57 protein-coding genes, 1 tRNA gene and 1 pseudogene (2 of these 59 only partly in view) are annotated in these 55,024 nt (G+C 61.9%); 27 read left to right on the top strand and 32 right to left on the bottom strand.

The genetic code is table 11. The annotated features are described in order from the left end of the window. Positions 1–1,225, bottom strand: the 5' portion of a protein-coding gene (gene cysS / locus NKJ40_RS18115) for a cysteine--tRNA ligase (protein ID WP_352467194.1). 257 nt of this gene lie to the left of the window's left edge; the window shows 1,225 of its 1,482 coding nt (coding positions 1–1,225); it begins with the start codon at positions 1,223–1,225; the stop codon falls past the left edge of the window. A 419-nt stretch (positions 1,226–1,644) separates the two neighbouring features. Between cysS and NKJ40_RS18120 the strand changes: the two genes are divergently transcribed. Next, the gene (locus NKJ40_RS18120) at positions 1,645–1,794 is read left to right on the top strand and encodes a hypothetical protein (protein ID WP_023677745.1); all 150 of its coding nucleotides are present in this window, start codon (positions 1,645–1,647) and stop codon (positions 1,792–1,794) included. Positions 1,795–1,851: 57 nt separating this feature from the next. On the opposite strand, the gene NKJ40_RS18125 is transcribed toward NKJ40_RS18120, so the two are convergent. Further along, entirely contained in the window at positions 1,852–2,613 is a 762-nt protein-coding gene (locus NKJ40_RS18125) for an SOS response-associated peptidase (protein ID WP_352467195.1), read from the bottom strand. Positions 2,614–2,736: 123 nt separating this feature from the next. On the opposite strand from NKJ40_RS18125, the gene NKJ40_RS18130 reads away from it, so the two are divergent. The 4 genes from NKJ40_RS18130 to NKJ40_RS18145 all read left to right on the top strand — a co-directional run bounded on the left by NKJ40_RS18130 (position 2,737) and on the right by NKJ40_RS18145 (position 5,107). After that, positions 2,737–3,165, top strand: coding sequence for an NUDIX hydrolase (locus NKJ40_RS18130; protein WP_352467196.1), 429 nt, complete (start codon positions 2,737–2,739; stop codon positions 3,163–3,165). A 48-nt stretch (positions 3,166–3,213) separates the two neighbouring features. Continuing rightward, positions 3,214–3,591: a TIGR02301 family protein gene (locus tag NKJ40_RS18135; RefSeq protein WP_352467197.1), complete on the top strand. Its 378-nt coding sequence runs from the start codon at positions 3,214–3,216 to the stop codon at positions 3,589–3,591. Positions 3,592–3,965: 374 nt separating this feature from the next. Continuing rightward, positions 3,966–4,223, top strand: a complete 258-nt coding sequence (locus NKJ40_RS18140) for a hypothetical protein (RefSeq protein ID WP_023677749.1) — start codon at positions 3,966–3,968, stop codon at positions 4,221–4,223. Between the two features lie 80 nt (positions 4,224–4,303). After that, positions 4,304–5,107 carry a hypothetical protein gene (locus NKJ40_RS18145; RefSeq protein WP_352467198.1) on the top strand — a complete coding sequence of 268 codons (804 nt, stop codon included), beginning with the start codon at positions 4,304–4,306 and terminating at the stop codon, positions 5,105–5,107. Positions 5,108–5,141: 34 nt separating this feature from the next. Here NKJ40_RS18145 and NKJ40_RS18150 read toward each other — a convergent pair whose 3' ends face one another. Beyond that, positions 5,142–6,473, bottom strand: a complete 1,332-nt coding sequence (locus NKJ40_RS18150; RefSeq protein WP_352467199.1) for a dihydroorotase — start codon at positions 6,471–6,473, stop codon at positions 5,142–5,144. Between the two features lie 82 nt (positions 6,474–6,555). Here NKJ40_RS18150 and ygfZ point away from each other — a divergent pair, with 82 nt between their 5' ends. The 3 genes from ygfZ (at position 6,556) to NKJ40_RS18165 (ending at position 10,251) form a co-directional block, all read left to right on the top strand. Continuing rightward, positions 6,556–7,416 carry a CAF17-like 4Fe-4S cluster assembly/insertion protein YgfZ gene (ygfZ, locus tag NKJ40_RS18155; protein WP_352467243.1) on the top strand — a complete coding sequence of 287 codons (861 nt, stop codon included), beginning with the start codon at positions 6,556–6,558 and terminating at the stop codon, positions 7,414–7,416. Further along, the gene (locus NKJ40_RS18160; RefSeq protein ID WP_352467200.1) at positions 7,416–8,048 is read left to right on the top strand and encodes a YfbR-like 5'-deoxynucleotidase; all 633 of its coding nucleotides are present in this window, start codon (positions 7,416–7,418) and stop codon (positions 8,046–8,048) included. The genes ygfZ and NKJ40_RS18160 overlap by 1 nt, the downstream gene beginning before the upstream one ends. 64 nt (positions 8,049–8,112) lie before the next feature. Further along, on the top strand, positions 8,113–10,251 hold the full coding sequence (locus NKJ40_RS18165) for a putative bifunctional diguanylate cyclase/phosphodiesterase (RefSeq protein ID WP_352467201.1): 2,139 nt from the start codon (positions 8,113–8,115) through the stop codon (positions 10,249–10,251). A 91-nt stretch (positions 10,252–10,342) separates the two neighbouring features. Here NKJ40_RS18165 and NKJ40_RS18170 read toward each other — a convergent pair whose 3' ends face one another. The 12 genes and pseudogenes from NKJ40_RS18170 to NKJ40_RS18225 form a co-directional block, all read right to left on the bottom strand. Next, positions 10,343–10,615: a DUF3303 domain-containing protein gene (locus NKJ40_RS18170; protein ID WP_023719871.1), complete on the bottom strand. Its 273-nt coding sequence runs from the start codon at positions 10,613–10,615 to the stop codon at positions 10,343–10,345. Between the two features lie 21 nt (positions 10,616–10,636). Next, complete coding sequence (locus tag NKJ40_RS18175; protein WP_352467202.1) at positions 10,637–12,100, bottom strand: RimK family ATP-grasp domain-containing protein; 1,464 nt, start codon at positions 12,098–12,100, stop codon at positions 10,637–10,639. Next, positions 12,097–13,203, bottom strand: a complete 1,107-nt coding sequence (locus NKJ40_RS18180; protein WP_352467203.1) for a peptidase C39 family protein — start codon at positions 13,201–13,203, stop codon at positions 12,097–12,099. The genes NKJ40_RS18175 and NKJ40_RS18180 overlap by 4 nt, the downstream gene beginning before the upstream one ends. 208 nt (positions 13,204–13,411) lie before the next feature. Then, positions 13,412–14,206: an anti-sigma factor family protein gene (locus tag NKJ40_RS18185; protein ID WP_352467204.1), complete on the bottom strand. Its 795-nt coding sequence runs from the start codon at positions 14,204–14,206 to the stop codon at positions 13,412–13,414. Positions 14,207–14,208: 2 nt separating this feature from the next. After that, complete coding sequence (locus tag NKJ40_RS18190; protein WP_292657948.1) at positions 14,209–14,721, bottom strand: sigma-70 family RNA polymerase sigma factor; 513 nt, start codon at positions 14,719–14,721, stop codon at positions 14,209–14,211. Positions 14,722–14,886: 165 nt separating this feature from the next. Further along, positions 14,887–15,306 carry a type II toxin-antitoxin system VapC family toxin gene (locus tag NKJ40_RS18195; RefSeq protein WP_352467244.1) on the bottom strand — a complete coding sequence of 140 codons (420 nt, stop codon included), beginning with the start codon at positions 15,304–15,306 and terminating at the stop codon, positions 14,887–14,889. Beyond that, positions 15,303–15,545, bottom strand: coding sequence for a type II toxin-antitoxin system VapB family antitoxin (locus NKJ40_RS18200; RefSeq protein ID WP_352467245.1), 243 nt, complete (start codon positions 15,543–15,545; stop codon positions 15,303–15,305). Before NKJ40_RS18200 ends, NKJ40_RS18195 begins: the two co-directional genes overlap by 4 nt. Before the next feature lie 60 nt (positions 15,546–15,605). Further along, positions 15,606–18,305 (bottom strand): DUF2339 domain-containing protein, encoded by a 2,700-nt coding sequence (locus NKJ40_RS18205; RefSeq protein WP_352467205.1) that lies wholly within the window; start codon positions 18,303–18,305, stop codon positions 15,606–15,608. Between the two features lie 84 nt (positions 18,306–18,389). Continuing rightward, positions 18,390–18,530, bottom strand: a complete 141-nt coding sequence (locus tag NKJ40_RS18210) for a PaaI family thioesterase (RefSeq protein WP_352467206.1) — start codon at positions 18,528–18,530, stop codon at positions 18,390–18,392. Between the two features lie 114 nt (positions 18,531–18,644). After that, positions 18,645–19,418, bottom strand: coding sequence for a DNA repair protein RecO (recO, locus tag NKJ40_RS18215; protein WP_352467207.1), 774 nt, complete (start codon positions 19,416–19,418; stop codon positions 18,645–18,647). 116 nt (positions 19,419–19,534) lie between these two features. Beyond that, positions 19,535–20,622: pseudogene (locus tag NKJ40_RS18220) on the bottom strand (porin). Between the two features lie 361 nt (positions 20,623–20,983). Next, positions 20,984–21,688 carry an antitoxin Xre/MbcA/ParS-like domain-containing protein gene (locus tag NKJ40_RS18225; RefSeq protein WP_352467208.1) on the bottom strand — a complete coding sequence of 235 codons (705 nt, stop codon included), beginning with the start codon at positions 21,686–21,688 and terminating at the stop codon, positions 20,984–20,986. A gap of 348 nt (positions 21,689–22,036) precedes the next feature. Here NKJ40_RS18225 and NKJ40_RS18230 point away from each other — a divergent pair, with 348 nt between their 5' ends. Together NKJ40_RS18230 and NKJ40_RS18235 are read left to right on the top strand one after the other, a co-directional pair. Beyond that, the gene (locus NKJ40_RS18230) at positions 22,037–22,840 is read left to right on the top strand and encodes a CPBP family intramembrane glutamic endopeptidase (protein ID WP_352467209.1); all 804 of its coding nucleotides are present in this window, start codon (positions 22,037–22,039) and stop codon (positions 22,838–22,840) included. Positions 22,841–22,948: 108 nt separating this feature from the next. Then, positions 22,949–24,445 carry a winged helix-turn-helix domain-containing tetratricopeptide repeat protein gene (locus NKJ40_RS18235; protein ID WP_352467210.1) on the top strand — a complete coding sequence of 499 codons (1,497 nt, stop codon included), beginning with the start codon at positions 22,949–22,951 and terminating at the stop codon, positions 24,443–24,445. A 47-nt stretch (positions 24,446–24,492) separates the two neighbouring features. Here the strand turns inward: NKJ40_RS18235 and era are convergent, their stop codons facing one another. From era to rpoZ, 9 genes are all read right to left on the bottom strand, one after another. After that, positions 24,493–25,419: a GTPase Era gene (era, locus tag NKJ40_RS18240; RefSeq protein ID WP_352467211.1), complete on the bottom strand. Its 927-nt coding sequence runs from the start codon at positions 25,417–25,419 to the stop codon at positions 24,493–24,495. After that, entirely contained in the window at positions 25,416–26,141 is a 726-nt protein-coding gene (gene rnc / locus NKJ40_RS18245) for a ribonuclease III (protein ID WP_352467212.1), read from the bottom strand. Before rnc ends, era begins: the two co-directional genes overlap by 4 nt. Before the next feature lie 4 nt (positions 26,142–26,145). Next, positions 26,146–26,895 carry a signal peptidase I gene (gene lepB / locus NKJ40_RS18250; RefSeq protein ID WP_352467213.1) on the bottom strand — a complete coding sequence of 250 codons (750 nt, stop codon included), beginning with the start codon at positions 26,893–26,895 and terminating at the stop codon, positions 26,146–26,148. 77 nt (positions 26,896–26,972) lie between these two features. Then, positions 26,973–27,386, bottom strand: coding sequence for a holo-ACP synthase (gene acpS / locus NKJ40_RS18255; RefSeq protein ID WP_352467214.1), 414 nt, complete (start codon positions 27,384–27,386; stop codon positions 26,973–26,975). Next, positions 27,383–27,964 (bottom strand): DUF2062 domain-containing protein, encoded by a 582-nt coding sequence (locus tag NKJ40_RS18260; RefSeq protein ID WP_023677769.1) that lies wholly within the window; start codon positions 27,962–27,964, stop codon positions 27,383–27,385. Before NKJ40_RS18260 ends, acpS begins: the two co-directional genes overlap by 4 nt. Before the next feature lie 233 nt (positions 27,965–28,197). Beyond that, positions 28,198–28,608, bottom strand: coding sequence for a VOC family protein (locus NKJ40_RS18265; RefSeq protein ID WP_352467215.1), 411 nt, complete (start codon positions 28,606–28,608; stop codon positions 28,198–28,200). A gap of 42 nt (positions 28,609–28,650) precedes the next feature. Next, complete coding sequence (gene pyrE, locus NKJ40_RS18270; RefSeq protein ID WP_352467216.1) at positions 28,651–29,229, bottom strand: orotate phosphoribosyltransferase; 579 nt, start codon at positions 29,227–29,229, stop codon at positions 28,651–28,653. Between the two features lie 151 nt (positions 29,230–29,380). Next, positions 29,381–31,609, bottom strand: a complete 2,229-nt coding sequence (locus NKJ40_RS18275) for a RelA/SpoT family protein (protein ID WP_352467217.1) — start codon at positions 31,607–31,609, stop codon at positions 29,381–29,383. Between the two features lie 110 nt (positions 31,610–31,719). Next, positions 31,720–32,121, bottom strand: coding sequence for a DNA-directed RNA polymerase subunit omega (rpoZ, locus tag NKJ40_RS18280; RefSeq protein WP_023719890.1), 402 nt, complete (start codon positions 32,119–32,121; stop codon positions 31,720–31,722). Between the two features lie 279 nt (positions 32,122–32,400). On the opposite strand from rpoZ, the gene NKJ40_RS18285 reads away from it, so the two are divergent. Together NKJ40_RS18285 and NKJ40_RS18290 are read left to right on the top strand one after the other, a co-directional pair. Continuing rightward, complete coding sequence (locus NKJ40_RS18285; RefSeq protein WP_292657898.1) at positions 32,401–32,982, top strand: LabA-like NYN domain-containing protein; 582 nt, start codon at positions 32,401–32,403, stop codon at positions 32,980–32,982. Beyond that, positions 32,979–33,656, top strand: coding sequence for a uracil-DNA glycosylase (locus NKJ40_RS18290; protein ID WP_352467218.1), 678 nt, complete (start codon positions 32,979–32,981; stop codon positions 33,654–33,656). Before NKJ40_RS18285 ends, NKJ40_RS18290 begins: the two co-directional genes overlap by 4 nt. 26 nt (positions 33,657–33,682) lie before the next feature. Here the strand turns inward: NKJ40_RS18290 and NKJ40_RS18295 are convergent, their stop codons facing one another. The 4 genes from NKJ40_RS18295 to dapA form a co-directional block, all read right to left on the bottom strand. Next, the gene (locus NKJ40_RS18295; protein WP_352467219.1) at positions 33,683–34,204 is read right to left on the bottom strand and encodes a hypothetical protein; all 522 of its coding nucleotides are present in this window, start codon (positions 34,202–34,204) and stop codon (positions 33,683–33,685) included. A gap of 109 nt (positions 34,205–34,313) precedes the next feature. Continuing rightward, a complete protein-coding gene (locus NKJ40_RS18300) occupies positions 34,314–35,042 on the bottom strand; it encodes a GH25 family lysozyme (protein ID WP_352467220.1) in 729 nt (242 codons plus the stop codon). A gap of 106 nt (positions 35,043–35,148) precedes the next feature. Next, positions 35,149–35,628 (bottom strand): SsrA-binding protein SmpB, encoded by a 480-nt coding sequence (gene smpB / locus NKJ40_RS18305; protein WP_023768487.1) that lies wholly within the window; start codon positions 35,626–35,628, stop codon positions 35,149–35,151. A gap of 25 nt (positions 35,629–35,653) precedes the next feature. Further along, positions 35,654–36,535: a 4-hydroxy-tetrahydrodipicolinate synthase gene (dapA, locus tag NKJ40_RS18310; RefSeq protein ID WP_352467221.1), complete on the bottom strand. Its 882-nt coding sequence runs from the start codon at positions 36,533–36,535 to the stop codon at positions 35,654–35,656. Positions 36,536–36,862: 327 nt separating this feature from the next. Between dapA and NKJ40_RS18315 the strand changes: the two genes are divergently transcribed. Both NKJ40_RS18315 and NKJ40_RS18320 read left to right on the top strand, forming a co-directional pair. Beyond that, the gene (locus NKJ40_RS18315) at positions 36,863–38,896 is read left to right on the top strand and encodes a lytic transglycosylase domain-containing protein (RefSeq protein WP_352467246.1); all 2,034 of its coding nucleotides are present in this window, start codon (positions 36,863–36,865) and stop codon (positions 38,894–38,896) included. Positions 38,897–39,132: 236 nt separating this feature from the next. Further along, positions 39,133–40,026, top strand: coding sequence for an alpha/beta fold hydrolase (locus tag NKJ40_RS18320; RefSeq protein WP_352467222.1), 894 nt, complete (start codon positions 39,133–39,135; stop codon positions 40,024–40,026). 317 nt (positions 40,027–40,343) lie between these two features. On the opposite strand, the gene NKJ40_RS18325 is transcribed toward NKJ40_RS18320, so the two are convergent. Continuing rightward, a complete protein-coding gene (locus NKJ40_RS18325; RefSeq protein WP_502903729.1) occupies positions 40,344–41,402 on the bottom strand; it encodes a tyrosine-type recombinase/integrase in 1,059 nt (352 codons plus the stop codon). 236 nt (positions 41,403–41,638) lie between these two features. Continuing rightward, the gene (locus NKJ40_RS18330; protein WP_352467223.1) at positions 41,639–42,820 is read right to left on the bottom strand and encodes a porin; all 1,182 of its coding nucleotides are present in this window, start codon (positions 42,818–42,820) and stop codon (positions 41,639–41,641) included. 448 nt (positions 42,821–43,268) lie between these two features. Between NKJ40_RS18330 and NKJ40_RS18335 the strand changes: the two genes are divergently transcribed. The 3 genes from NKJ40_RS18335 to NKJ40_RS18345 all read left to right on the top strand — a co-directional run bounded on the left by NKJ40_RS18335 (position 43,269) and on the right by NKJ40_RS18345 (position 44,955). Next, a tRNA-Ser gene (locus NKJ40_RS18335) sits at positions 43,269–43,359 on the top strand. Positions 43,360–43,453: 94 nt separating this feature from the next. Next, positions 43,454–43,705: a GIY-YIG nuclease family protein gene (locus NKJ40_RS18340; RefSeq protein WP_023721031.1), complete on the top strand. Its 252-nt coding sequence runs from the start codon at positions 43,454–43,456 to the stop codon at positions 43,703–43,705. Between the two features lie 98 nt (positions 43,706–43,803). After that, positions 43,804–44,955 (top strand): porin, encoded by a 1,152-nt coding sequence (locus NKJ40_RS18345; protein WP_352467224.1) that lies wholly within the window; start codon positions 43,804–43,806, stop codon positions 44,953–44,955. Between the two features lie 257 nt (positions 44,956–45,212). On the opposite strand, the gene NKJ40_RS18350 is transcribed toward NKJ40_RS18345, so the two are convergent. Then, positions 45,213–46,865 carry a tetratricopeptide repeat-containing sulfotransferase family protein gene (locus NKJ40_RS18350; RefSeq protein WP_352467225.1) on the bottom strand — a complete coding sequence of 551 codons (1,653 nt, stop codon included), beginning with the start codon at positions 46,863–46,865 and terminating at the stop codon, positions 45,213–45,215. 119 nt (positions 46,866–46,984) lie between these two features. Here NKJ40_RS18350 and NKJ40_RS18355 point away from each other — a divergent pair, with 119 nt between their 5' ends. Next, complete coding sequence (locus NKJ40_RS18355; protein WP_352467226.1) at positions 46,985–48,097, top strand: pyridoxal phosphate-dependent aminotransferase; 1,113 nt, start codon at positions 46,985–46,987, stop codon at positions 48,095–48,097. A 32-nt stretch (positions 48,098–48,129) separates the two neighbouring features. Here NKJ40_RS18355 and NKJ40_RS18360 read toward each other — a convergent pair whose 3' ends face one another. Continuing rightward, a complete protein-coding gene (locus NKJ40_RS18360; protein WP_352467227.1) occupies positions 48,130–48,630 on the bottom strand; it encodes a MarR family winged helix-turn-helix transcriptional regulator in 501 nt (166 codons plus the stop codon). Positions 48,631–48,829: 199 nt separating this feature from the next. Between NKJ40_RS18360 and NKJ40_RS18365 the strand changes: the two genes are divergently transcribed. From NKJ40_RS18365 to NKJ40_RS18405, 9 genes are all read left to right on the top strand, one after another. Beyond that, the gene (locus NKJ40_RS18365) at positions 48,830–49,108 is read left to right on the top strand and encodes an acylphosphatase (protein WP_352467228.1); all 279 of its coding nucleotides are present in this window, start codon (positions 48,830–48,832) and stop codon (positions 49,106–49,108) included. 149 nt (positions 49,109–49,257) lie between these two features. Continuing rightward, complete coding sequence (locus NKJ40_RS18370; RefSeq protein WP_352467229.1) at positions 49,258–49,920, top strand: TetR/AcrR family transcriptional regulator; 663 nt, start codon at positions 49,258–49,260, stop codon at positions 49,918–49,920. A gap of 48 nt (positions 49,921–49,968) precedes the next feature. Continuing rightward, on the top strand, positions 49,969–51,132 hold the full coding sequence (locus NKJ40_RS18375; RefSeq protein ID WP_352467230.1) for an isovaleryl-CoA dehydrogenase: 1,164 nt from the start codon (positions 49,969–49,971) through the stop codon (positions 51,130–51,132). A gap of 82 nt (positions 51,133–51,214) precedes the next feature. Further along, positions 51,215–51,607 carry an AbrB/MazE/SpoVT family DNA-binding domain-containing protein gene (locus NKJ40_RS18380; protein WP_352467231.1) on the top strand — a complete coding sequence of 131 codons (393 nt, stop codon included), beginning with the start codon at positions 51,215–51,217 and terminating at the stop codon, positions 51,605–51,607. Further along, positions 51,604–51,987 carry a type II toxin-antitoxin system VapC family toxin gene (locus tag NKJ40_RS18385; protein WP_023677795.1) on the top strand — a complete coding sequence of 128 codons (384 nt, stop codon included), beginning with the start codon at positions 51,604–51,606 and terminating at the stop codon, positions 51,985–51,987. The genes NKJ40_RS18380 and NKJ40_RS18385 overlap by 4 nt, the downstream gene beginning before the upstream one ends. A gap of 4 nt (positions 51,988–51,991) precedes the next feature. Next, positions 51,992–53,599 (top strand): carboxyl transferase domain-containing protein, encoded by a 1,608-nt coding sequence (locus NKJ40_RS18390; RefSeq protein WP_352467232.1) that lies wholly within the window; start codon positions 51,992–51,994, stop codon positions 53,597–53,599. A 1-nt stretch (position 53,600) separates the two neighbouring features. After that, positions 53,601–54,131, top strand: coding sequence for an O-acetyl-ADP-ribose deacetylase (locus NKJ40_RS18395; RefSeq protein ID WP_352467233.1), 531 nt, complete (start codon positions 53,601–53,603; stop codon positions 54,129–54,131). A gap of 115 nt (positions 54,132–54,246) precedes the next feature. Beyond that, positions 54,247–54,621, top strand: a complete 375-nt coding sequence (locus tag NKJ40_RS18400) for a hypothetical protein (protein ID WP_352467248.1) — start codon at positions 54,247–54,249, stop codon at positions 54,619–54,621. Positions 54,622–54,652: 31 nt separating this feature from the next. Continuing rightward, a protein-coding gene (locus tag NKJ40_RS18405) for a hypothetical protein (protein WP_352467234.1) crosses the window boundary here: on the top strand, positions 54,653–55,024 show its 5' portion. 9 nt of this gene lie beyond the right edge of the window; the window shows 372 of its 381 coding nt (coding positions 1–372); it begins with the start codon at positions 54,653–54,655; its stop codon lies off the right edge, out of view.

Raw genomic sequence — 55,024 nt, forward strand, 5'->3', positions numbered from 1 at the left:
GGCAGAACCGTAGCCTTGATCCAAAGGCGCCTTCAACGTCGTGGACAATTTTGTTCCGTAACGTTTGGACATATTTGATTGCCTCGGTCGTATTTAAGTCGTCGCCCAAAACCCGTAAAAACTCTGTATCTCGAACGCCGTTAGGATATTGGGAACCGAGCGTTATGAGATCGTTTGCGATCTTCAGAGCCTCTTCCAGCTTGCGCACGGAAAAGTCGATCGGCTCGCGATAGTGCGTCATCAGCATCGCCAGCCTGAGCACCTCGCCCGGCCATTTGCGGCCGCCAAAGGTCTCCGTCTCCAGCAATTCGGTGATCGAATAGAAATTGCCCAGGCTCTTGGACATCTTCTGGCCCTCGACCTGCAGGAAGCCGTTGTGCATCCACACCTTGGCCATCGTTTCGGTGCCGTGGGCGCAACGCGACTGCGCGATCTCGTTCTCGTGGTGCGGAAAGATCAGGTCGAGACCACCGCCATGGATGTCGAACACCTCGCCGAGATAGGCGGCCGACATCGCCGAGCACTCGATGTGCCAGCCCGGCCGACCCCTGCCCCACGGGCTGTCCCAGCCCGGTTCCTCGGGCGAAGACAATTTCCACAGCACGAAATCCTGCGGGTTCTTCTTGTGCGCGTCGACGGCGACGCGGGCGCCGGCCTGCTGCTCGTCGAGATTGCGCTTCGACAACTGCCCATAATCCGGCATGGAAGCGGTGTCGAACAGGACTTCTCCAGCCGCGACATAGGCATGGCCGCGTTCGATCAAGCGTTGAATCAAGAAGATCATGTCGACCTTGCCGTCGGGCCTGGGCTCGACGAACTCGGTGGCGCGCGGCTCGACCGTCGGCTCCAGGCAACCGAGCGCCGCCACGTCCTTGTGGAACTGGTCGGCGGTCTTTTCGGTGACCCGCCTGATCGCTTCGTTCAGCGACAACTTGCCAGAGGCAATCTCGCCGCCGAAATCACGCAGTGCGCGGGCGTTGATCTTGTCGTCGACGTCCGTGATGTTGCGGACGTAAGTGACGTGCGCTTGCCCGTAGAGATGGCGCAGCAAACGGAACAGCACGTCGAAGACGATCACCGGCCGCGCATTGCCGATATGGGCGAAGTCGTAGACCGTCGGGCCGCAGACGTACATGCGCACGTTGCGCGGATCGATCGGGAAGAAATCCTCCTTGCTCCGCGTTAGCGTGTTGTAGAGGCGCAGGCTCTTCGATGCGTCAGACATACGTGCGTTTCCGGTGCGTTACTTTGTTTGAGCATGATCTTTTGGGATCCTGCTCTGGATGGAGTCGGTTACGCCGAGGCGCAAATCGGGCTCCAGCCTGCTGGCCGGGGCGTTTGTCCAATCTGGGAGGAGATGAGGCGAAAACGTCCAGGACCAGCGCGAGGCTAGCCGATAATGCAAATGCCACAAATGGCGAAAGACGTTCTCATGGCCGGCTTTATCGCCTTGCCCAGTGTTGCCGTCAAGTCGCTACCTTCGCCAAAAATATCGTTGGCTCACAGGAATTGAGCCATTGAAACATTTTATTAAACAGGTCGGCACTGTCATGAAACATTCGCCGGCTAGATCAGCAAGCGTCACGATTTGGTCGGATTCGGCCAGCAAACGCAGACACGAAGACGTTACCAGGGAAGAGAACAATGCCTAAGCAAGAATCCAATCGCGCCAAGCAACCGGCGCTCGCCAGCCACTACCGGGCGATCGGCCCGGCAGCAATCGTCGCAGCTCTTCTGCACACCGCGAAGAAGAAGAAGCCGGCGCAGAAGATCGTTTCGCCGCGCGCTGCCTGAGAGTGCCGTCGGGAAAAGATTGAGGCGCTCACGGCGAACCAGTAATAGTAGCTTTTGCTAAAATAAATTCATCTGACTGACGTTCGCGCTGGACTTCTGGCGCTTGACCTTCTCGGGCTCAGGCTTGACGACGCCCTTCTCCTGAATCTCCGGCCCGGTATTGGCGACGTTGTTGACGAGGTCGGAAACCGGGATCGCTTCGAAGAAATCGGGCTGGGCGGGTCTCAGCAGGTCGGCCACATCGCGCGGCTCGAGCGTGCGGCAATCCAGCCAGCGCGCGAAATCCTCGGGATGGATCACCACCGGCATGCGGTCGTGGATATGGGCAGTATCGGCATTGGCATGGGCGGTCAGAATGGCGCCGGTGTCGATTTCCGAGCCGCCCGGCTCGGCATAGGTCTCAATCAGCCCGGCGAAGGCGACAAGCCGGCCATGCCTTGGCCGCACCCAATAGGGCTGCCCTCTTCTGCCACCGGTTTGGTGCCATTCGTAGAATCCCGAAGCCGGTACCAGGGCGCGGCGATGGCGCATGGCAGCGCGAAACGACGCCTTTTCCGAAGCCCCCTCGGAACGCGCGTTGAACAGCAGCGGGAAGTTGCGCGTATCCTTGACCCAGGCCGGGATCAGGCCCCAGCGCACCAGAATCGAGCGGCGGTCGGGCAGGTTCGAGCCCGGCGCCTGCGTCAATCCGGCGAGCGCCATCAGCATCGGCTGCGTCGGCGCGATGTTGTAGCGGGACGGAAACTCCTCAACTTCCGCCAGGCCGAGAAAGGCGGCGGTCTGGTCCGCAGTGGCTGTCAAAGCAAAGCGTCCGCACATGAATTCAGCTTTCGAATTAGTGGCATATGAAAGTGGCCATGGAACCCGCCTTTCGCAACCGCTAAAGCTGTTTGCCGACGGCCGGTCCACAACGGGCTGTGCCAATCGAGCGATCCGGAGCCCATGGAAGCACGCAAGATCATTCCGGCAGTCTCGGTCTGCGTCGTGCGCGAGAACACGGTGCTGCTGGTCAAGCGGGCGGCCAGGCCGCCCTCGCAAGGCCTCTATGCCTTTCCCGGCGGCAAGGTCGAAGCCGGCGAGACGCTGGCACAGGCAGCACGGCGCGAATTGCTGGAAGAGACCGGATTGCAGGCGCGCAGCTACCGGCCGCTGCGGGAAATCCACATCGACGGCAGCGGCGACGGGCATCCGGTCGACTACTGGCTGACGGTGTTTGGGGCCAACTATGCCGGCGGCGAGGCGGTTGCCAGCGACGACGCCGAAACCGCGGCTTTCTATACGCTGGCCGAAATGACGGCGATGCCGCTCGCCGATGCAGTGTTTGAAATTGCCGACGATCTACTCGGCCCCAACAAGGACGGCGAGACCTGAGCCAGAGAATCGCCTTGCAGGCGACAAATTGTTTCAGCACAAAGCCTCATGAGCCGCACGTCCTCGTTTCTCGCCGCCTGCCTCGCCGTCAGTGTGAGTTTCGGCGTGCGTCCGGCAATCGCCGCCGAAGCGCCATTCGAGCCTGGGCTGATGCGGCTGGCGGAAGTGCTCGGTTCTCTGCATTTCCTGCGTAATCTGTGTGGCGAGAAAGGCGACCGGTGGCGAGCCGAGATGGAAAAACTGATCGCATCGGAAAATCCGAACCCGGAGCGGCGCGCCCGCTTCATCGCCAGCTTCAACCGCGGCTACCGGTCCTTCGGCGGCACTTATACCCAATGCACCGCCTCGGCGACGGAAGCCATCAGCCGCTACATGAAGGAAGGCGAGACACTGTCTCGCGACATAGCCTCTCGCTACGGAAACTGACGGCGGCTGCTGCCGTTCCGGCAAACCGGCATCAAGCGCCGGCGCTGTGGGCGGCGGACGCGTTCGACACTTCTCCGCTTGCCTCGAGTGAGGCCTTGGTGCAAACCTGATGTTGCACTTTTGCAACTATGTTAACGAAACGTTAGCGCGCGAATGTGAAATTAACTCAAACTGAAGGTTTCCGTCCCCTTGGCCGGCCTAATCGGCTAAGTTTGAAATGGATCGGACGCAGGTTTGCTGGACGCGACGGAATTTGTAGAAAACGACCAAAAAAATGTCGCATTTACAAATACTTACTGCGCCTGCGTGTAAAAGGGACAACTCAAGCTTGATCCCTATCCAACGGATCACCGCTTGAAAGGGTGGACATCGCAATGGAACATGGCGTCAACGACATCGACGCGCTGGTCAGGGAAGAAAAGCGCCTGACCGCCGTGGAAAGCCACAGCGAAGCCTGGGCAGAGGGATTGTCGGCCGGGATCGAGCCGGAAATCATCGCCGAGGCAGCCCTCGAAACGGCATTCGGCGAAATGCTGCGCACCAATGGCGAGACCTCGGCGCTTGCCCTGCTCGATCGCATGCGTGAAAAGGTGATTGCCGGGGCCTTCGAGCCCGAAAGGCTGCGGCACTGACCCCGGTTCTTTGACGACGGCGCGCCGCCGGACATCGTGTCCGGGCACATGGATGGGCTGGAACCAGGGAGTAGCAGGCGGTGAATTTTTCGATATCAGGCAAGCCGCGCGGCCTGGTCCTCAGCATTTGGCTTACTGCTTCCTGCGCCACGATTCCCCTTGCACTGTTTCTTGCGAGCAGTCCCGCTCACGCCCTCAGCGAGATCAAGCGCGAAGACCTGCCTTCGCCGGTCACACCGCCGCCCGACGGCGACATGTCGCCGCCTGGAAGTACCGTGCCGATGCCCGGCCCGCTCGGCACGACACCACCTGCAGCCAGCCAGCCGACTCCGTCCGACGAGCCAGAGCAAACCGAACCGAAAGGGCCAGCAGACGATGGCGGGATGGCCAATCCGCATGTCGATCCGGACGCGCCTGTGCCCGAAGTCGTCTACGACCTTGCCAAGTTGCCGGAACCGGTCAGGCGCATGCACGATCTGATCGTCGAGGCCTGCAAGAGCGGCGACATCGAAAGACTGCGGCCGCTGATCGGTGCGGGCGACATGATGACCCAATTGTCGCTAGGCGACATGGAGGGCGACCCGATCGCCTTCCTGAAAGGGCTTTCGGGCGACACGGAAGGCCAGGAAATCCTCGCCATCCTGGAAGAGGTGCTCAATGCCGGCTATGTCCACGTCGATGCAGGCACTCCGCAGGATCTCTACGTCTGGCCGTATTTTTTCGCCCTGCCGCTGGACAAGCTCGACGCCAGGCAGCGGGTCGAGTTGTTCAAGATCGTCACCGCAAGCGACTATGACAACATGAAGCAGTTCGGTGCCTACATCTTCTACCGAGTCGGCATCACGCCGACCGGGCAATGGACGTTCTTCGTCGCCGGGGATTGAGTGGTCTAGCCTGGCCCTTATCGAGGCAGGGAGCCTAGCGCGCCAGCGCCTCGGAAAACTCCACCGCCCTACCCTGGCCCGGCGCGACGATCTCGCCTTCCCACATCACGCGCCGGCCGCGAACGATGGTGCCGACCGGCCAGCCGGTCACCTGCCCGCCGTCATAAGGCGTCCAGCCGGCCTTGGAGCCTTGCTGGGCGTTGGCGATGGTCTCGCGGCGCTTCAGATCGACGATGGTCAGATCGGCGTCGTAGCCGGCGGCAATACGGCCTTTCCTGGCGATGCCGAAAATACGCTGCGGGCCGTGGCTGGTCAGGTCGACAAAGCGCTGCAACGTCAGCCGGCCGGCGTTGACATGGTCCAACATGATCGGCACCAAAGTCTGCACCCCGGTCATGCCGGACGGCGACGCCGGATAAGGCTTTGCCTTCTCGGCCAGCGTGTGCGGCGCATGGTCGGAGCCGAGCACATCAATGATGCCTTGCGAAACACCGTGCCAGACCCCGTCGCGATGGCGCGTGGCGCGCACCGGCGGGTTCATCTGGATCAACGTACCGAGCTGCGCATAATCATCGGCGCTCAGCGTCAAATGATGCGGCGTCGCCTCGCAGGTCGCGACATCCTTGTGCTGTTCGAGAAAGCCTATCTCCTCGGCGGTCGAGATGTGCAGCACATGGATCCGGGCGCGGACCTGGCGCGCGATTCGCACAAGGCGCTCCGTGCAGCGCAACGCAGCGATCTCGTCGCGCCACACCGGATGTGAAGACGGATCGCCCGCGATGCGCTCGCCAAGCCGCTCGCGCAGCCGGAACTCGTCCTCGGAGTGAAAAGCGGCGCGGCGGCGTGTGTTCCTCAGGATCGAGGCAACGCCTTCGTCATCCTCGACCAGCAGGTCGCCGGTGGACGAGCCCATGAACACTTTTATGCCGGCCGCACCCGGCAGCCGCTCAAGATCGCCGGCGTCTTTCGAATTGTCGCGGGTGCCGCCGACCCAGAAGGCAAAGTCGCAATGCATGCGGCCGGTGGCACGCCGCACCTTGTCGGCTAGGGTTGCCTCGCTGGTGGTCAGCGGATTGGTGTTCGGCATCTCGAAGACGGCGGTGACGCCGCCGAGCACCGCTGCCCGCGAGCCCGTCTCCAGATCTTCCTTGTGCTCCAGGCCCGGCTCGCGGAAATGCACCTGGCTGTCGACGACGCCCGGCAGGATGTGCAGACCGCGGCAGTCGATCGTCTCGCCCGCAGATGCCTGGCGGAGGTCGCCGATGGCAGCGATGCGCCCACCATTGATACCGACGTCGCGAAAACCCTCGCCGTCGTGATTGACCACGGTGCCGCCTGTCAGGATGAGATCGTAGATGGGGGCCATACGGATCCGGTCTCTTGCGAGGGAAGTGCCAGCGGCTTACGTAATGGCCGACAGTTTTGCAAGATCAGGCTCGTTTCCCACCATGCCCTTTGCCTCGCTCAGAGATCGCGCACTCGTTTCCGTGTCCGGGCCGGATGCCGAGCACTTTTTGCAGAACATCCTGACCACCGACCTCGACGCGCTCGGCAGCAGCGAAGCAAAGCCCGGCGCGCTGCTGACGCCGCAAGGCAAGATCCTTTTTGACTTCCTGATCTCGCGCGCCGGCGAAAATGCTTTCCGGCTCGAATGCCGTGCTGAGACCGCCGATGACTTCATGCGCCGGCTGACGCTCTACAAGTTGCGCGCCAAAGTCCAAATTGCCAAGCTGGATCAGCCGGTTGTGACCGTCCTATGGGAAAGCGATTCAACCGCCTCGCAATTTGAATCAGCACCGTTTGCCGATGCGCGGTTCGTCGATGCTATCGTCAAGCGCTTCTATGATGGCACCGCAGAAGGAGGCGACCTTGCCGCATGGCAAGCCTTTCGCATCGCCCATGGCATTGCCGAAAGCGGCGAGGACTACCAGCTCGGCGATGCGTTTCCGCATGACGTGCTGCTCGACGAGATCGGCGGCGTCGGCTTCAAGAAGGGCTGCTATGTCGGCCAGGAGGTCGTCTCGCGTATGCAGCATCGCGGCACTGCCAGGCGCCGGGTGTTGATCGTCTCGGCTGAACGCTCCCTGCCCGCCTCGGGCGCAGAGTTGACGGTGGAGGGGCGACCGGTCGGCACGCTTGGCTCGACCGCCGGCACGACAGGCCTTGCCATTACCCGCATCGACCGGGTCAAGGCAGCGCTCGACGCCGGCCTGCCGATACTGGCTGATGACGTCGCCGTGTCGCTCGCCATCCCATCCTGGGCGAAATTCAGCTTTCCGCAGGAAGCCGTCGGCGCGGAGGACGCCTGATGGCGGCCGATCGCGCCGGGGCGCCGCCGCGCGCCTGGCAGCGCATGCTGTCCGGGCGACGGCTCGATCTGCTCGACCCCTCGCCGCTCGACATCGAGATCTCAGATATCGCGCACGGCCTTGCCCGCGTCGCGCGGTGGAACGGCCAGACCAGAGGCGAGCACGCCTTTTCGGTCGCCCAGCATTCGCTGCTGGTCGAAACGCTTGTCGGCGAGCTGATGCGTGATGCCGACGCCGATGCGCGATTGGCGGCGCTGCTGCACGACGCGCCGGAATATGTCATCGGTGACATGATCTCCCCGTTCAAATCCGTTATGGGCGGCAGCTACAGGGATTGCGAGATCAGGCTGCAGCGCGCCATCCATCTGCGCTTTTCACTGCCGGCGGAACTCGACGCGGGACTGCGCAAGGAGATCAAGCGAGCGGATCAGATCGCCGCTTATTTCGAAGCAACGCTGCTTGCGGGGTTTTCGACGGCAGAGGCGACCGAGTTCTTCGGCAGGCCGCGCGGTTTCAACGCCGAGCGCTTCGATGTCACGCCGCGCTCGGTGACATGGGCGCAGAATGCCTTTCTCAAGCGCTTTGCGGCGATCGAAAAGTCGCGACGCCAGACTGCCGTTCCAGCCGGCTGAAAACGGTAAATTAACCGGCAGGGACAACAGTGCCGTGGTTAACCATGGTCCATAGGCTTGCCTCATGCCCGTTGCCGGTATCAAGGCTGGTTCGTCCGTCCGCCGACGGAGGGCCAAAGGCGTTGGTCAGCCGCAACCTATTGAAGACGAGCTGCGCGAACAGAACGAGCGTTTTTCGGCAGCGGTCGAGAACATGTCGCATGGTCTGTGCATGTTCGATGCTGATGAACGGATGATCATTTGCAACAGAAACTACGTCAACATCTTTCGCCTCGACGCCGAAGTGGTGCGGCCCGGCATCCGGTTTTTCGACATCCTCCAGCACAGCGTGGATATCGGCATCGCCTCGCAAAGCGCTGAGCAACTCTATGCCATCCGCAAGCCCTATATCGACCAGGCAAAACCTTCCACCTATGAGGAAACGCTTGCAGACGGGCGCATCGTCAACATTTCGCACCGGCCGCTGGCGTCAGGTGGTTGGGTATCGATCTACGAGGACATCACCGAGCAACGGCGCGCCGAGCAGGAGTTGAAGGAGCAGCACCGCCGTTTCGACGCGGCACTTGCCAACATGTCGCAAGGCCTTTTGATGTACGATGCGGACGGCAAGCTGATCGTGCGCAACGAACGTTTCCTGGAACTTTATCATGTCAGGCCGGCCGACTTCCCACTTGGCATGAGTCACCATGATGCGTTCAAGCGGCTGCTGGAACTGGGTATTTATACAAAGCTCGACCCCGACAGCGAAATCTCGCAAATCGAAGCCTGCCTGCGGGCGGGGAAAACACACGTAACGCATCGCCATCTCGCTGACGGCAGAACGCTGCTGGTTGCGCGCCGGCCGATGAGCGGCGGCGGCTGGGTCGCGACGTTCGACGATGTCACCGAGCGCAGGCGCGTGGAAGAGCGCATGACCCATCTTGCGCACCACGACACACTGACCAACCTGCCCAATCGCTCGATGCTTCGCGAACGGCTGGACCAAGCCCTCAGCGAGACGACAGACGGATCGCTGGCGATATTCTCGCTCGACCTCGATCACTTCAAGGCAGTCAATGATAGTTGGGGGCACCCCGCTGGCGACTGGCTGCTGAAATGCGTGGCCGAACGGCTGCAACGGTGCCTGCGCAATGAAACGGACGTTGTCTCCCGCTTCGGCGGCGACGAATTCGTCATCATCCAGTTCAATCTCAAAAGCCCGGCCGATGCGGAAAAGCTGGCCAAACGTATCATCGAGATCATCGGAAAGCCGTTTCGCGACAAGAGACACGACATGCGCGTCGGCATCAGTGTCGGCATCGCGCTGTTTCCGAGTGACGGCAAGGACGCCGACACGTTGCTGAAAAACGCCGATATGGCGCTCTATCGGGCAAAGAGCGAAGGGCGCAACCTCTACCGCTTCTTCGAACCAGCCATGGACGCGATGGTGCGGGCACGCCGGGCGCTCGAAATCGATCTCAGGGCAGCGCTGTCGCGCCGCGAATTCGAGCTGGATTTCCAGCCGATCATGAACATCGCCTCCGGCGAGATCGTCGGTGCCGAAGCCTTGATGCGCTGGCGTTCGCCGGTGCGCGGCCTGGTGCGGCCGGACGACTTCATTCCGGCCGCCGAGGAGACCGGGCTGATCGTGCCGCTTGGAGAATGGGCGCTGCGAAAAGCCTGCACGACCGCGGCAGGATGGGCGCCTTTGCGCGTTGCAGTCAATGTCTCGGCCGTGCAGATCAAAAGCGGCACCTTTGCCCGCAGCGTCATCTCGGCATTGGCGTTCTCGGGCGTGCCGGCCAACCGGCTTGAACTGGAAATCACCGAAACGGTGCTGATGGACGAGAGCGATCTGGTGCTCAAGACACTCAGGCAGCTACGCGATCTGGGCGTCCGCATCGCGCTGGACGATTTCGGCACCGGCTATTCCTCGCTCGGCTACCTCAGGCGCTTTCCCGTCGACAAGATCAAGATCGATCGTTCCTTCATCAGCGATATCGACAGCCGCGATACCGCGGCAATCGTGCGCACCATCATCGGGCTTGGCGCACAGCTGGGCATCACCGTCACCGCCGAGGGTGTCGAGACCGAAGCGCAGCTTGAATTCCTGCAACAAGAGGGTTGCGTCGAGGCCCAGGGCTATTTGATCGGGGTGCCGTCAAAAGCGTCGGACATTAATCGGCTGCTGAAGTCGAGCGCGACGATCAGGCAGTCTGGCTAAGTACGACAGCCGGGCGAGCCAGTCATCGGCTCAGCCTGGAGATCTGCTATCAATACAATGTCTGGATATATCTCGTCGAAGCGCGCGCGGGTCAGAGATGTCCGCTCAATGCCTCCACCATATCCTTGTTCGTCGCCACGGGAACGATCTCGAATTCGACCAGATCCGCCCATTCGATGACCCACCGCTGCAGGAGCGTGACGTCATCGGCCTCCACCAGCAGGAAGCAGCGGCTCATATCCGCTGCGATCCAGCTGTGGTGCACGAGAAGCGCGTCCGGCTTCAGGCGGCCCTGGTCGCGGAAACGGCGGTAGATCTCCTTACGGTCGCAGCCGCGAAAATCCTCGGTTACGAAGAACAGCATCTTTTCCCCTCAATTCGGATGTCATCGGCCCGGCCGGTCCAACCGCTCCAGGAACCACTGCGTCAGCCGCACCCAGACCTCGTCTTTTTCGCCGGAGTCTTCCCAGCCGTGGTCGAGGTTGGGGTTATCGTTGACCTCGATGACGAAGACGCCGTCCCTGGTTTCTTTGAGGTCGACGCCGTAGAGGCCGTCGCCAATGCAGCGCGCCGCACTGACCGCCGTCTCGACGACGTGGGCCGGCGCTTCCTTCAGGGTGAAGGTCTTGATGCCGCCCTGGTCGGGCTTGCCGTTGGCCTTATGATTGACGATCTGCCAATGTTTCTTGGCCATCAGATAATGGACGGCAAACAAAGGTTGGCCGCCGAGGACACCGACGCGCCAATCATATTCCGTCGGAATGAATTTTTGCGCGATCAGGAGGTCGGAATCCTCCAGCCATTCGGTTGCGAGCGTCTTCAACTCTTCGAAGGTGCCGCATTTCTTGACGCCGCGCGAAAACGAGGAGTCCGGGATCTTCAGCACCAGGGGGAAGCCCAGCGTCTGCGCCGCAACTTCCAGATCCGAGATGCCGGCAATCATCACCGTCGGCGGCACCGGTACCTTGTTGTAGGTCATCAGCTCGTTGAGATAGACCTTGTTGGTGCAGCGGATCATCGACAGCGGATCGTCGATGACCGGCATGCCTTCCTGCTGGGCGCGGCGGGCAAAGCGGTAGGTGTGGTTGGAGATCGAGGTGGTCTCGCGGATGAACAGCGCGTCGTAGTTGGCGAGTTTGGCCAGATCCCGCTTGGTGATCGGCTCGATTTCGACGCCCATCTTTTCGGCGATCTTTGCCCAGTGGCGCAGCGACGAAATCTCCGACGGCGGCAGTTCCTCATGCGGATCGACCAGCGTGGCGAAAGTGTAGCGCGCCGGCGTGCGGCCCTTGGTGTCACGCCACTCGCGGTTGGTGTAGGTCTCCAGGCACTGGAGAAAGTGCGTTTCCTCGTCCTCGGTCATCCTGGCCAGGGGATGGAAGCCGATCTTGCGGATCGAGGCCCATTCGGCGCTGTCCCTGATGTGGACCTCGAGCGCCGGGGCACGAAACCAGTCGAACAGCAGCTTGGCGAAGCGGTCCCAGATCCTGGACGGTCCGATGCCGAAGAAGATGCAGACCTTCTGCGGGAAAGCGCCGCTCAGGTCCTTGCGGCACTTGTTGAGTGCGAGTTCGAGTTCCGGCAACGCGTGCTCGTAGAGCTTGCGCTCCGACAGATCAATCATCGTCTCGACAGTCGGGATGACCTTGTGGCCACGCGAACCGGCGAGCAGCGAAGCGTAATAGCCGCGGCTCTGGTAGCCGTAATTGTTCGACAGGTTGATAACCTTCGGCCGCTGACCGCGAAACAGTGCCGGATGGGCAAGGTAGTCGCGATTGGTGATGATCTTGTGCGGCGTCGCCACCTGGTCGAGATCGTTCTGCCGGCCGGTAAGGATGACCCAGGTCATTGGCTATTGCGCTTTCCGAGAGTGATGGCGGCGCGCAATCCGTCGCGGCCGAATTGCGCCATGTTCATGAAGATGCCGTAAGGCACGGGAATGTTGGCAGCATCGAGGATCGTCTCCTGCCGCTCGTCCTCGACCCAGGGGTCGTGGATCAGGATATGATCGCCATCGTCACCGATGGCCAATACCCAGTGCGGAACCTTCTTGCCGAACATCAGGAAGCCGCTGATCAGGACCAGTACCAGTTTTCCCTCTGCGATCGCGGTGCGAATGTCGTCAAGCCCGAATGAACGGTAATTCACCGGGATGCCGTAAAGTTCCGCGCGGCGTCGAAAGTCGACCTGCGCCAGTTCCATCACCCGGCGCTTGTCCTCGCTGCGCACCGACTGCAGGAACAGCGCGCCGTAGAAGGAGACATAGATCTCAGCAGCAAGCCCGCTCTCATAGCCGGCGACGGCAAGCCCGAACGGCTCGCAGCCGCCGGGGCCGGACATCATGAAAACAGTCGTCGCCTCACGCCACAGCCGGATTTCCATCACCGGGTCCGGCACGAATCCGGGGCCGAAGTAAGCCATCGCCATCATCAGGCAGCATGGTCCGCAGGTGAATTCGCAAGTCTGCTGATAAAACGGCACTTCGGTGGCGACCGGAATGTCGCCGCGCAACGTCTTTTCATAGCGCAGCGCCGTGGCGCCATCCTCGTAATAGTCCAGCTCGCGGCCGATCTTGCGGTAGCCGCTCTGCTCGTAGATCTGGATCGCGCGGGGGTTGTCCTCGCGGACTTCCAAACGAAGCATCATGCGGCCGTGCTCGAAAGCGGCGGCTTCGGCCTCTTCCAGCAGCAGCCGGCCAACGCCACGGCCGCCGAAAAATGGACCGACGGCAATCGAATAAAGCCGCGCGACGCCGCTGCCCTTGCGAAACAGCACGACTGCATAGCCGGCGACGCGGCCATCGCTTTCGCCAACCAGCAGTTCGGCGGTGTCGCGTTCGATCAGTTGGCGAAAGGAGCGGCGAGAAATGCGATCGCTCGAGAAAACGGCTTTTTCGATGGCGGCGAGGTCATCGACGTCGGACGCGCGGGCCTTGCGAATCTCGGCAGGCATGCGGGCTCAGAAAACCTCGATTGGGTTGTGGAAACGGCCCTAGTCTAAACATCGGTCACACCAGCCGAAGTGCCAGCATTCAGCAAGCGCTATCGCACCTCGATTAGGGCCGAATTGTGACAGTTTTGACGGCAGGCAGGTCGCGGAAAGGCTTTGAACGACCTTCGTGTTTTGGCATCGGCGCGGCTCCGGAAAAACAAGCGCCTGCTCAGCTTTGCAAGCCCGCCAGAAGCTGGCCATAGGCGCTCTTGGCCACCGCGGCCAATCGCTCGCGCGGCAGTGAGCCGACGACGGCGCAGCCATAACCCTTGTCCAGCCAGTAGACGGCCTCAGGACCATCTTCCTCAGACCCATAGGTGCCCTTGGCCTTGGCCGCTGATTCGGCGGTGACGAAGAGCGATATGCGCTCGCCCTTGTCATCCTCATAAAGCAGCATCGCGGCCTTGCCCTGGCCGGCAGGCAGCAGCCGGCCACCGACCAGTTGGAATCCTTGCGCCGCCAGATCCGGTGCAACGAGCTTCAAACCCACCTGGTTCGACAACCAGCTCTGCAAATGATCCTTGTCGCTTGCCGGCACTTCCACCGCATGCCGCTTTTCGGCGGCATAGATGACGTGGGCGGCGATCGCCTCTTCGGCAAGCTGGTCTTCGGCCGTGTTTTCCAGGCCGAGGCGGCCGATGCCGGCAAGGTAGCCGCCAGCGCCGCCAAGCACCAGGATGGCGGCAGCGGCGGCCGCAAGCCACCAACGCGAGCGCGACGGCGCCGCTCTCACCACCGGCGCCTCGCCTTGCACCACCTTGCTCAGCCGCACCGGGACGGGTTCGTCCAGCACGCCGTTAAACGCTGCGCGCAACGCTGCCCGGTCGGCGGCGTAGCGTGCGCTCTTGGCCTTCATCTCGGCATTGGCCTCGAGCCATGCCTCATAGGCCGTCCGCTCGTCGCCCGGCAACTCGCCATCGAGAGCCATGTGGATGTCGCGTTCGGAGAAATCGCGCCGGCTCATTTCTAGACGATCCTTATCGAGCGGCGGCGCGCGGTATCATCCAGCAGCGCGCGCAGTTCCTCACGCCCGCGCGCGATGCGCGACATTAAGGTGCCGGCGGGAACTCCAAGGATGTTGGCGGCTTCGGCATAGGAAAACCCTTCGATGGCGACCATCACAAGCGCCGCGCGCCGGTCCGGGCTGATCGCCTGCAGCGCGTCGACGATCTCGCGCGAAGCGATGCTCTCGACCTGCTCGGCGGGTGCTGCCTGCGCCTCGCTTGCCTCGAGCGGCAGCATCGCCGCCTCGCCGCGCCGGTTCACCTTGCGCATCTGGTCGATGAACAAATGGTGCATGATCGTAAACAGCCACCTCCTGGGGCTTTCTCCTGTCTGCCAATTGTCGAGCCGCACAAGCGCCCGCTCGAGACAGTCCTGGACGAGATCGTCGGCGGAATCGCGGTCGCGCAACAGCGAGCGTGCATAGCGGCGCAGACGCGGTATTTCACCAAGGATTGCTGCCTTCTTTTCGTCCATGACCGCTGGTTCTGAGGCCCCTGCCCGTGGTGATTGAACGCGCCTTTGCAGCGCGGCGCAAGCGGCCAGCGCGAAGCGGTCCGCCGCCCCGGTCACCCAAGCAACTGAATAACGCTGCCAATGGCAGGTTTATTCCCGGCTTGCATCCGATTGTCAAAACGCCGGTTACGCCAGATCCGTCTGAAGAAAATCGTCGCCCTTGTAGAGCAACGGAAGATCTAGGGCCTTTGCGCAGGCGTAGGCGAAGCAATCGCCAAAATTGAGATCGGCCGGATGACCGACCGCCTTGCCGTAGCGGATGCTCGCGTCGATAGCGCGCGCGCCGATGTCCTCGTCGATAGGTACATTGCGGGCACTGATTTCGACAATGAACGAATCGACTAGATCGCGCGCCACGGCCAGCAATTCGGGCATCGGCTTTTTGGAAACGGCGTTTATGCGTCCAAGGGCAAGTGTCGCCTCGAGCCGAACAAGCGCGGAAATATGCAGCTGACTGACGGCACCAGAGATTCGCTTGAGCAATTCCGCCCAACCCGGTTCCTTGGCGAGAATGGCGACGATGACCGACGCATCGACGAACATCAGTCTTCCCACATCTCGTCGGTGAACGCCTTCATGTCGAAGTTGGGATCGGACGGCCCCAACGCAGCATACCTGGCCTGTAGCGCCGCAATTCTGTCGCGCAGGGGCTTGCGGGCGCGGTTGCGCTCGAGCTCGTGCAAAAGCGCGGTCCGCACTGCTTCCGTCTTGCTCGGGGCGTTGGTCTCACGCTGCAGTTTTGCGGCCAGCGCATCCACCTCGTCGTCGCGAATATAGAGAGGCAACTGAATATCTCCTTTGGAATATTCATATATTCCATCTTGAATATTCATGCAACTTGACCCTTACGTCCCTTTCGCCGCCCTTGTCAGCAGCCGCTGATAGAACAAGCCGATGCCGATGAGCACCGCGCCGAGGCCGATGAAGGACAGCGCCCGAAACACGCCTTCCAGCTCCGACATGTCGAAGATGAAGACTTTGAGCACGGCGATCGAGATCAGCGCCGCCGACGCTATGCGCAGCACCTGCGACTTCAGCCAGACACCAGCGGTGAGCAGCACCACGCCGATGACCAGCCATAGTGCCGAATAAGTATAGGTCTCGAGCTGGCCGAGACCGCTCCACAGCCCGATGAACTCGCCCTTGAATAGGCGCCTGACCGACAGCGTGGCATAGGCAAAAGCGAGCACCGCCGCCACCACCGCCAGCATCGCCGCATACCATTGCGGCCGCTTGTCACGGGCATAGAGTGCCAATGCGCCTGCCGCAACCGCCGGCAAGAGGTAGGCGAGGAACAGAAGGTTGAACATCGGAATGCTGCCGGTCGATTCATCCGTCAGCAACGGGTTCAGCGCCAGAAAATGCTGGAGGACGATGAAGGCGACCGAGACCACGCCCGCTGCAATCGAGCCGTAGCGTAGCACCGAACTTGGCGATCGCATGTCTATGGCGACCAGGATGGCACCGGCACCGATGGCGATCAGCGTGTAGATCGCCTGTTCGGCAAGCGTCGCAGCAGCCGTATCGATGACGCCGCCATGCATGACATGGCGCACCAGCATGGCGACGGTGAGCAGGCAAAACAGCGCGGCGCCGGCCTCCATGGCGAGGCGCGGCCGGCCATTGGTGGTGCGGGCGAGTTGCCAGGCGGCAAAGCCGAAGGCGAGCGCCGGCACGCCATATCCAAGCAGCAGCCAGTTGAACACCGGCGTCTTCGACAGGAACTCGGCACCGACGATGGTCGGGTCGAAGGCAACGCGGCCGAGCACTGCAATCACCGCACCAACCGAAATCCAGCCAAGCACCGGATAGCTACGCCAGCGCGTTGCCAGCGCCGGCACGACGGCGGCTGCTCCGAGCAGGATGGTTGTCCAGCCCGAACCAAAGGCCATGTGCAGCATCAGCAGGCCGGCAATCGCCGCCCCGCCGAGCGCGAGGGAGACAGCAGCGCCGCCGGTTAGCGGCGGCGCTTCGCCGCGCGCTATCCACTCGCCGCCGGCGACGAAGACTCCGACCAAAACGGCTGCGACCGCCGCATAAGCAAGGTCACGGTCGAGATTGCCGAAGGTAGACCAGAGCGCCAGCAGGATGACCAGTGGCGCGACAGCGCTCCAGGCCGCCCATGCGGCGGCGCGCAGCCAGCCAGGGGCCGCAAAACGGCGCGCCGCCCAAAAGCCGGCGCCGATGAAGACCAAGCCCAGCGCGATGCCGATCCTGAGCATCAAGGCATCGGACGCCACAACCGGCACGCCATCGACACCGAGAGCGCCGCCCGAAAAATCGACGGCGACCGTGGTCGGCGGAATGATGCCGAGATAGACCAGCACCGTCGCCAGCCCGGCGGCGTGCAGCAGTGCCAGCGCCCGCGGCCGATAGAGCGCCACCGCCACCAGGGCTGCGACAAGGGCTGCGCCCTGCAAGGCATCGCCGGCGGCGGCAAAGACCGGATCGACGAACAGGGCCAGCGCTGAAAGAGCGACGAAGAAGCCCGGCGCGATCGACGGCCAATCGAAGCCGCTGCCGGCGACCGCTTCGCCGCGACGGCCGAGCCAGACGAAGGCGAGCACGGCCAGTGTCACCACGTCGATAAAGAGGATGACGGAAAGCTTCGCCCCCGGCGCGTCGGTCATGTAGAAGATGGTCCAGATGCCCGTGGCGACGAAAGCCGCCGCCATCAAAAGCCTCCAGTCGCGGATGCGGGCGATGACGCCAGTGGCGGCGAGCACGATCGCCAGATAGCCGAACAGCGCCCACGGATTGGGCGCCTGCGAGGCGACCAGCAGCGGCGTCACCATGGCGCCGAGCAGGCCGACGCCGGCCAGCGCCTGACCGTGGACCAGGCTTGCCGCGATCGTCGCCACCCCGATGGCGCCGAGTAGCGTGAAAGCGAGCGTCGGGCCGATGAAGCCGTAAATGCTGTACGCGGCGTAGACGGTACCGAACAGGATGAAGGCGCCGGCCGCCGTCAGGATCGCCGGGATATAGGCACCGGCGGCACCTTGCACCGGCACCCTGAAGCCGGTGCGCCGGATGAACTCGCCGCCGGCGACCAGCACCAGCCCGAGTGCCGCCGCCATGACAAGCCGCACGCGTGGCCCGAATATGCCGGCCTCGATGGTGTAGCGGATGAGGAACAGGCCGCCCAGCGCCAGCGCGATGCCGCCGACCCAGACTGCCCAGCGAGTACCGAGCGCCGTTTCGACGTCGGACTGGCGGGCGGCCTTCGCCGCTGCCGCCGGTTGCGCCCGCCCCGGTGCGGACGGCGCCGTTGTATCGGCATCGGCCTCTGTGGCTGATGCTACCGCTGCGGTCCCTGGCGATGCGGCCATATCGGCTGCGGCCGCCGGCGGGATTGCGGCATCCGCCGGTTTGCTGTCGTTTGCAGCCGGTTCCTTGGCTTGCGGCGGCAGCACAGGCGCGCCTGAAAGCACAAGGCTGCGCAAGGCGCCAAGCTCGCGCTCGATCAGGCCGATGCGGCTCTGCTGGCGTGAAATGATGACGAACAGCGCGATAATGGCGACGAGGCCAATCAGGCTTTCAAACATGGCGGTTCCCCCAAACCAAGCCAGTTGTCACTGACATTCAATCTTCAGTGACATTCAAATGCGGCGGCCAAACGGCCGGTCCATTCAACGTGCCGCCAGGTTGGCCGCCGGAAAGATCGAGCATGTTTCGGTGCCGAAAGCCAGCAGCTTGCCATTGGCGTCCTTCAGCACCGCTTCTGAAACCGCCAGCGTGCGGCCCTTGTGCACCACTTTGCCCTCGCACACCACCTCGCCGTCCTTGGCGTGATCGGCCGCGTCAAATTTTCACTTTGAACTCGGCCGTCGCATAGGCCTCGCCCACCTGCGGAATGGTGCCAAGGTCGAGCGGCGAAACGTTGCTCATCTGGTGGTTTCTGCAGCGCTCGGCTTGCCGGATTCATGGCCGGGTGAATGATGCCTGCGCAAGGCGGCGAGAAACCCGGCGCGGGCGCCGGGAGGCTCGATGCCGCGCGGCTCGTAGACATGGCGGGTCAAAAAGAAGCCGGTCAGCCGGAAAGCGTCCTCGATCGCCGCCGGATCGGCGCGCAGCCCGGAGCCGCGCTGTAGGAAGGAAGGCAGCGCCAGCATCTTGTCGCGCCACGGCGCGCCCGCCGCCCGCGACACGGCGCGGCCGGATTTCGGCGAGACATAGGCAAGGTCCTGACTGGTGCCGGTCGCCGCACACTGGCTGAGATCGAGGCCGAAACCGAGTTCGTCGAGTACCAGCAGCTCGAAGCGGGCCACCAACTCGCCGGCGGCATCGGCATCGTCGAGATGAGCGATCATCACCGCAAGCGTCTCATAGAGACCGCCATGGGCGTCGCGCTCAGGCAGAAGACGCAAATGCGCGGCCATCGTCTGCAGGCCGTAGACGGCAACGGCGCTGTCCATCAGCCGGGCGGCGTTCATCTCGATGGCCTCGACCTGGAAGGTGCCGAGATGCTCGTCGAGCCGCGCCCGCCACAACAGGTCGACGCGATTGCCGGGCTGCAAGACAGGCTGCTGTTTTCGCGAACGGCCGCCGCGCACGAGACCGAGATGGCGGCCATGCGCACGTGTCATCACCTCGAGAATGGCGCTGGTTTCGCCATGCTTGCGGGTGCCGAGAATGATTCCCTCGTCGCGCCATTCCATGACGAGAGCTTGTCACCGGTTGCATGGCGAAATCAAGATGAGCGACTTATCCGCCGCCAAACCAAAACGGCCCGTAGCGTATCGCTACGGGCCTTTTTTGCGAAATCGTCGTTTGATCAGAACGAGCGCTGGAAGCGGAAGATGCCGCCGATTGCGTCGGCATCGTCGGCATCGAAATTGTCGTAATAATCGACTTCGGCGGTGATCGTGTAACCAGGAACGATGGTGTAGGCGACGTTGGCCGCAACGGCGAAGTCTTGGTCGTCGGTATAGGAGACCTGGGCGTTCAAAGAGGTCTTCTTGTTGACGGCATAGCTGCCGCCGCCCCAGACGGCAAAGTTGCCAGTCCACGGTTTGTAAAAGTTCTTTGCGACGTTGTCGTCGCTGCCGTAGCCCGCCATCACGAACAGGGTCAGGTCAGTAATCGGCTTGACGTCGAGGCGAGCTTTGCCGGCCCATTCTTCCGACGTGCTGTTATAGGCGCCGACCGCGGTGATCGCACCCCAGTCACCCTTGTATTTCACGCCGCCGACGACAAACGGAACGTAGCTGTCGATCGACTGGTCAGCGCCGGAGCCCGTTTCGACCGAGGCGACCGCCGTAAAGCCATTATCGCCGTCGAAATAGTAACTGATCAGGTTGGTGTCCTTGGTACGTAAGGAATGATAGTGTCCTGGACGACGCTGCCGGCGTAGCCGATGAACGAATCATAGACAGTTTCATCCTTACCGACGCGGAAACCTCCAAGCTGGATCCAGGCGAAGTTCAGGGTAACCGCCTTGTTGTCCTGCACGCTGAAAGCAACACCGCTCACGGTGCGTTTGGTATTGCCGAAGTTGAAACGGGTCTCGGTGTACGTCTTCAACGTGCCGAGTTCGGTTTCCTGGCCGGTCCACGTCTTCAGATTGAAGCGGGCATTCTTGTTCCAGGTCTGCTGCTCGTCACCGTCCATAAGGTCGTGTGTCGTCGCGCCGTCGAAAACGCGGCCACCGTCGCCGAAGCTGGCGTCATAGCGGACATAACCGCCGATGCGCAGGCAGGTCTCGGTGCCGGGGATGTAGAAGTAGCCGGCGCCGTAGACGTCACAAATCTTGACGTATTCGGCGGGTTCCGGCTCGGCGACCACAACAGCGTCGGCGGCGCGCGCGCCGGAGACCGCGACGAATGCCGCGGCTGAGCCGAGAAGAAGGCTCTTGATATTCATTTTCTGACCTCTCCAGTCAAAGTTACAAATGGCTTTGGATTCATGGGTTGAACGGCTGAACGCCTCACCCACGTCGAAAAAGGCGCGCACCGCACCCCCTCTTCAGGCGGCGAACATACTCATCCGCATGTCAGTCTCAATGACGATTCCAAAAATAATCAATGTTTGCGTAACAGAAGAAATCCGTGTTGCGTAAATATCACTTCACTTTTTCTTCACGTTTTCTCCCGGCACAAACGAGACATTGTCACAATTGTACGAAAATATACTTTATACCATTAGCCGGCGAACCGGTCAGAGTCGATTGACATTCCTTTTACGTATTCTTTTTTGGAATAGACTTCTAACGTTGGCAGCGAGATCAAGCCAACTTCGCCATCGCTGCGTACTGTGCGGCAAGAACGACTTCCGCCACCAGATCCTGTTTGAGCATGTCAATGGGAATACGTCCGGCAAGGCCGGGCGCGGGGCCGATCAGCCACGACCAGGCACGCCGCGGATCGGGCATCGCGGACGACACCTCCTTGATACCCGGCGCCGGCCTGCCGTCGATGAACTGGGCCAGGGGAAATACATGCTTGCGGCCACCGGTGCGCAACGCAACGACCGTACCGCTCCGCTGCCAGCGATGCAGGGTCGAGCGCGATATGCCGAGATTTTCCTGCAGGAATGTCGACCCGGCAACCCGACCGGCCCAGTCCTCGACCCGCATCGCATCGCGATCGCCCGTTCCGGCCAGGCGTCGGATGTCTGCCCCTCGGCCTCCGTGCGCCGTCGCCAGAGGCGTCCGGGCACTGCGTTCCGTCGCTTCGGCCGCCAATATCCGCACGAAACGCGACGCCATGCCGGGTAATCTTTCCTGCATGGTATCGATCGCGCTGATGTCGGTCGGCGCAAGCAAAGCGACGGCGGCGGCAACGGCGCCGGCGACCCTGCCCGCTGCAACGACCGCATCGCTGTTCGTCACCTTGCCTTGCCGCGCCAGCACGCGCTCGATCTCAACAGCGACGGCGTTTGCAAACTCGGTCTGACGGATGGGGTCGATGCGATTCCAAGTCCCGGTCATGTCCTAATCTGGCTGCTTGCCCGCCTGTTCCGGTTTGCTCGGAAGCGGGTCTTTCGCACAGCCTATAGGCAGGGTGTGTGACGGAGAGACGACGATCGGGAACCATGCACGATCGCAGTGTCGGCAGGTGCTCCAGCCGGTCTAACTGGCCGGTTCTGCATGAAATATCGGAAATTTCTCAGAACCCGCTCAGGATTTCGGGTCGCGCCGGTGCCAATAAGAAACGGGTCGACCGACGTGGTCGGCGCATGGCCTCCCGGAACGATTCGGCCGGCTGTTCAAGATGCAAGTCGACCGATCGGGCAGCCCGGCGACCTCTCATTGTCATCTGCCCGTGAGAGGCCCGACATGACTTCTTTCCTGCTCCTGGTTCGGCAGCATCAGTTGGCTGCCTTCTTTTCGTTGGCGCTTGCCCTGACCTGGTTTGCCTTCATCCCGTTCTACCTGTCGAATGGCGATAGCATTCCCTGGTTTACCTTCGGCCCGATGCTGTCCGGATTCGTCGTCGCAGCCCTCTCCGGAGGCTGGACTTCGGTCAAGGCCATTCTCGCTTCCATGGTGAAGTGGCGGGTATCTCCGTTGTGGTATCTGGTGGCATTCGGCCTGCCATTCGGCACGCAGCTTGCCTCGATCCTGGTCAATCCGCTGTTCGGCTCGGCGACGCCGGCCTGGAGCAATATTCCTGCTGCCACTGAGATGCTGCCGATCATCGCGCTGTATGCGGTCTTCAGCGGCCCGCTTGGCGAAGAGCCTGGATGGCGCGGCTTTGCGACACCGCGTCTGCTGGCCAAGCATCCGGCGCTGGCCGGAAGCCTGATCCTCGGCGCGATCTGGGCGATCTGGCATTTTCCGCTCGGCCTAATCGGCGACCTCAGCGTCTACGGCACAGTCAACGTCCTGCTGGCGGCAGTGGTATTTACCTGGCTCTATCAGAACACCGGCAGTGTGCTTCTCGCCATTCTGATGCATGTCACCCATCAGAACAGCGTACGCTTCCTCGGCAAGGTGTTCATCGACGCCGACCATGTGCAGCAGCAATGGATCGGTGTTGCGATCTGGGCGGTGGCTGCGGTCGCCATCGTTGCCGTCTACGGCACCGAGAGCTTCGTACGCAGGTCGGCAACGCAGCCCGCCCTCGCTGGTGTCGTCTAATATGCGGCGCCCAAATCCAAAGCGCCGCTTTTCGGCGGCGGTAGACCTTGACCCAGCCCTCCAGCCGTAGGCCAATACAGGCACGGCTTCAGGGAGCGGGCCGTTTCGATGGCGGTTTCGGCCACTGATCAGGTTTTTCAGTTCGGCGGTTTCACGCTCGATCTGGGCAAAGGCACGCTCGGCCGGGTCGAACAGCCGGCCTTCCTGCGGCCGAAAGCCTACGCATTGCTGACGCATCTCGCCCGCCACATCGGCCGTGTGGTGCCGAAGTCGGAATTGATGGATGCGGTCTGGCCGGGTGTTTTCGTCACCGAGGATTCGCTGACGCAGTCGATTCGCGAGATCCGCAAGGTGCTCGGCGAGGAAACGATACGGACCGTATCGAAGCGCGGCTACATGCTGATCCCTGAAATCGAGCCGGTGCCCGACCCCGGCGCGCAGCCGATCGTGGCGGTGCTCAGGTTTCGCAATGACGGCGCCGATTCGGCCGACGAAGCAATCGTCGACGGTATTGCCGAAGACATTATCAACGGCCTCGCCCGCTTCGGCACGCTGACAGTTCTGGCGCGCAATTCGAGCTTCTCGTTTGCCTCATATTCGCCCAGTGAATGGCCTGTCGTACGCTCGCGCATCGGCGCCGACTATCTCGTCGAGGGCTCGGTGCGGCGGCAGGCAGACAGCATCGTCTGTGCGGTCAATCTCGTTGACGCAGCCAGCGCTTCCCAGCTCTGGGGGGATCGCTACCAGGCCGACTACGCCGGCCTGTCCGCCATCCAGCAGGAGATCGTCGAAAAGATCGTCGGCCGGCTGGTGGTTCGGTTGAACAATGCCGGCCTGCAACGTGCCTCGCGGCAGCCGGTAGCTAGCCTCGCCGCCCACGAACTGGTGCTGCGCGGCGTCGCCTTGCTGCGCGATCCAGCGCAAAGCGAACTGAAAGAAGCGGCAGCGTTTTTCGAGGCGGCGATCGTCAGGGACCCGGCCTATGGCCTTGCTTACACCTATCTGGCGCTGTCGCATGTGCTTAACAGCGAATTCGGACCCATCAGCGACGCCGTTCTGACGAAGGCCCGCGACCTGGCCGACCGGGGCATCGCATTGTCGCCGGACCAGGCAACGGCACACCGCATCCAGTCGCTGGTGCGGCTCAATATGCGCGACCACGAGGCGGCCGAGCATCATTTACGCATCGCGCTCGAGCTCAATCCGGGCGACGCGGACTGTATCGAGCAAATGGGGCATCTGTTGACGATGCGCGGCCGGCCGCTCGACGCGCTCGCCTGGCTGGCGCGCGCCATCCGCATCAACCCGCTGCATCCTCACTGGTATCAGTACGATCGCGCGCTTGCGCTATACATGCTGGGCGAATACCGCACTGCCGCCGAGGCGCTGGAGCTGGCGACGCGACCGACGCCGTGGATCCGCACCCGGCTTGCCGCCTGTTACGCTCAGTTCGGCGACATGCAGGCGGCAAGGCGCCAGGCTGCGCTGATCAACGCCGACGGCTCCGATTTCTCGCCGCTCGACTATGCAAGAACGGGCATCCCGTTCGAAAACGCCTCTGACGCAGAACATCTTGCCGACGGCGTGTCGCTGGCACTTGGGTAATCCTGAGGCGGCCAACAGGCCGCTCGGCGGATCGCCCAAACAGGCTCTCAATGCGGAAATTCGAGCCCCATTTCACGGTAGCGCTCGGGATCGTCGCCCCAGTTCTCGCGCACCTTGACGAACAGGAAGAGGTGCACCTTCTGCTCGAGTATGCCTGCGATTTCCATGCGCGCGGCCTGGCCGATGGCGCGGATCGTCTCGCCCTTATGGCCGAGCACGATCTTCTTCTGGCTGTCGCGCTCGACATAGATGGTCTGGTCGATGCGCACCGAGCCGTCCTTCTTCTCTTCCCATTTCTCGGTCTCGATGTGGGAGGAATAGGGCAGTTCCTGATGCAGCCTGAGATAGAGCTTTTCGCGGGTGATCTCGGCCGCGAGTTGGCGCATCGGCAGGTCGGAGATCTGGTCTTCCGGATAGTACCAGGGGCCGGCCGGCAAGGTCTCGGCGAGATAGTCGAGCAGGTCCCTGCAGCCGGACCCGGTCAGCGCCGAAACCATGAAGGTGCGCTTGAACGGCACCCTTTCATTGGCTGCCGCCGACAATGCGAGCAACGTCTCGTGCTTGACCCGATCGACCTTGTTGAGGATCAACACCATCGGCTGCCGGACATCCTTCAGCCGCTCGAGGATGGCGTCGGCATCGCCCCGGATGCCGCGCTCGGCATCGATCAAGAGCAGCACGATATCGGCGTCCTTGGCACCGCCCCAGGCTGTGGTCACCATCGCGGTGTCCAGCCGGCGCTTCGGCTTGAATATGCCCGGCGTGTCGACGAAGACGATCTGCGCGTTGTTGTGGGTGGCAATGCCGCGCACGATAGCGCGCGTGGTCTGCACCTTGTGCGTCACGATCGACACCTTGGCGCCGACCAATTGGTTGACCAGCGTCGATTTCCCCGCATTGGGCGCGCCGATCAGCGCGACGAAGCCGGAGCGGGTAGCGGGCGCTTCTGTTGCCGGAGCTTCGGTGGCGTTCATGCGGCACTCCCTTGATTGAGCCAGACGCCTTCCCGCTGCAGAAGTGCCGCGGCTGCAGCTTGCTCCGCCTCGCGCTTGGAGCGCCCGCTGCCGGTCGCCGGCGGATAGGCGCCGACCTTGACGCTGACGGTGAACAGCGGATCGTGGTCCGGTCCCTCCCGGCTGTCGATTATGTAAACCGGCACTGCGCCTGCCGCCTGATGCGCCCATTCCTGAAGTTCGGTTTTCGCATCGCGACGGGCGGCGTCAATGGCTTGCGAGCGCGGCTGCCAGTATCTGTGGATGAACGCACGGGCCGCTTCCAACCCGCCGTCGAGATAGAGCACGGCGATCAGCGATTCCAATGCATCGGCGCGCAGATTGACGCGCTTGCGCCCATCGAGGCCGCGTACGTCCGAACCGGCGCGAACGAGTTCCGGCAGGCCGATCTCCTCGGCGATCTCCGCCAGGGCCTCGGCGTTGACCAGCGCGTTCAATCTCAGCGATAGCTCACCCTCGGCGGCGTCGGGAAATGCTGCCAGTAGCATATCGGCAACGACAAGGCCGAGAACGCGGTCGCCCAGGAATTCGAAACGTTCGTAGTCGATGCCGGCATGACTGCCGCGAGCGCTGGCATGGGTCAGCGCCCGCTGCAGGCGCTGGTGGTCGCCAAAACTGTGGCCGGTGCGCTCCTTGAGCGCATCGGCGAGCGCATCGGCGGTCAGCCGTTTCGTCGCCGCCATGGCCCTAATTGACGAAATGGAACAGGCGCGAGGCGCGCATCTGCGACGGCCATTTCCAGATTTCGAGCGGGCTGGCGCTGCCGCCGATCGAGAAGAAGATGAGATTGGCGCGGCCGACCAAGTTCTCCTCCGGCACGAAGCCGACCGTGAAGCGGCTGTCCGACGAGTTGTCGCGATTGTCGCCCATCATGAAATAGTGACCGGGCGGCACCTTGAACTCTTTGGTATTGTCGCCGATCGAGGCCTGCGTCAGGTCGAGCGTGTCGTAGGTGACGCCGTTCGGCAGCGTCTCGCGATAGACATCGACCGGCCCGTTCTCCTCGGTGATGTCGCGGTTGTCGATCTGCCCGACCTTGACGCGCGGCACGCTCACGTCGTTGATGAAGAGCTGGCCATCCTTGACCTGGATCTTGTCGCCCGGCAGGCCGACGACGCGCTTGATATAATCGACGGAAGGATCCGGCGGAAACTTGAACACCACCACGTCGCCGCGCTTCGGCTCTGAGCCCCAGATGCGGCCCGAAAAGATGTTCGGCCCGAACGGCAGTGAATAGCGGGAGAAGCCGTAGGACCACTTGGTGACGAAGAGATAGTCGCCTTCGAGCAAAGTCGGCCGCATCGACCCGGACGGGATCGAGAACGGCTGGAACAGGAGCGTGCGGATCACCAGCGCAAGCAGCAGGGCCTGGACGATGACGCTGACGGTTTCGCCAAGTCCGCCGGATTTCTTCTGGGTTTTTTCAGCCACGCTCATGTCGTCCTCGATTGTGCGTTGGATGGTATAGAGTCTCGGCGCGCGCTGGGCAACGTCATGCCGGTGGTCAGATGCAATCAATGTGGCGCTTCTTCGACCGGCAACGCTTCAATGATCACAAAGGCTTGAGCGAGCGGAAAATCATCGGTGATGGTGAGATGGATCACGGCGCGGTGCCCTTCAGGCAGGATTTCGTCCAGCCGCGCTGCCGCCCCGTTTGTCAGCGCCATGGTCGGCTTGCCGCTGGCCAGGTTGACGACCCCCATGTCACGCCAGAACACACCCTGCGCCATACCGGTGCCCAATGCCTTGGCGCAGGCTTCCTTGGCAGCGAAACGCTTGGCGTAGGAGGCCGCACGCGCCGCGCGGTTTTCGGAGCGCGCCTGTTCGATCTCGGTGTAGATGCGTTGGATGAAGCGCTGGCCATGACGTTCCAGCGACTTCTCGATGCGTCTGATGTCGATGAGGTCGCTGCCGATCCCGATAATCATTCGGCGGGAACTTCCGGCCCGGTTTTTCCAGCCTTTGCGGCTCTTTCGGCCAGACGCTTGCGGCGCTGCTCGTGGAAAGTGACCATGCCCCAGCGGGTGATGCCGTAAAACAGCAGGCCGAAAACCAGGCCGAGCGGTATTGCGCCGATTGTCATCGGCTTCAGCACCGGTCCCCACAACTGCGCAAAGGAAAGATTATGCAGCATGTCGCCAAGATGGGCGGGCGGGCCATGCGCCGGCAGGTGTTCATGCAGGATCAGCTTGCCGACCTCCCAGGAGGCGGCCCATAGCAGCGGAAAGGTCAGGGGGTTGCCGAACACCGTGCCAAGTGCTGCCGCGACCAGATTGCCGGCGATCAGCCAGCACAGGATGGCGGCAATGATGAAGTGGAAGCCAAGCGGGAAAAACGACGCGAATACGCCCGCCGCAACACCGGCGGCCACGGCGTGCGGCGTGGCCCTAAGCCGCAGGATGCGCTTGGAGAAATACCGCAGCGAGCGCGAGAACGAGCGGCGCGGCCACAAATAAGTACGCACCCGCTCGAAAAAACCATCAGGCTTGCGCCGTCGAAAAAGCACTCTGTTCCTGTTCCTAGTTCCATTAATGGCTTCGCGCCGGCTTTTCCCAGCCGGGGCGCGACAGCCCTATGCTGCGCTCTGCGGTCGCCGAAAAGCAACTACGACTTTGATATAGCGATGCGCTGGCCGAAGAACAACGAGGCCGAGGGCATCCGCTCGGTGGCCGGTCGCGCCAGCCCTGGGTGTCGCCGTTCTGAACAGGGTATGATCGCGGCGAATTTAAGGAGCGCCGCTTAGGGTCGATATTCGCTGACCTCGACGAGGTTGCCATCCGGGTCACGGAAATAGACCGACATCATCGCGCCACGAGCGCCGACACGCTCGACCGGGCCGACCTCTATCACCACGCCATTGGCGGCGAGGCTGGCACATATCTCGGCGAGCGGACGGGCGGCAATCAAGCAGAAATCTCCGGCGCCAGGCGTCGCCGCCTTGGCCTTCGGTTCGAAGGTACGCCCGACCTGATGCACATTGATCTTTTGCGTTCCAAACAGCAGCGCCGTTGGTCGGTCCGGCTCGTCGAGGCGCTCGAAGCCAAGCACGCGCTGATAGAAGGCGCAGGTATCGTCCACCGAACGAACTGTCAGCACGAAATGATCGATGCCGGCAATCACGGCAGCGCCTCTTGACTTGTTTTTATGCATGTCGTTGTCCCAAAACCGCCGCACACTTTTGGGCGACATGCATTAGATGTTGCGGCTGCCGGGCTTGATCGCCGGTATGGCGGCGAGCTCGGGCGGCAGCCTGTCGGCCGGATAGGCCGGAACTTCATATTCCGCAAGCGCGATCAGCGGCACGCCGACATCGGTCTTGCCGGCCGAGCGGTCGATGATGCACGCAGCGGCGACGACTTCAGCGCCAAGTCCGCGCAGGCAGTCGATAGTCTCGCGGATCGACAGGCCGGTGGTGACGATGTCCTCGACAATGACAACGCGCGATCCTTTGGCGATCTCGAAACGGCGCAGCCTGAATTCGCCCCCTTCCCGCTCGACCCAGATCGCCGGCACACCAAGATGCCGCGAGGTCTCATAGGCCGGGATCAGCCCGCCGATCGCGGGGCCGACGACGTAGTCGATCCTGCCGGGCACGCCAGCGCGGATCTTTTCGGCCAGCGCCTTGCACAAGCGCTCGGTCTTGTCGGCATGCATGAAAACGCGCGCCTTCTGCAGGAAGACCGGGCTGCGCAGGCCGGACGTCAGGATGAAATGCCCTTCGAGAACGGCGCCGGCCTCGCGGAAAATGTCCAGCACTTCGTCGGTGTTCATTGTTCGCTCCATGTCCATGGCGAATGGTGAATGGTAGTGAGTAGTGAGTAGTGAGTAGTGAGAGCACCCTCTTTCACTATTCACTATTCACTATTCACTATTCACTATTCACTATTCACTATTCACTATTCACCCATTCACGCGTCGCGATTCACCCATTCACGCGTCGCGCGTCGCTGACGCTCGAATTGTCCTTTAGCTGCGACAGCAGCCGGTTCAAGTGCTTCAGATCCCACACTTCGAGATCGATCAGCATTTCGGTGAAATCGGGCGCGGTGCGCACCATCGACAGAGTGTGGATGTTGGCATCGTTGGATGCGACGACCTGCGCAATGTCGGCCAACGAACCCGGTGCGTTGATGGCGGTGACCGAGACGCGCGCCGGAAACCGCTCCTTGGTGCGCTCGTCAATATCCCAGCGCACATCGATCCAGCGCTCTGGCTGGTCGTCGAAGGCCTGCAGCGCCGGCGACTGGATCGGATAGATGGTGATACCGGTTCCTGGCTGCACGATGCCGACGATGCGGTCGCCAGGCACCGCCCCCTCCGGTGCGAAGCGCACCGGCAGATCGCCGCGCACGCCGCGGATCGGCACCGCATCGTCACGCTGCTGATTCTTGTCCTTGCGTGCGGCGCGGCCCGGAATCTGGAACAGCATGCCGGCGGCGTTGCGGATCTTCGACCAGCCCTCCTCGCGCTGCTTGGGCGCGACCAGCGTGACGCGCTCGTCCTTGTAGTCAGGAAATACCGCCTTCATGACATCGGTGGAGGCAAGTTCGCCACGGCCGACCGAGGCCAGCACATCCTCGATATCCTTGCGCGCCAGCCGGTGCAGCACCGGCTTCAGATTTTCCTTGGTAAAGGTCTTGCCGGACCGTTCGAAGGCGCGCTCCAGAATTCGGATACCGAGACCCGAATATTGCTTGCGGATAGCGTTCTTGGTGGCGCGGCGGATGGCCGAGCGCGCCTTGCCGGTAACGACCACCGATTCCCACGCCGCCGGCGGCACCTGCGCCTTCGAGCGGATGATCTCGACCTCGTCACCGTTCTTCAGCTCCGTCATCAGCGGCATGATGCGGCCATTGACCTTGGCGCCGACGCAAGTGTCGCCGACATCGGTGTGGACGGCATAGGCAAAGTCGATCGGCGTGGCGCCGCGCGGCAGCGCGATCAGCATGCCCTTCGGCGTGAAGCAGAATACCTGGTCCTGGAACAGTTCCAGCTTGGTGTTTTCGAGGAAGTCCTCGGGATTGTCGCCTTCGGCAAGCTGCTCGATGGTGCGCCGCAGCCACGCATAGGCATTGGTTTCCTTCGAGATCGCATGGGCGGCACCATTCATCTTGCCGCCGGTATCCTTATAGATGGAATGAGCGGCGACGCCGTATTCGGCGATCTTGTTCATCTGGTAGGTACGGATCTGCAATTCGACGCGCTGGCGCGACGGGCCGACGATAGTGGTGTGGATCGAGCGGTAGTCGTTCTGCTTCGGCGTCGAAATGTAGTCTTTGAAGCGGCCGGGCACCATCGACCAGGTGGTGTGAATGGCGCCGAGCGCGCGATAGCAGTCCTCGACCGTCTCGACAACGACGCGGAAGCCGAAAATGTCGGACAGCTGCTCGAACGACAGCGCCTTGGCTTCCATCTTACGGAATACCGACCACGGCTTCTTCTGCCGGCTCTTGACCTCGGCCTTGATCGAATATTTGTCGAACAGCGTGGACAGCGCCTTCTCGATCTCGGACAGCACGCCCTTGTTGCGCTCGAAAATTTCGGCGAGCCGTGCGGTAACGGCGCGGTAGGCTTCGGGATTGATGAAGCGGAAGGCGATCTCCTCCAGCTCCTCGCGCATGCCTTGCATGCCCATGCGGCCGGCCAGCGGCGCGTAGATGTCCATCGTCTCTTCGGCAATGCGCAGGCGCTTGGCTTCCGGCACATGGTCGAGGGTGCGCATATTGTGCAGGCGGTCGGCGAGCTTGACCAGAAGCACGCGCACGTCTTCCGAGATCGCCAGCAACAGCTTGCGCAGGTTCTCCGCCTGCTCGGCCTTCTTCGAGACGAGGTCGAGCTTCTTCAGCTTGGTCAGGCCTTCGACCAGCTTGCCCATTTCCGGGCCGAACAATTCGTCGATCTCGGCTCTGGTCGCCGTGGTGTCCTCGATCGTGTCGTGCAGCAAGGCAACGGCGATCGTCGCCTCGTCCATGTGCATTTCGGTGAGGATGGCGGCGACTTCGAGCGGATGCGAGAAATAGGGATCGCCGGAAGCGCGCTTCTGGTGGCCATGCTTCTGCATGGCGTAGACATAGGCCTTGTTGAGCAGCGCCTCGTTGACGTCAGGCTTGTAGCGCTGGACGCGCTCGACAAGCTCATACTGACGCATCATGGCGGGATCTCGCAATGCTGAAATGAATCATGCGCCGCACTGGCGTACGGCGCATGTCATAGATAGCCACGAAACTGCCGACGCGAAAGTGTCGGCAGTTATTGCTAAGATCAATAATCGTCGCTTTTTTCTGGCGGTACCAGACCTTCGATGCCGGCCAACAGGTCTTCTTCGGTCATGCGATCGAAGGTGACGTTGTCCTCGGCGTCGTCGGCATCGGTGGCCGCAACGGCACTGCCGGTCTGGTCGGCAATCGCCTCGCCGTCGGCTTCCGGCTCGTCGACCTCGACATGCTTCTGCAGCGAATGGATGAGATCTTCCTTGAGGTCGTCCGGCGACAGCGTCTCGTCGGCGATTTCGCGGAGCGCAACGACCGGATTCTTGTCGTTGTCGCGCGGTACGGTGATCTGCGCGCCCTGGCTGATTTGACGGGCGCGGTGGCCGGCCAGGAGCACCAGCTCGAAGCGGTTGTCGACCTTGTCGATGCAATCTTCAACGGTTACGCGGGCCATGAGTTGCCCCTTTCATGCCTGGATTTGATGGAAAACAGGCGCGGTCCATAACCCGAACGCCGCCAAAATACAAGCTTTTATGGCGGTGCGCAGCTCTGACGCGGGCCGCCTGCGACGACGCAGCGCCGATCACAATTGCTTGCGGTGCCGCATGGTGCCTTGGAGTGCCGTAAAACTGGCGTTATCTCGAACGATGAAGGCCAACAGGTCTATTATCAGACCGGCCGATAGTCGCCACGCATTTAGACGACCGCTTATTTCGAAAAAGGACATTTTTCCATGTTCGATCCTCGTGAAAAAATCGCTCTCTTTATCGACGGCGCAAATCTCTACGCCACCTCGCGCGCGCTGGGCTTTGACATCGACTACCGCAAACTTTTGTCGAGCTTCCAGAAACGCGGCTATCTGCTGCGCGCCTATTACTACACCGCGCTGGTCGAGGATCAGGAATACTCCTCGATACGGCCGCTGATCGACTGGCTCGATTATAACGGCTTCAAGGTGGTGACCAAGCCGGCCAAGGAATTCACCGACTCGACCGGCCGGCGCAAGATCAAGGGCAATATGGATATCGAGCTGACCGTCGATGCGCTGGAGCTTGCCGACGTCGTCGACCATTATGTCATCTTCTCAGGCGACGGCGATTTCCGTACGCTGGTCGAGGCGCTGCAGCGGCGCGGGCGCAAGGTGTCGATCGTCTCGACCATGGCTTCGCAGCCGCCGATGATCTCCGACGATCTGCGCCGCCAGGCCGACCATTTCATCGACTTGATGACGCTCAAGAATGAAGTCGGCCGCGATCCGTCGGAGCGGCCGGTGCGCCGGCCCGAGCCGGCCGAAGTCGACGAGGAAGACTATTGACGGTCGTTGCCTTGACCGCGCCCCTGGTCGTCTCCCCCGAACCCGATCGCGATTGCCCGCTCTGTCCGCGGCTGCACGACTTCATTGCCGAGTGGCGGCGGCGCGAGCCGTCCTGGTTCAACGCGCCGGTGCCGACTTTTTTGCCGCCGGAAGGCGAGGATGCGGTACGCTTGCTGATCGTCGGGCTGGCGCCTGGCCTGCGCGGCGCGAACCGGACGGGGCGCCCCTTCACCGGCGATTTTGCCGGCGACCTGCTCTACAACACGCTGATCGCGCACGGCTTTGCGCGCGGCGAATTCAAAGCGCGACCAGATGACGGGCTGGAGCTTGTCGGTACGGCGATTACCAATGCGGTGCGCTGCGTGCCGCCGGAGAACAAGCCGGTTGGCGCCGAGATAGCGACCTGCCGGACGTTCCTGGTGCCGACGATCGCCCGGTTTTCAAACCTGCGCGCCGTGCTGGCGCTGGGCTCGATCGCGCACCAGTCGACCGTGCGGGCGCTCGGCCAGCGCGTCGCCGCCTATCCGTTCCGGCATGGTGGGCAGCAGCAACCCAATGGCATCACGCTGTTTTCCAGCTATCATTGCTCGCGCTACAACACCAATACCGGCGTGCTGACGGAAGCGATGTTCGTTAATATCTTCAGTCAGATAGAAGCTTTTCTGAAGACATAGAGTCGGACGAGGCCCGCCGGCAAGCCCTAGATTCGGGCAATCGCGAACAACCAGGCCAGGAGATCCAGCAACCACAGAAACAGTGCGAGCTGCAGCGCGACGCGCAGGCGTTGGATGATCCGCCAATTGCTGGCCATGTCGGATTTGATGCGCAGCGCAAGCGCTCGGTGCATCCCGTCCATGGTTGCGGGAGGGTGCTGATCGACGAAGTCCTGGATCAGCGTCCCTGGATCGAAACGGAACGTATAGTTATAATACGGCCACACCATAATCGCGACCAGCAGCCCGATAAGAAAAAGCAATGTCAGCGCCAGCCAGTCCCAAGGCCCCACGCCATCCAGGAGCGCCCTGCCTCCAAGGAGAGAACTCGCGAACGCGGTTGCGAAGATCAGATTGCCGGCGCGCGTATTGAGACTTTCAACCACGCCCTGCTGGTGCTGGAGACCACGCACCGCCTCCGCGTAGACAAATGCCAGGCGGGGGTCGCCGCCGCCCGTCGCGGCAGGCGGGGCGTTGCTGTCATTGGTTGATAAAGGGCGCTCCGGCATCAAATGCCCTTAGCACGGTGCCGCCTGCGATATGAATAGCTACATTTGCGAAGGCTTCGTCGTTCTGTCTTCGTGCCATTGAGCGTGTTTTTGGTGGACAAGAATAGCGTCAATCCGACGACATCTCTTCAGGCGCTGCGGCAAACAAGGCGGCCAGCGTCGCCGGGCCGCCCTGGAGAACGTTCAGGTCGACGTCGCCGCTGATGCCGTCGACGCGGCCCCTGTTGTGGTACTGCCAGTAGATCCAGTCGTCATGGCCCGGCCGCAGCGCCAGCGAACGCAGCCAGCGCGGCCGGCCGGCTACCTGCCCGGCATAGGCTTGCGCCGCCTCGTCGGTCACATAGAGGATCGCCGTCTTACCGAACGCTGCTTCGACCGGGCCGAGGAAGGCGGAGAGTTCGGCGCTCAGCTGTTCGGGGGTTGGCCGCTGCGGGCAATTGCCGCCGAACTCGATGTCTACCACGGGCGGCAGCAAAGGCTGATCGCGCGGCACCACCGAGATGAAGTTGCGTGCCTGATCGCCACCCGGCCTGCAGAAGGTGAAGAAATGATAGGCACCGACGGCAAGGCCGGCGGCGCGGGCCGCACGCAAATTGGCGGCGAAGGCATCGTCGACATGGTCGCCGCCTTCCGTTGCCTTGATCACGGCGAAGGCGACATCGTCGGCGGCAACACGCCGCCAGTCGATCTGCCGCTGATGATGGGAAACGTCGATGCCCCTGACCGGATATTTGCCGCGGTCCGGAGAAAACGTCTGGAAGTAGGTATAGCCGCCGGCCAGAACGAGGCCCGCCGTGAGCAGACCGGCCGCGCCCCACAAGACAATCCGGTTTTTCAACAGAGACCTATCGCTATTGGTCCGCCCTGCCCGCCGCTATGGCTCCGGACGTTCGTCGCTCGAAAAGCCAAATCATTGGCTTTTCGTCCGCTTCGCGGACTGCTCCTCACCCTCGCTCCTTCAGCAGCCGGCCCTTCTCGCGCGACCAGTCGCGCTGCTTTTCGGTCTCGCGCTTGTCGTGCAGTTTCTTGCCGCGGCCAACGGCGAGCAGCAGCTTGGCACGGCCCTGGTCGTTGAAGTAGATCTTCAGCGGCACCAGCGTCATGCCTTCGCGGTCGACGCTTTGCGCCAGCTTGGCCATCTCGCGCTTGTTGAGCAGCAGTTTGCGGCGGCGGCGTGGCTCGTGGTTGAAGCGGTTGGCCTGCAGATACTCCGGCAAATAGGAGTTGATCAGCCAGATCTCGCCACCCTCGACCGAGGCATAGCTGTCCTGGATGTTGGCCTGGCCCTGGCGCAGCGATTTCACTTCGGTGCCGGTCAGCACCAGGCCGGCCTCGATCGTGTCGAGCACCTCATAGGAAAACCGCGCCTTGCGGTTTTCCGCAACGGTCTTGTTGTTGGGATCGGCTTTTCTGACTTGATTCATGATGCGGAGAGGTGGCGCCTCATCCCTAGTTTATCAAGCCGGCGTGCTTCATCGCCGCGTCGATCTTCTCGGCAGTCGACGGCTCGACCGTCACTAGCGGCGAGCGCAGCACGTTCTCGACCTTGCCCAGCTTCGACAGCGCATATTTCGCGCCGGAAACGCCGGGCTCCATGAAAATCGCCTTGTGCAGCGGCAACAGACGGTCCTGCAGGTCGAGCGCCTTGGCGCTGTCGCCGGAAAGCGTTGCCTCCTGGAATTCAGCGCAAAGCCTGGGCGCGACATTTGCCGTCACCGAGATGCAGCCGACGCCGCCATGCGCGTTGAAGCCGAGCGCCGAGGCGTCTTCGCCGGAGAGCTGGATGAAATCCTTGCCGCAGGTGGCGCGCTGCTCCGAAACCCGCTCGACCTTCCCGGTGGCATCCTTGACGCCGACGATGTTCTTGAAGTCGTGCACCAATTGGCCCATCGTCTCCGGGCTCATGTCGATCACCGAGCGGGGCGGAATGTTGTAGATGATGATCGGCAGGCTGGTCGCCTTGGCGACGGCGGCGAAATGCGCATAGAGGCCGCGCTGCGTCGGCTTGTTGTAATAGGGCGTGACGACAAGGGCCGCGTCGGCGCCCGCCTTTTCGGCGTACTGGACCAGACCGACCGCCTCTTCGGTGTTGTTGGAGCCGGCGCCGGCGACGACCGGAACCCGGCCCTTGGCGACCTCGATGCAGACCTTGACGACCTGGCGGTGCTCGTCATGCGACAGCGTCGGCGACTCGCCGGTGGTGCCGACCGGGACCATGCCCGTCGTGCCTTCGGCGATCTGCCAGGCGATAAACGCGCGAAAGGCTTTCTCGTCGAAACGGCCGCTCTTTTCGAACGGTGTAACGAGCGCGGTCAGCGAGCCTCTCAGCATGTCGTCCAACTCCTTGGGACTAGCGCATGACCCCGAAAATCGCAGTCGATTTTCGGAAAGGATCATGAGCCAAATTTAAATTGCTACAGCGTCCTTTGCGCGTCTGAGAAGACGCGCGGCGCTGTAGGTGTTTGTCGTGCGCGCCTTCTAGCCGAAAGCGAAGCGGCGCACCATAGTCTCGACATTGTTGCGCGGCAAGCATTGCGCCGGCAATTGCAATTCGAACGACCTCGATGGGGTTTTCTTTACGGGCCCTTCATCACAGACGAATAGGCTTCAATTCATCTGTGCCTGTTGTAGCGTCGAAGAACGGGGATGACCAAATCCATGCCGATCACGCGGCCTCATCTTTTCGCGCTTATCGGCGCGATCGTCGCGCTGATTCCCGGCGCCGCGATCGGCAGCAGCGTCGATGTGCAGGTCACGTCGGCGATTCCGATGACCGAGCCGCAGAACGATGCGCTGCAGCAGTCGCCGTCCGCCAGCGCCGCGGCGCTGAAGAGCGGTCTCGATGCGCTGGCGGCAAACGACATTCAGCGCGCGCGCCAGGTGCGCGAGGCGCTGCCGGCAAAATCGCTCGATCGGCACATCCTTGCCTGGGCGATTGCGCTCTATGGCGGCGACCAGGTGCCGAGCGGCGACATCGCCGACGCCGCAAAGATGCTGCCGAACTGGCCGGGCACGATCGCCTTGCGCAAGAACAGCGAGCGCGCGCTCTACCGCGAGAACCCCGCGCCACAGGTGGTGGTGCGGGCGTTCGATGGCAGCCAGCCGCTGACCTTTGAGGGCGTGGTGATCCTAGCCCGTTCCTATCTAGCGCTGGGCGATACCAAAGCGGCGCGCTCGGTGCTGTCGCCATTCTGGCGCACCGAAAAGCTCGAAGCCAGGGACGAGGCGACGGTCATCCGCGAGTTCGGCGCGCTGATCCCGGCCGCCGACCATCGCTTCCGCATGGAGCGCATGTTCTATGCCGACCGGGTCGCATCGGCGCTGCGCGTCGCCGGTCTCGCGGGCGCCCAGCAATTGGCCGATGCCTGGGCGGCAGTCACCAAAGGCGACAAGAACGCGGCCAAGCTGCTGAAGGCGGTGCCGGCAGCGCAGCGGGCGGCCGGCTATCTCTTTGCCGAAGCCGAATATCTGCGCAAGCAGCAGAAATTTTCCGACGCCGCCGCGCTGGTGATGAAAGCGCCGGGCGACCGTGACGCGCTGGTCGATCCGGATGCCTGGTGGGTCGAGCGCCGGGTGCTGTCGCGCGAGTTGGTCGACCAGGGCGACATGAAGACCGCCTACAGAATAGTCGCTGCGCACGCCGCCGAAAGTCCCGCCAATGCCGCGGAGGCGGAGTTCCATGCCGGCTGGTACGCGCTACGCGGCCTCAACGACCCGAGCACCGCCGCCAAGCATTTTGCGCGAATCGCGGAGCTCGCCCAAGGGCCGATGTCGCTGTCGCGCGCCTATTATTGGCTCGGCCGCGCCGCCGAAGTCGGCGGCCCCGGCAATGCCAAGGATTATTTCAGCCGTGCCGCCGGCTACGGCACGACCTTTTACGGCCAGCTCGCCGGCGAGCGCATCGGCCGGCAGACCCTCAACATCGTCTACCCCCAACCAAGTGCCGCCGATCGCCAGAATTTCGCCACCCGCGAGGCGGTCAGCGCCATCAAGCGGCTGCAGGAGGCTGGCTATGACCGCTACGCCGAAACGCTCTATCGCGACCTTGCCGGGCAGCTGAACAGCCCTGGCGAACTGGCGCTGCTTGCGGTGTTGGCGGAAAGACAGGGCAACCATTTCATGGCGCTGAAGGTCGGCAAGATCGCCGGTGCGCGTGGCATCGACGTCGGCGCGCTGTCGCATCCGCTCGGCGTCATTCCCGACACCGCCAACATCTCCGGCTCGGGCAAGGCGCTGGCCTATGCGATTGCCCGCCAGGAAAGCGAGTTCAACATCGGCGCCGTCTCCAGCGCCGGCGCGCGCGGACTGCTGCAACTAATGCCAGGCACCGCCAAGCAATTGGCGAAGAAGGCCGGCATGACATTTTCTCAGGCCCGGCTGACCACCGATGCCGGCTACAATGCAACGCTGGGCGCCGCCTTTCTCGGCGAGCAGCTCGGCCGTTTCGACGGCTCCTACGTGCTGACCTTCGCCGGCTACAATGCCGGCCCCGCCCGCGCCGCCCAGTGGGTGGCGAAATACGGCGATCCGCGCGGCAAGGACGTCGACGCCGTCGTCGACTGGATCGAGCGGATTCCCTATACGGAAACAAGAAGTTACGTTCAGCGCGTGATGGAGAATTACGAGGTCTACAAGATGCGTATCTCCGGCAAGTACGATATTGTCGGAGACCTGGTGAACGGCCGGGGTTAGCCTTTCCTTCTCCCCTTGTGGGAGAAGGTGGCCGAGCGAAGCTCGGTCGGATGAGGGGTGCTCCAGCTTGGTTCCGACAGCGCTCCGTCCAACACCCCTCAACCGTCTCGGCGCTAACGCGCCGATCCACCTTCTCCCACAACAAGGGGAGAAGGAAGAGCCCCCGATTTGACCGCCCCTGCCCTCGCCTGTAGCAGTCGCAAACGATCCGACAAGCAGCAGGGAATCGAGTGTACATGCCAAACGACGAAGGGTTCTCCGATTTCTTCTACGCCGCGCCGGACGGGCTGTCCCTGCACGCCCGTATCTACGGCGAAGCGAATTCCGGCCATTGGCCAGTCGTTTGCCTGCCCGGCCTGACCCGCAATTGCCGTGATTTTCACGAATTGGCGCTTTATCTGTCGGCGCAGGCGAGGCGCAAAATCGTTGCTTTCGACTATCGCGGGCGTGGGCAGTCCGGCTACGATCCCGATATCGGCCATTACGCTATCGGCATCGAAGCGGGCGATATTCTCGCCGGGCTGGCAGCACTTGGCATCGAAGAGGCTGCCTTCATCGGCACATCGCGCGGCGGACTGATCCTTCATGTGCTCGGGGCGATGCGGCCGGCCGTGCTGAAGGCCATGGTCTTCAACGACATCGGCCCGGTGATCGAGGCGCAAGGTCTCGCCCATATCCGCTCCTATCTCGACCCCGCGCCCAGGCCGAAGACGTACGCGGAGGTGGTCCGCGACCTGCGCAGCACCCATGGCGCGGATTTTTCGGCGCTGACCAATGCGGATTGGGAGCGGATGGCGTCAGCCCTTTACCGCAAGACCGAGGAAGGGTTGTTGCCCGATTTCGATTCGAGATTGGTCGACACGCTGGCCGGCCTGGACCTCTCCTCGCCGCTGCCCGACCTGTGGCCGCAGTTCGACGCGCTGGCGGCGATCCCGTTGCTCGTCATACGCGGCGCCAACTCGAAGCTGCTGTCCGCCGAAACGCTCGAGCAGATGCGGACGCGCCATACCGATATCGAGACGATCACCGCCGACGACCAGGGGCATGCCCCGTTTCTCGAAACCGGCGGGCTGCCGCGCAGGGTCGCTGGCTTTTTCGATCGGGCGGAGCGACGGGGTGGCGGAAAGTAAAGTCGACCGACTGAAGTAATTCACGCGCAGGTTTTGCGTCGATCAAAGCATTCCGACGGCCGTTGACAGTTCGTTGGAATTAGCGGTGAAATAATTTTATCGATGTCGGCGCTGCCCCTCATCCGCCTGCCGGCACCTTCTCCCCGTATAGCGAAGGGGAGAAGGGGCTAGCTGGAACGCTGGCGACTAGCGAAATCTTTCGCGAGGGTACCTTTCTCCCCGTCACTATACGGGGAGAAATGCCCGGCAGGGCAATGAGGGGCAGCGCTAACCTGAAGCAACTGCCCTGAAACCCAATGCCAGATCCACCCAAACCGTCAGGATTTGGCGCTTCTCTTCGCGGGCTTTGGGGCCTTGCTTGCGGCCGGCTCGCTTTTTGGCTCTCGCCTTGCCGGAGGTGGAGAAGACAAAGCGCTTGCACCGCCGCTGTCCGCGCCACTGCACCGCGGAGTCTCCAGCACGGTGACGCAGCCGTCGAGGTCGTTGGTGGCCAGATGCGCGTAGCGCATGGTCATCGACAGCGTCTGGTGGCCGAGCCACATCTGCACGCGCCTGATATCGATGCCGCCCTGGACGAGGCGCGAGGCGCAAGTATGGCGCAATATGTGCGGCACGACCTGATCGTCGGCGCCAAGCCCGACTTCGGCCTTGGCATCGTTCCAGATAGCGCGAAACTGGGCCTGGCTGAGCTTGGTGAACGGGCCTTTGGGCCGGCGGCCCTCGGTGGCCGGCAGCTTGATCACCTCTTTTACCCGCTCGGTCATCGGAATGGTGCGGCTGCGGCCGGATTTGGTGATCCAGAAACTGACGCGGTGCTCCTGGATATCGTTCCAGATCAAGCCCAGCGCTTCGCCGAGGCGGCAGCCGGTGTCGACGAGAAAGACGGAAAGCCGATAAGCGTCCTCGCTACGGCTCTTGATGGCGGCGAAGAGCCGGGCCTCCTCGTCTCTTTCGAGAAAACGAATCCGTCCCGCCCGCTCCTTTTGGCGGCGGAACTCGGGCAGGCTGTGGATATCCCCCATCTTGTGAGCCTTGCGCAGCAGTTTGCTGAGGGCAGCCATCTTCCGGTTGATGGTTGCGTTGCTGTTGCCGCGCTGGCGCAAGGTGCCGATAAGATTGTCGAGGGTGCTTTGGTCAAAGGCGCTGAAACGCTCCCCAAGAAGGATCTCGTCTATTTCGCCGATGAAGGAGCTGACATTGTATTTATGCCGCCCGTCATCCCAAAGTATGTCCCGGTATGCTGAAAAAAGTTCTCCGATCCTGTGCGACTTTACTTCTCGTATCTTATTGTAACTGTATTTTATCTTTGCAGTTTGAGAAGAAAACATCGAAAAATGATCAGAGGTTCCTCCCTCTTGAATCGCATCGTTCGTCATTATTCGCCACACCCCCGAGTGGATAGGCATAGACCTACCTGCTTGGCGGTGCCCTTTCAAGAGTTTTAAGCGTTGCGGCCGATTTCATCCACCGGTGGCGGATCCCAACGACATCGTTCCACAACCCTGTTCAGCTACCGAACCCCTTTTCCTTCTGTTTGCTACCAGTCGCGAAAACAAAACAGCCCGGGCGGTTGAGCGCCCGGGCTGGATTTCACTTGCTTTAGGTCCAGCCCTTAGAACGAGCGCTGGAAGCGGAGGATACCACCGATGGCGTCCTTCTTGTCGCCCGGAATGCCCGTCCAGTTGTATACATAGCCACCGAAGTCGCCGCCGGCCACCTTATGGCTGTTATGAGCATAGTCCACTTCGGCCGTGATCACCAGGCCGGGAACGATTTCGTATTTGATATTGGCCGCGACGCCAGCTTCCTTGGCTTCGTCATACGACGCCTGGAGGTTGAACGAGGTCTTCTCGTTGATGGTGTAGGTACCACCGCCCCAGACTGCCCAGTTGCCGCCCCACTGCTTGTAGAAGTTGCGCGGGAGATTGTCGTCAGAGCCGTAGCCGGCCATCAGGAACAGCGACAGGTTCTGCATCGGCGTCACGTCGAGACGAACCTTGGCAGCCCATTCTTCTATGCTGCTGTCATAGGCAGCAACACCGGTGATCGAACCCCAGCCCTGCGTGTACTTCAGGCCGCCGACAACATACGGAACATAGCTGTCGATAGAGTCGGAGCCAAAGTCGCCACCGAGGAAGCCACTAGTGAAGGTGCCTGAACCGGTTTCCAACGAAGCCACGGCCGAGAAGCCGTTGCCGCCGTCGAAATAGTACTGGACGACATTGGTGTCGAAGCCGCCGTACGGAACGATCGTATCCTGGATGACGTCGCCGGCGTAGCCGATGAACGTGTTGAAGGCCGTTTCGTCCTTACCGACGCGCAGACCACCGAGCTGGATCCAGGCGAAGTTCAGCGAAACGCCCTGGCTGCCAAAGTTAGAAAAGCCATACGCATCATTACCGGATCCCCAGTTGAAGCGGGTTTCGGTGTAGGTCTTCAAGGTGCCCATCTCGGTTTCCTGGCCGGTATAGGTCCTCAGCGTGAAGCGAGCCCGTTTGTAGTAGCCGTCATTTTCATTAAATTCGCCGTTGTCCAGGAAATCCTTGGCGTCGATATATCGATTGCCGTCGAACGAGCCAGCCTGGCCGGCGGAGATATCATAACGGACATAGCCGCCGATGCGCAGGCAGATTTCGGTGCCGGGGATGTAGAAGTAGCCAGCGCCGTAGACGTCGCAGATCTTGACGTATTCAGCGGGTTCCGGCTCGGCGACGACGACGGCGTCGGCGGCGCGCGCACCGGAAACTGCGATCAGTGCCGCAGCGGAGCCGAGAAGCAGGCTCTTGATGTTCATTTTCTGACCTCCAGTCAAAAGTTAAAAAACGGGTCTGGGTATTCTTTGCTGAAGGACAGCGTTCCCTGCCCCATCCCCACTACCGAAAAAGATGCGCACCGCGCCGCTCCTTCAAACCCGACATTACCCATGACACGGCGGCGTTCAACCACGATCGTACCGGCAAAAGGTTTGTGTTGGCGCTATACCCCGGCGTTGTTGCACAAATGACACGATTTGGCCTCACTCCGAAAGCTCCCGTTAACCAACAGCCCTTCGCAAGTCCTTGCAAACAGCGGAATCCGGCGGCGGCCCGCCGAAATTGCGGCCATGACCCGACTCGCCGGCCAGGGAATTGCCGCAGAATCGCCACATGACTGGGCGGCGCTTTGGCGAAGGTCGATTTTTCAAGGATAATAGCGCCAGCTTGTTGATTGTGCCGGCGCTTTTCTTTATCCACCGGCGCAACGGAGAGGTGGCCGAGTGGTCGAAGGCGCTCCCCTGCTAAGGGAGTAGAGGTCAAAAGCTTCTCGTGGGTTCGAATCCCATCCTCTCCGCCACCCTTCGCCCTGCGGGCTTCGGGTGGCAGGCCACCCGAAAACGCATTTTGGGCGTAGGGTGTCGCCCGAAGCTACGAAGTAGCGTAGGGGGACCATGTGGTACGTCTATTTCCTGCAACTTCGTAACGGCGATGTCTACGTCGGGTCGACCAACGACCTTCGGCGCCGTTTCGAATCGCATCGATCAGGCTATGTGACTTCGACCAAGGCCTATCTGCCTGTAACTTTGAAGTCCTACATCGGGGTTGAAACCGAGGCCAACGCACGGCAACTCGAGCGATATTTCAAGACCGGTTCAGGCAAGGCCTTCGCCAGCAAGCGTTTTTGGCGGACAGGGCCTCACTGACGACCTCAGGACTTATCTGTTTGAAATATAGACAAAAAGCAGCCGGATGAGCTGCTTTTTGCCGACCTCCGCCCTCGATTCTGACTGGAGGTCAGAAAATGAACATCAAGAGCCTTCTTCTCGGCTCCGCTGCGGCACTGATCGCAGTTTCCGGTGCGCGCGCCGCCGACGCCGTCGTCGTCGCCGAGCCGGAACCCGCTGAATACGTCAAGATCTGCGACGTCTACGGCGCTGGCTACTTCTACATCCCCGGCACCGAAACCTGCCTGCGCATCGGCGGCTACGTCCGCTATGACATCGGCATCGGTGACGTCGGCTCATTTGACGGTGCAAGGACCACCGATCAGCAGGACGGCGACTCGCAGGATACCTACTACAAGCACGCCCGCTTCACGCTGAAGACCTGGACCGGCCAGGAAACCGAGCTCGGCACCTTGAAGACCTACACCGAGACCCGCTTCAACTGGGGTAACCACAATGATTACCTTGATGACAACTTCAATGGCGGTACGAGCGTTTCGCTGAACTTTGCCTGGGTCCAGCTCGGTGGTCTGCGCGTCGGTAAGGACGAATCGGCCTTCGACACGTTCATCGGCTACGCCGGCAACGTCATCCAGGATACGCTGGTCCCCTACGGCGGCTTCGACACCAACGTCGTCCAGTACTACTTCGATGCCGGAAACGGCTTCTCGGCCGTGGCTTCGTTGGAAACCGGTTCGGGCAGCGCCGCTGCGGATCCTGGCATTTTCCAAGACAGCAACAGCGGTAATGATTCCATCGACAGCTATGTCCCGTATGTCGTCGGCGGTATCAAATACACGCAGGGCTGGGGCTCGATCACCGGTGTTGCCGCCTATGACAGCACGTGGGAAGAGTGGGCAGGTAAGGTTCGCGTCGACGTTACGCCGATTCAGAACCTGACACTGTTCCTCATGGCCGGTTACGGTTCCGACGACAACATCGACCGCAACTTCTACAAGCAGTGGGGCGGCAACTGGGCAGTCTGGGGCGGCGGTACCTACACCATCAACGAGAAGACCTCGTTCAACCTCCAGGCGTCGGTTGACGACGACAAGAACTACGGCGTCGCCGCGAACGTCGCCTACGATATCGTTCCGGGCTTCACGATCACTGCCGAAGTCGATTGGGCCCACGACGGTCAGTTTGATAAAGCCTACGATCGCAACTGGACTAATGCCGACGACAAGGACAGCATTGGCGGCATGCTCCGCTTCCAGCGCTCATTCTAACAGTCCGAGCCAGATTGAGATTAAACCCGGCGGGCGACCGCCGGGTTTTTCGTATCGGGCGACGCAGCTATCAACGCTCGATAGATCATGCAGGCTGCTGCTGAGCAGCCGCAGGGCTGGTCGAATGCAACGCTCGCTCCGCACGCTTGTTCGTGCAAAGAAAAACTTGGGCCGATCTGAAGGGCTGGCCTATCGAATCAATGTATCTCGACAGCAAGTCACGATCGACCTCGGCCGATCGAGCGCATCCTACTTGTTCAAAGTTCGGCCAGATCGCCCAAGGCATCAATCAGCGGTTGAATTGTGCTCTCGTACTTTTTCCAGCGTTTGACGGATGAACTATAGATCGGCTGCCGGACCTGCCAGCGGCTGAGGGTATTGACCGACCCGCTCCTCTCGAAAAAGCGCAGGCAGGAATCGTCCCAAGGCAAGCCGAGATGATCGATGAGACGGCGCGATTGGGCCTCCTGATCGGCAATCAGCGTCTCGTAGCGGTTTTCGAAAATACGTCCGGGAAAGACTTTATTCCAATGCCGCATCAAGCGATCATATTCGCGGTAGTATAGGCCGAGTGTCTCAAGGTCGGCGTTGTAGCCGTGCTCCTTGGTGAAATGCAAGACGAAGCACGAGACGCAATTGTCAATGGCATCGCGGCGGCAATGAATGATGCGCGCGTTGGGAAAGAGAACTCCGATTAAGCCGACAAGCTCGAAGTTGTGAGGCCTCTTGTCGACGACGCGGAGCGCGCCAGGCGCGTGTTGACGCAGATAGGACAGGTATTCTTCGGCCAGCGCCCTCGACTGATTCCTCGTCATCGACATGATCGAACTGCGCAAGGCCTCATCAGACTCTGTCCTGAAGCCCATCGAGGTCGCAATTCGCCGTAGCTTCGAAAGCTCCCCGGCGCCATGAACATCCGGATGGCTCGCACAGATCTGCTCGGTGAGCGTCGTCCCCGACCGGGGCATGCCCAGCACAAACACAGGCATCTCGGACGGACTGCCGTGGCCAGCCTTGGCTTCCAATAGTGACGGGCTGAATATCTCGATCATGGAATCGACACTTCGGCGGTAGTACTCCAGGTCAAAATCGTGACCAGCGGCCTTTTTCGCCCTCTTGAAGTGATCCATCGCCTCTTCATAGCGCTGAAGATCGTTCAGCACTTTGCCTGCGGCGTGATGGAGCTGCGATGCAGCAACCGGTTCGAGCCTGGGATTGGACAGTTCGCGCAGGATAGAGTCGAGCTCGGCAGGTTTTTCGGTGAACTTTTGCGTGTCGACCAGGTAGTTGTAGGCTGCCCCAACATCGACGCGACGTTCTATTGCCTGATTGAGATAGGCTCTGGCTTCGTCCATGCGACCGAGGCTGGTGAGCGCACCAGCCAGACCAATCCGGACCATGGGGTGGTCGCCGTTGATCGTTAGCGCCTTCTCGTAAAGGGGCAAAGCCATCTCGGCCTTGTCGAAGTTGACGTAGGCACGCGCCAGTCCGCAAAGCGCTTCCACCAGATCGGGCTTCAATTCGCAGGCATGCTGCAGGTGCTTGATCGCAAGCAAGCTGTCGCCGACCTTCAGACAGGCCTCTCCCAGGCTGAGGTGGAAATATGGGTTTTGAGGCGCCTGGCTTACTGCCCGCGCGAAATATTTAAGAGCCAACTCGTCGTCGATACCGAGCCCCAACGTACCGAGGATGTATAGCGAAAGGGGATGGTTGGGCGTGCGCGCGAGAACGCGATGGCATAATTCCTCGGCCTCCGGGAGCCGCTTGGCTTGCTGGAGTTCGAGGGCCTGTCTCAGCAGCGCATCGTCAGCTTGCGCGCGCGACGGCGGTTTCACTTTCGGCGGTTGCACGTTCGACGCCGAACGGGACTTTATATGCTTGGACCAAGCAGGCGGCAGTCGGTTACTCATCATGTCTCGCTAGCAAAATGATGCGGGAGAATCCAGCCTGACGATTCCCGCTGGCCGCAGAACTTGCGCAGTCCAAGCTGGCAGGCTAGCAAGAAGGCCCCTTTCGAACGAGACTTATCATGCGCCTGCGCCCTCCCCTTACGCCGCTCATCGACGCGCTTCCCTCGACGGTGCCGTTTGTCGGCCCGGAGGCGCAGGAGCGCGACCGCGGCCGCGCCTTTCGCGCCCGCATCGGCGCCAATGAGAGCAGCTTTGGCCCTTCACCGCGCGTGGTTGCCCGCATGGCCGAGATTGCCGGCGACATGTGGATGTATTGCGACCCCGATAATCACGATTTGAAGGTAGCCGTAGCTAGGCATCTCGGTGTCGGTGGCGAAAACGTCGTCATCGGCGAAGGCATAGACGGGCTGCTCAGCCTGGTTGCGCGCATGTATGTGGCGCCTGGCGACGCGGTGGTGACCTCGCGCGGCGCCTATCCGACCTTCAACTTCCATGTTGCCGGCGTCGGCGGGCGGCTGGTCGCGGTACCTTACGAGAACGATCGGGAAAGCCTGGACGACCTGCTGGCGGCAGTCGCCAGGGAGAAGGCGCCGCTGGTCTACCTGTCCAATCCGGACAATCCGATGGGTAGCTGGTGGGAAGCCGCCGAGCTCGGCCGCTTCATCGAAGCGTTGCCGGAGACCACAATGCTGGTGCTCGACGAGGCCTATGGCGAATTAGGGCCATCCTCAGCGCTGCCGCCGATCGATGTGGCGCGGCCGAACGTCATCCGCATGCGCACCTTCTCCAAGGCCTATGGGCTGGCCGGCATACGCTGCGGCTATGCGGTGGCCGAAGCCCAGGTGATTCGCGATTTCGAAAAGATCCGCAATCATTACGGCGTCAGCCGCATGGCGCAGATGGCCGGTGTCGAGGCGCTTGCCGATCAGGCCTGGCTGGAGAGCGTGGTGGCGCGGGTCGCCGCCGGCCGCCGGCGCATTGCCGCAATAGCCGAGGCGAACGGGCTGAAGCCGCTGGCTTCGGCGACCAATTTCGTCACCATCGACTGCGGCCGCGACGGCGCTTTCGCACTAAAAGTGCTGCAGGCGCTGTTGTCACGCGACGTGTTCATCCGTAAGCCGATGGTGCCGGTGCTCGACCGCTGCATCCGGGTCAGCGTCGGCCTCGACCACGAGCTCGACATCTTTGCCGAGGAACTGCCTGGCGCACTGGCGGCAGCGCGAGGAAACTGAAGGGCGCAACGCCGGGATCCCGGTGCTGCTCGCTATTTCTCCGCTAGCAGGCGCATGACGCGCTTCAAGGCGTCCGATAATTCGGCAGCCGCTTCATCGGCGAGGCCGGCCGTCAGCCGCGCGAGATCGCGATCCGCCGCAGCCTGAAGCCTGGCGAGCTCCGCACTTCCGCGAGCGGTCAGCGACAGGATGCGTCTGCGCCGATCGGCTGGGTCAGTGCGCATCTCGATCAGGCCGGCGGCGGCGAACCTCCTCAGGACGCGTATGACATACGCCGGATCGAGCCGGAGCTCGGCAGCGATTTCGGAGGCTGCCGGTCCGAGATCGAGGTGGAATGCCCGCGCAAGAAACCCTGCCTCACCGCCGCTATTGGCGGCAGCATGGGATCGGCGGCCCAATTCGAACAGCAGCCGCGCCTCGCCTAGCGTATAGGCGCTGTGCGTCAAGGTCTGGTCGAGCAGCCCGATCAGCCGCGTGTAAAAGCGATTGAAGTCGCGGATCTCCGCGACAAGGGCATTCCGATCGGCCGGCATGTCGACCTCCTTCGGGCTGATCGCTCCGTAAGGACCATGATCGCCTATTATTTGACTTAGTCAATCATTCGATGGAGACGCCGCCCATCTCGCACGTGAAGCTGGCGGATCGCGATCGGCAGAGAGACCTTCGATGCACGCGGCGCGGTTGAATTTGCAAGACGCTGCGCCAGACTCGACTCAAAAGATGGAGAGCGCGATGGACGACCGGACGGTGCAGATACGCATATACGGCAAGGTGCAAGGCGTCAGCTACCGGGTCTGGGCGCGGCGCGAGGCGTCGGCGCTTGGCCTTGCCGGGTGGGTGCGCAACGAAGTTGACGGCTCGGTGACAGCTTTGATTGCAGGGACGGGTGCGGCGGTCTCGACAATGATCGAACGGCTTTGGCAAGGACCGCCAGGGGCAGCGGTTTCGAAGGTCGATGTCGAGGAGATCGAGGCTCGCGACATGTCCGCGGGTTTCAGGATTGTTGCCTAGCAAGGCATGACCCTGCTCATTCGCTTCCATCGCACAAAATCTCCAGGGTGCAGATAGAGCAAACCTGAAGCCATTGCCCTGCCCGGACATACCTCGGTCCTTGAATTAATTGAACGTTTGTTTTATTGTCTGCGAAAAGGCGGTTTGTCATGGCGCGTACGACCGGTTCCGACGGAGAGAAGACCGAAGCTGCGGTCCGCGAGGCGGCGGTCAGCCTGATTGCGCGTCTCGGCTACGAGGCGATGTCGATGCGCCAGCTGGCGGCCGAGGTTGGCGTCCAGGCAGCGGCGCTTTACCGCTACTTCCCGACCAAGCAGGACCTTCTGTTCACCCTGATGCGCGAGCATATGGAAGGCTTGATCGAGGCGTGGCGCGCAACACGCCCTGTCGGCGCCGGTCCGGCAGCGCGGCTCGCCGCCTATGTCGAAAACCACATCGCCTTCCACGTCGAACGCCGCCATTCCACCCATGTCTCGAACATGGAGCTGCGCAGCTTGTCGCACGAAAAACTCACGCAGATCCTGCGCCTGCGCACGGCTTACGAGAAGGAGCTGCGCGCCATCCTGCGCGACGGCGTCGAAGCGGGCTTGTTCAGCATCGAAGACACCGGGCTCACCGCAATGGCGCTGATCCAAATGATGACCGGCGTCATCGTCTGGTTCCGGCCGGGCGAGCGGCTGTCGATCGCCGAAGTCACCGCTACATATCTAGCAATGACAATGCGCCTTGTTGGAGCAAAGAACGATGGCGAGACAACGAGCCACGACGCCGCGCCTCTATTCGGGCGCGCAAAGGACGCTCTAGCAACTTGATTTCGCGCATGATCCCGATTTTCGGGATCGTGCGCCGGGAGGAACGGCATGTACACGCATACGCTCAACTTCGGGCTTGACGAAGACATCGAGGCACTGCGCGACCTGGTGCGGCGCTTTGCCCAGGAAAAGATCGCACCGATCGCCGCCGAAATCGACCGCTCGAACGAATTCCCGGCACATCTGTGGGCGGAGCTCGGCGGGCTTGGCCTGCTCGGCATCACCGCCGATCCCGATTTCGGCGGCAGCGGCATGGGCTACCTCGCCCATGTCGTGGCGATGGAGGAGATTTCGCGCGCCTCGGCCTCGGTCGGCCTCTCCTACGGCGCCCATTCCAACCTCTGCGTCAACCAGATCAACCGCTGGGCAACGCAGGCGCAGAAGGAAAAATATCTGCCTTCGCTCTGCAGCGGCGAGAAGGTCGGCGCACTGGCGATGTCGGAATCGGGTGCCGGCTCCGATGTGGTGTCGCTGCGCCTGCGCGCCGAAAAGCGCAACGATCGCTACGTGCTCAACGGCACCAAAATGTGGATCACCAACGGGCCGGATGCCGAGACGCTGGTCGTCTACGCCAAGACCGATCCGGAACTCAATTCGCGCGGCATCACCGCTTTCATAGTCGAAAAGGCCTTTGCCGGTTTTTCCGTGGCGCAAAAGCTCGACAAGCTCGGCATGCGCGGCTCGAATACCGGCGAGTTGGTGTTCGAGAATGTCGAAGTGCCGTTCGACAATGTGCTGCACGAGGAGGGGCGCGGTGTCGAGGTGCTGATGTCGGGCCTCGACTACGAACGCGCCGTGCTGGCCGGCGGGCCGATCGGGCTGATGGCTGCGTGCCTCGACGTGGCGATACCTTACGTGCATGAACGCAAGCAGTTCGGTCAGCCGATCGGCGAATTCCAGTTGGTGCAAGGCAAGCTCGCCGACATGTATGCGACGATGAACGCGGCGCGCGCTTACGTCTATGCCGTAGCCGCCGCCTGCGATCGCGGTGAGACGGCCCGCAAGGATGCTGCCGGCTGTATTCTCTTCGCCGCCGAAAAGGCGACGCTGATGGCGCTCGACGCCATCCAGCTTTTGGGTGGCAACGGCTACATCAACGATTACCCGACCAGCCGGCTGCTGCGCGACGCCAAGCTCTACGAGATCGGTGCCGGCACCAGCGAAATCCGTCGATGGCTGATCGGGCGGGAAATCATGGCGGAGGGCGCCTGATGGCATCTTTTTAAGATTTTGCCAGAAGCCGCAAGATGTGGCATACTTCGGAATATGTGCCACAATACAGGCGAGACGGACCATGGCGGGCAAGACGGGAAAGTCCGGACTTGAAGAAGACCCGCAAGCACGGTTCGATGCCGGCGCTCGCAAAACGCCGCTTCGGGTTCCGGCGAAACGCGAGCGGGTCAAGCTTGGCGAGGGCGGGCGCTTCGTCATCCCTGCCGCGATGCGCGAGGAGATGGGCGTGAAGCCTGGCGAGGACATGATCCTTCATGTCGAAAGCGGCGAGCTGCGGGTAAGATCGTGGCTGCAGAATCTGCGACGGGTCCAGGCCGAATTGTCAGCGCTGAAACAGCCCGGTGAAAGCGTCGTCGACGAATTTCTGAAGGAGCGGCGGGAAGAGCAGCGTCGAAGCGACAAGCGTCTCGACCGGCTTCACGCCGAAGGGACAACGGGAAAGCGGGCGAAATGAAGCCCTACGTCATGGACAGTTCGGCGGCGCTCGCAATCCTGCTCAACGAGCAAGGCACCGACAATGCTTTGGGGTTCGCGCCGGACGCACAATGCAGTTCAGTCAATGCGGCCGAAATCATCGCCAAGCTGATCGACAAGGGACGCAGCATGGAACAGGCCGCGGACGACCTCGCCAGTCTCGGCATGCCGATCGCCGTTTTCGACGACGCAATGGGCATCGCGGCCGGGCAGCTTCGCCAATTGACGCGGCATCGCGGCTTGTCGCTGGGCGATCGGGCCTGCCTCGCACTGGCAATTCGCGAGAACGCTATTGCCGTCACCGCCGATCGCGATTGGGGCGACCTCGATGTCGGCTGCAAAATCGAGCTGATCCGGTAGCGCCATGGCCCCCCTCACCTCGCAGATCTCGCCCGCCTCCGATATCTTCCGCGCCAATGCCGAGCGCATGCGGGCGCTGGTCGCCGACATCGCTGAAAAAGCCGCCGGCATCGAGCGCGGTGGCTCGGAAGAGGCGCGTGAGCGGCACGTCTCCCGCGGCAAGCTCCTGCCGCGGCAACGCCTCGCGCAATTGCTCGATACGGGCTCGCCGCTCCTCGAAATCGGCCAGTTTGCCGCTTGGTCGATGTATGGCGAGGACATCCCCTCGGCCGGCCTCATCGCCGGCATCGGCCGGGTCGAAGGCACCGAAGTGATGGTCGTTGTCAACGACGCCACGGTGAAGGGCGGCACCTATTATCCGCTGACGGTGAAGAAGCATCTGCGTGCACAGGAGATCGCACTACAGAACAATCTGCCTTGCGTCTATCTGGTCGACAGCGGCGGCGCCAATCTGCCCAACCAGGACGAGGTGTTTCCCGACCGCGATCATTTCGGCCGCATCTTCTACAACCAGGCCAACATGTCGGCCGCCGGCATTCCGCAGATCGCCTGCGTCATGGGTTCGTGCACGGCCGGCGGCGCCTATGTGCCTGCGATGTCGGACGAGACAATCATGGTGCGCAACCAGGCAACCATCTTTCTCGGCGGGCCGCCGCTGGTGAAGGCGGCCACCGGCGAGGACGTCACCGCCGAGGACCTCGGTGGCGCCGACGTGCACACAAGGCTTTCCGGCGTTGCCGACTACTATGCGCTCGACGACGAGCATGCGCTGGCCATATGCCGGCGTATCGTCAAAAACCTGAATCGGAACAAAATTGTAAGCTTGGCCCTGAAGAAATCGATTCCGCCGCTTCACGATCCACATGAACTCTACGGTATCGTGCCTACGGATCTGCGCCAGCCTTACGACGTGCGCGAGGTGATCGCCCGCATCGTCGACGGCTCCGAGTTCGATGAGTTCAAGCAGAATTACGGCACCACGCTGGTCACCGGTTTCGCCCACCTCAGCGGCATGCCGGTCGGCATCGTCGCCAACAATGGCGTGCTGTTTTCGGAAAGCGCGCTGAAGGGCGCGCACTTCATCGAGCTGTGCTGCCAGCGCAGGATTCCGCTGATTTTCCTGCAGAACATCACCGGCTTTATGGTCGGGCGAAAATACGAGGCCGGCGGCATCGCCAAGGACGGCGCCAAGCTGGTGATGGCGGTCGCCACCGCCAAGGTGCCGAAAGTAACGATGATCATCGGCGGCTCGTTCGGCGCCGGCAATTACGGCATGTGCGGACGCGCCTATTCGCCACGCTTCCTGTGGATGTGGCCGAATGCCCGCATTTCGGTGATGGGCGGCGAGCAGGCGGCAACGGTGCTGGCCGTCGTCAAGCGCGAGGGCATCGAGCGCAAGGGCGGCGAGTGGAGCGCCGAAGAGGAGGCAAAATTCAAGAAGCCAATCCTGATGAAGTACGAGCACGAAGGCCACCCGCTCTATTCGTCTGCAAGGCTCTGGGACGACGGCATCATCGACCCCGCCAAGACCCGCGAGGTGCTGGCGCTCAGCCTTTCGGCCGCGCTCAACGCCCAGATCGAGGAGACACGCTTCGGCGTGTTCAGGATGTGAGATGAGCGAAACCGGCCCGAGGATTCGCATTCAAACCGGCGACATAACGAAGCTGGCGGTCGATGCCATCGTCAACGCCGCCAACACCTCGCTTCTCGGCGGCGGTGGCGTGGACGGCGCCATTCACCGCGCGGCCGGCCCCGAGCTTCTGGCCGAATGCCGGATGCTGAATGGCTGCAAGGTCGGAGACGCAAAAATCACCACGGGCTACAAGCTGCCCGCGCGCTACATCATCCATGCGGTCGGGCCGGTCTGGCAAGGCGGCAGCAAAGGAGAAGCCGAACTGCTCGCCTCCTGCTATCGCCGGTCGCTCGAAATCGCCGCCGCAAAGGACTGCCGGACGGTGGCGTTTCCAGCGATCTCGACCGGGGCCTACCGCTATCCGAAGGATCAGGCGACGCAAATTGCTGTCGGTACCGTGAGTGCCTTCATCGGCCAGAACATCGTTCCGGAAACCGTCATTTTCTGCTGCTTCGACGAACTAACAGCCGAACTGTATCAGCGGGTCGTTGCCGCACTCGGCAAGGTGTAACCCTGCGCCGGCGGCACCCGTCCACATCTCCAGACTATTTTTTGCTTCTTGATCTGGCCAGACGAAAGAATCACGGCTATTGATCATCGCAAATACCAATGGGGATTGGGCGAAGATGAGGCGGCGGGTTTTTCAGAGAACAACTGTGCAGATACTTGCGGCGTTGCTTATATTAGCGACGCATGGCGTTGGTGCGGCGGAGTCGTTGGCGGGAAGCAAGGGCGAGACCCGTTTCTATCCCTATTTGCCGCAGAATCCGAAGGATCAATGTACCATGGCTTACAAGGCCTATGTAGCGGCCGGCGGCCATTCAGCCTATGCAACCACTCCGTATTCCCGGGTCCGTTCGCTGTACATCATCTGCGGCTCGCGCTTGAATGCACCGTCACAGCAAGCTGCCGAAGAGTTGGCGTTGAAATCCTGTCAGGCAACCCGCAATAGTTACAGGGTTACGACAGGTGGGGGCTGCGAAATCGCTGCCTCCAAATAGGCGAATATCTTTCAGTGTTGGGTTTTTTCAAATGGGTTGGGCAATGAAATCTTTATCCATCAGGCGAACAACCATATCGATACTTGCACTGCTCGTGGCCTCTGCACCGAATGTTGGCGCCGCCGAATCGCTGGCGGGAAGCAAGGGCGACAGCCGTTTTCCGGTCTATTTTGCACCGGGTACAATCGGAGGCTGCGGCAAGGACTACAAGGACTATGTGGCAGCGGGCGGTCACTCGGCCTATGCGATGACGCCGTTCAACTGGGCAACCGAATTCATTATTTGCGGTGCTCATCTCAATGCGCCGTCCCAGAAGGCTGCGGAAGCGCTGGCGTTGAAGTCCTGCCAGTCCGCGCGCAGCAAGTACAAGGTCACGACTGCAGGGGCCTGCGCCATAGCTGCC

This window comes from Mesorhizobium sp. M0119 (genome assembly GCF_040322615.1).
Taxonomy (GTDB): domain Bacteria; phylum Pseudomonadota; class Alphaproteobacteria; order Rhizobiales; family Rhizobiaceae; genus Mesorhizobium.

What these genes read in the sequence shown, in the direction of transcription:
- NKJ40_RS18120 (WP_023677745.1), top strand. Translation starts at nt 1,645, where the DNA reads ATGCCTAAGCAAGAATCCAATCGCGCCAAGCAACCGGCGCTCGCCAGC.
- NKJ40_RS18125 (WP_352467195.1), bottom strand. Translation starts at nt 2,613, where the DNA reads ATGTGCGGACGCTTTGCTTTGACAGCCACTGCGGACCAGACCGCCGCC.
- NKJ40_RS18130 (WP_352467196.1), top strand. Translation starts at nt 2,737, where the DNA reads ATGGAAGCACGCAAGATCATTCCGGCAGTCTCGGTCTGCGTCGTGCGC.
- NKJ40_RS18135 (WP_352467197.1), top strand. Translation starts at nt 3,214, where the DNA reads ATGAGCCGCACGTCCTCGTTTCTCGCCGCCTGCCTCGCCGTCAGTGTG.
- NKJ40_RS18140 (WP_023677749.1), top strand. Translation starts at nt 3,966, where the DNA reads ATGGAACATGGCGTCAACGACATCGACGCGCTGGTCAGGGAAGAAAAG.
- NKJ40_RS18150 (WP_352467199.1), bottom strand. Translation starts at nt 6,473, where the DNA reads ATGGCCCCCATCTACGATCTCATCCTGACAGGCGGCACCGTGGTCAAT.
- ygfZ (WP_352467243.1), top strand. Translation starts at nt 6,556, where the DNA reads ATGCCCTTTGCCTCGCTCAGAGATCGCGCACTCGTTTCCGTGTCCGGG.
- NKJ40_RS18160 (WP_352467200.1), top strand. Translation starts at nt 7,416, where the DNA reads ATGGCGGCCGATCGCGCCGGGGCGCCGCCGCGCGCCTGGCAGCGCATG.
- NKJ40_RS18165 (WP_352467201.1), top strand. Translation starts at nt 8,113, where the DNA reads ATGCCCGTTGCCGGTATCAAGGCTGGTTCGTCCGTCCGCCGACGGAGG.
- NKJ40_RS18170 (WP_023719871.1), bottom strand. Translation starts at nt 10,615, where the DNA reads ATGCTGTTCTTCGTAACCGAGGATTTTCGCGGCTGCGACCGTAAGGAG.
- NKJ40_RS18175 (WP_352467202.1), bottom strand. Translation starts at nt 12,100, where the DNA reads ATGACCTGGGTCATCCTTACCGGCCGGCAGAACGATCTCGACCAGGTG.
- NKJ40_RS18180 (WP_352467203.1), bottom strand. Translation starts at nt 13,203, where the DNA reads ATGCCTGCCGAGATTCGCAAGGCCCGCGCGTCCGACGTCGATGACCTC.
- NKJ40_RS18185 (WP_352467204.1), bottom strand. Translation starts at nt 14,206, where the DNA reads ATGAGCCGGCGCGATTTCTCCGAACGCGACATCCACATGGCTCTCGAT.
- NKJ40_RS18190 (WP_292657948.1), bottom strand. Translation starts at nt 14,721, where the DNA reads ATGGACGAAAAGAAGGCAGCAATCCTTGGTGAAATACCGCGTCTGCGC.
- NKJ40_RS18205 (WP_352467205.1), bottom strand. Translation starts at nt 18,305, where the DNA reads ATGTTTGAAAGCCTGATTGGCCTCGTCGCCATTATCGCGCTGTTCGTC.
- recO (WP_352467207.1), bottom strand. Translation starts at nt 19,418, where the DNA reads ATGGAATGGCGCGACGAGGGAATCATTCTCGGCACCCGCAAGCATGGC.
- NKJ40_RS18225 (WP_352467208.1), bottom strand. Translation starts at nt 21,688, where the DNA reads ATGACCGGGACTTGGAATCGCATCGACCCCATCCGTCAGACCGAGTTT.
- NKJ40_RS18230 (WP_352467209.1), top strand. Translation starts at nt 22,037, where the DNA reads ATGACTTCTTTCCTGCTCCTGGTTCGGCAGCATCAGTTGGCTGCCTTC.
- NKJ40_RS18235 (WP_352467210.1), top strand. Translation starts at nt 22,949, where the DNA reads ATGGCGGTTTCGGCCACTGATCAGGTTTTTCAGTTCGGCGGTTTCACG.
- era (WP_352467211.1), bottom strand. Translation starts at nt 25,419, where the DNA reads ATGAACGCCACCGAAGCTCCGGCAACAGAAGCGCCCGCTACCCGCTCC.
- rnc (WP_352467212.1), bottom strand. Translation starts at nt 26,141, where the DNA reads ATGGCGGCGACGAAACGGCTGACCGCCGATGCGCTCGCCGATGCGCTC.
- lepB (WP_352467213.1), bottom strand. Translation starts at nt 26,895, where the DNA reads ATGAGCGTGGCTGAAAAAACCCAGAAGAAATCCGGCGGACTTGGCGAA.
- acpS (WP_352467214.1), bottom strand. Translation starts at nt 27,386, where the DNA reads ATGATTATCGGGATCGGCAGCGACCTCATCGACATCAGACGCATCGAG.
- NKJ40_RS18265 (WP_352467215.1), bottom strand. Translation starts at nt 28,608, where the DNA reads ATGCATAAAAACAAGTCAAGAGGCGCTGCCGTGATTGCCGGCATCGAT.
- pyrE (WP_352467216.1), bottom strand. Translation starts at nt 29,229, where the DNA reads ATGAACACCGACGAAGTGCTGGACATTTTCCGCGAGGCCGGCGCCGTT.
- NKJ40_RS18275 (WP_352467217.1), bottom strand. Translation starts at nt 31,609, where the DNA reads ATGATGCGTCAGTATGAGCTTGTCGAGCGCGTCCAGCGCTACAAGCCT.
- rpoZ (WP_023719890.1), bottom strand. Translation starts at nt 32,121, where the DNA reads ATGGCCCGCGTAACCGTTGAAGATTGCATCGACAAGGTCGACAACCGC.
- NKJ40_RS18285 (WP_292657898.1), top strand. Translation starts at nt 32,401, where the DNA reads ATGTTCGATCCTCGTGAAAAAATCGCTCTCTTTATCGACGGCGCAAAT.
- NKJ40_RS18295 (WP_352467219.1), bottom strand. Translation starts at nt 34,204, where the DNA reads ATGCCGGAGCGCCCTTTATCAACCAATGACAGCAACGCCCCGCCTGCC.
- smpB (WP_023768487.1), bottom strand. Translation starts at nt 35,628, where the DNA reads ATGAATCAAGTCAGAAAAGCCGATCCCAACAACAAGACCGTTGCGGAA.
- dapA (WP_352467221.1), bottom strand. Translation starts at nt 36,535, where the DNA reads ATGCTGAGAGGCTCGCTGACCGCGCTCGTTACACCGTTCGAAAAGAGC.
- NKJ40_RS18315 (WP_352467246.1), top strand. Translation starts at nt 36,863, where the DNA reads ATGCCGATCACGCGGCCTCATCTTTTCGCGCTTATCGGCGCGATCGTC.
- NKJ40_RS18320 (WP_352467222.1), top strand. Translation starts at nt 39,133, where the DNA reads ATGCCAAACGACGAAGGGTTCTCCGATTTCTTCTACGCCGCGCCGGAC.
- NKJ40_RS18325 (WP_502903729.1), bottom strand. Translation starts at nt 41,402, where the DNA reads ATGACGAACGATGCGATTCAAGAGGGAGGAACCTCTGATCATTTTTCG.
- NKJ40_RS18330 (WP_352467223.1), bottom strand. Translation starts at nt 42,820, where the DNA reads ATGAACATCAAGAGCCTGCTTCTCGGCTCCGCTGCGGCACTGATCGCA.
- NKJ40_RS18340 (WP_023721031.1), top strand. Translation starts at nt 43,454, where the DNA reads ATGTGGTACGTCTATTTCCTGCAACTTCGTAACGGCGATGTCTACGTC.
- NKJ40_RS18345 (WP_352467224.1), top strand. Translation starts at nt 43,804, where the DNA reads ATGAACATCAAGAGCCTTCTTCTCGGCTCCGCTGCGGCACTGATCGCA.
- NKJ40_RS18350 (WP_352467225.1), bottom strand. Translation starts at nt 46,865, where the DNA reads ATGAGTAACCGACTGCCGCCTGCTTGGTCCAAGCATATAAAGTCCCGT.
- NKJ40_RS18355 (WP_352467226.1), top strand. Translation starts at nt 46,985, where the DNA reads ATGCGCCTGCGCCCTCCCCTTACGCCGCTCATCGACGCGCTTCCCTCG.
- NKJ40_RS18360 (WP_352467227.1), bottom strand. Translation starts at nt 48,630, where the DNA reads ATGCCGGCCGATCGGAATGCCCTTGTCGCGGAGATCCGCGACTTCAAT.
- NKJ40_RS18365 (WP_352467228.1), top strand. Translation starts at nt 48,830, where the DNA reads ATGGACGACCGGACGGTGCAGATACGCATATACGGCAAGGTGCAAGGC.
- NKJ40_RS18370 (WP_352467229.1), top strand. Translation starts at nt 49,258, where the DNA reads ATGGCGCGTACGACCGGTTCCGACGGAGAGAAGACCGAAGCTGCGGTC.
- NKJ40_RS18375 (WP_352467230.1), top strand. Translation starts at nt 49,969, where the DNA reads ATGTACACGCATACGCTCAACTTCGGGCTTGACGAAGACATCGAGGCA.
- NKJ40_RS18380 (WP_352467231.1), top strand. Translation starts at nt 51,215, where the DNA reads ATGGCGGGCAAGACGGGAAAGTCCGGACTTGAAGAAGACCCGCAAGCA.
- NKJ40_RS18385 (WP_023677795.1), top strand. Translation starts at nt 51,604, where the DNA reads ATGAAGCCCTACGTCATGGACAGTTCGGCGGCGCTCGCAATCCTGCTC.
- NKJ40_RS18390 (WP_352467232.1), top strand. Translation starts at nt 51,992, where the DNA reads ATGGCCCCCCTCACCTCGCAGATCTCGCCCGCCTCCGATATCTTCCGC.
- NKJ40_RS18395 (WP_352467233.1), top strand. Translation starts at nt 53,601, where the DNA reads ATGAGCGAAACCGGCCCGAGGATTCGCATTCAAACCGGCGACATAACG.
- NKJ40_RS18400 (WP_352467248.1), top strand. Translation starts at nt 54,247, where the DNA reads ATGAGGCGGCGGGTTTTTCAGAGAACAACTGTGCAGATACTTGCGGCG.